The sequence below is a fragment of the Ruegeria sp. AK11 genome, from assembly GCF_056541095.1.
The window spans coordinates 52,992-108,558 of the sequence record NZ_JBQFXU010000009.1 but is presented as its reverse complement, the minus strand read 5'-3'; the positions used below and the strand labels follow the sequence as shown (position 1 = coordinate 108,558).

Annotated in this window: 55 protein-coding genes (2 of these 55 only partly in view); 34 read left to right on the top strand and 21 right to left on the bottom strand. The window is 61.1% G+C overall.

From position 1 onward, the window contains the following. The 7 genes from ACR0D9_RS16960 to ACR0D9_RS16930 all read left to right on the top strand — a co-directional run. Nucleotides 1–743: the 3' portion of a cytochrome c oxidase subunit 3 gene (locus ACR0D9_RS16960; RefSeq protein ID WP_480539570.1), read on the top strand. It extends 73 nt beyond the left edge of the window; 743 of the gene's 816 nt are visible here — the last part of the coding sequence; the start codon falls outside the window, past its left edge; it ends in the stop codon at nucleotides 741–743. Between the two features lie 156 nt (nucleotides 744–899). Next, complete coding sequence (locus tag ACR0D9_RS16955) at nucleotides 900–1,577, top strand: SURF1 family protein (protein ID WP_480539568.1); 678 nt, start codon at nucleotides 900–902, stop codon at nucleotides 1,575–1,577. Further along, the gene (thrC, locus tag ACR0D9_RS16950; RefSeq protein ID WP_480539566.1) at nucleotides 1,574–2,962 is read left to right on the top strand and encodes a threonine synthase; all 1,389 of its coding nucleotides are present in this window, start codon (nucleotides 1,574–1,576) and stop codon (nucleotides 2,960–2,962) included. Before ACR0D9_RS16955 ends, thrC begins: the two co-directional genes overlap by 4 nt. Next, nucleotides 2,959–4,221, top strand: a complete 1,263-nt coding sequence (locus tag ACR0D9_RS16945) for a M16 family metallopeptidase (RefSeq protein ID WP_480539564.1) — start codon at nucleotides 2,959–2,961, stop codon at nucleotides 4,219–4,221. The genes thrC and ACR0D9_RS16945 overlap by 4 nt, the downstream gene beginning before the upstream one ends. After that, complete coding sequence (locus ACR0D9_RS16940) at nucleotides 4,221–4,805, top strand: GNAT family N-acetyltransferase (protein ID WP_209505614.1); 585 nt, start codon at nucleotides 4,221–4,223, stop codon at nucleotides 4,803–4,805. The genes ACR0D9_RS16945 and ACR0D9_RS16940 overlap by 1 nt, the downstream gene beginning before the upstream one ends. 104 nt (nucleotides 4,806–4,909) lie before the next feature. Next, complete coding sequence (locus ACR0D9_RS16935) at nucleotides 4,910–5,728, top strand: MBL fold metallo-hydrolase (protein WP_209505616.1); 819 nt, start codon at nucleotides 4,910–4,912, stop codon at nucleotides 5,726–5,728. 38 nt (nucleotides 5,729–5,766) lie between these two features. Further along, a complete protein-coding gene (locus ACR0D9_RS16930) occupies nucleotides 5,767–7,182 on the top strand; it encodes an FAD-binding oxidoreductase (RefSeq protein WP_480488484.1) in 1,416 nt (471 codons plus the stop codon). A 42-nt stretch (nucleotides 7,183–7,224) separates the two neighbouring features. On the opposite strand, the gene ACR0D9_RS16925 is transcribed toward ACR0D9_RS16930, so the two are convergent. Further along, the gene (locus tag ACR0D9_RS16925) at nucleotides 7,225–7,764 is read right to left on the bottom strand and encodes an adenine phosphoribosyltransferase (RefSeq protein WP_209505620.1); all 540 of its coding nucleotides are present in this window, start codon (nucleotides 7,762–7,764) and stop codon (nucleotides 7,225–7,227) included. A 325-nt stretch (nucleotides 7,765–8,089) separates the two neighbouring features. Between ACR0D9_RS16925 and ACR0D9_RS16920 the strand changes: the two genes are divergently transcribed. Next, nucleotides 8,090–8,263, top strand: coding sequence for a hypothetical protein (locus tag ACR0D9_RS16920; protein WP_209505622.1), 174 nt, complete (start codon nucleotides 8,090–8,092; stop codon nucleotides 8,261–8,263). 8 nt (nucleotides 8,264–8,271) lie between these two features. Here the strand turns inward: ACR0D9_RS16920 and ACR0D9_RS16915 are convergent, their stop codons facing one another. After that, on the bottom strand, nucleotides 8,272–8,901 hold the full coding sequence (locus ACR0D9_RS16915; protein WP_480488482.1) for a LysE family translocator: 630 nt from the start codon (nucleotides 8,899–8,901) through the stop codon (nucleotides 8,272–8,274). Between the two features lie 136 nt (nucleotides 8,902–9,037). On the opposite strand from ACR0D9_RS16915, the gene ACR0D9_RS16910 reads away from it, so the two are divergent. Next, nucleotides 9,038–9,217 (top strand): hypothetical protein, encoded by a 180-nt coding sequence (locus ACR0D9_RS16910; RefSeq protein ID WP_480484386.1) that lies wholly within the window; start codon nucleotides 9,038–9,040, stop codon nucleotides 9,215–9,217. Here ACR0D9_RS16910 and ACR0D9_RS16905 read toward each other — a convergent pair. Next, nucleotides 9,214–10,086, bottom strand: a complete 873-nt coding sequence (locus ACR0D9_RS16905) for an S-methyl-5'-thioadenosine phosphorylase (protein WP_480484387.1) — start codon at nucleotides 10,084–10,086, stop codon at nucleotides 9,214–9,216. The two genes, ACR0D9_RS16910 and ACR0D9_RS16905, sit on opposite strands and share 4 nt — an antisense overlap. A 66-nt stretch (nucleotides 10,087–10,152) precedes the next feature. After that, the gene (locus ACR0D9_RS16900; protein WP_480484388.1) at nucleotides 10,153–10,713 is read right to left on the bottom strand and encodes an invasion associated locus B family protein; all 561 of its coding nucleotides are present in this window, start codon (nucleotides 10,711–10,713) and stop codon (nucleotides 10,153–10,155) included. Nucleotides 10,714–10,878: 165 nt separating this feature from the next. On the opposite strand from ACR0D9_RS16900, the gene ACR0D9_RS16895 reads away from it, so the two are divergent. Beyond that, entirely contained in the window at nucleotides 10,879–12,513 is a 1,635-nt protein-coding gene (locus tag ACR0D9_RS16895) for a SulP family inorganic anion transporter (RefSeq protein ID WP_480539562.1), read from the top strand. Nucleotides 12,514–12,648: 135 nt separating this feature from the next. On the opposite strand, the gene ACR0D9_RS16890 is transcribed toward ACR0D9_RS16895, so the two are convergent. Beyond that, nucleotides 12,649–13,254 carry a flavin reductase family protein gene (locus ACR0D9_RS16890; protein WP_480484413.1) on the bottom strand — a complete coding sequence of 202 codons (606 nt, stop codon included), beginning with the start codon at nucleotides 13,252–13,254 and terminating at the stop codon, nucleotides 12,649–12,651. Between the two features lie 72 nt (nucleotides 13,255–13,326). Here ACR0D9_RS16890 and ACR0D9_RS16885 point away from each other — a divergent pair, with 72 nt between their 5' ends. From ACR0D9_RS16885 to ACR0D9_RS16865, 5 genes are all read left to right on the top strand, one after another. Continuing rightward, nucleotides 13,327–13,821 carry a GNAT family N-acetyltransferase gene (locus ACR0D9_RS16885; protein WP_267363076.1) on the top strand — a complete coding sequence of 165 codons (495 nt, stop codon included), beginning with the start codon at nucleotides 13,327–13,329 and terminating at the stop codon, nucleotides 13,819–13,821. Nucleotides 13,822–13,873: 52 nt separating this feature from the next. Beyond that, the gene (locus ACR0D9_RS16880; RefSeq protein ID WP_480484390.1) at nucleotides 13,874–14,617 is read left to right on the top strand and encodes an EcsC family protein; all 744 of its coding nucleotides are present in this window, start codon (nucleotides 13,874–13,876) and stop codon (nucleotides 14,615–14,617) included. Between the two features lie 140 nt (nucleotides 14,618–14,757). Next, the gene (locus ACR0D9_RS16875) at nucleotides 14,758–15,219 is read left to right on the top strand and encodes an NUDIX hydrolase (protein WP_480484391.1); all 462 of its coding nucleotides are present in this window, start codon (nucleotides 14,758–14,760) and stop codon (nucleotides 15,217–15,219) included. 72 nt (nucleotides 15,220–15,291) lie between these two features. After that, nucleotides 15,292–15,747, top strand: a complete 456-nt coding sequence (locus ACR0D9_RS16870) for a DUF1178 family protein (protein ID WP_480488472.1) — start codon at nucleotides 15,292–15,294, stop codon at nucleotides 15,745–15,747. A 3-nt stretch (nucleotides 15,748–15,750) separates the two neighbouring features. Then, the gene (locus ACR0D9_RS16865; protein ID WP_480488470.1) at nucleotides 15,751–16,389 is read left to right on the top strand and encodes an SDR family oxidoreductase; all 639 of its coding nucleotides are present in this window, start codon (nucleotides 15,751–15,753) and stop codon (nucleotides 16,387–16,389) included. Here ACR0D9_RS16865 and ACR0D9_RS16860 read toward each other — a convergent pair. Continuing rightward, nucleotides 16,383–16,739 carry a hypothetical protein gene (locus tag ACR0D9_RS16860; RefSeq protein ID WP_480488468.1) on the bottom strand — a complete coding sequence of 119 codons (357 nt, stop codon included), beginning with the start codon at nucleotides 16,737–16,739 and terminating at the stop codon, nucleotides 16,383–16,385. The genes ACR0D9_RS16865 and ACR0D9_RS16860 overlap by 7 nt on opposite strands. 165 nt (nucleotides 16,740–16,904) lie before the next feature. Between ACR0D9_RS16860 and ACR0D9_RS16855 the strand changes: the two genes are divergently transcribed. The 6 genes from ACR0D9_RS16855 to ACR0D9_RS16830 all read left to right on the top strand — a co-directional run bounded on the left by ACR0D9_RS16855 (nucleotide 16,905) and on the right by ACR0D9_RS16830 (nucleotide 25,715). Further along, entirely contained in the window at nucleotides 16,905–18,143 is a 1,239-nt protein-coding gene (locus ACR0D9_RS16855) for an aspartate kinase (protein WP_480488466.1), read from the top strand. 46 nt (nucleotides 18,144–18,189) lie between these two features. Continuing rightward, nucleotides 18,190–20,433, top strand: a complete 2,244-nt coding sequence (ptsP, locus tag ACR0D9_RS16850) for a phosphoenolpyruvate--protein phosphotransferase (RefSeq protein ID WP_209505648.1) — start codon at nucleotides 18,190–18,192, stop codon at nucleotides 20,431–20,433. Between the two features lie 149 nt (nucleotides 20,434–20,582). Next, entirely contained in the window at nucleotides 20,583–22,028 is a 1,446-nt protein-coding gene (zwf, locus tag ACR0D9_RS16845; RefSeq protein WP_480539560.1) for a glucose-6-phosphate dehydrogenase, read from the top strand. A 2-nt stretch (nucleotides 22,029–22,030) separates the two neighbouring features. Then, nucleotides 22,031–23,836, top strand: a complete 1,806-nt coding sequence (edd, locus tag ACR0D9_RS16840; protein ID WP_480539558.1) for a phosphogluconate dehydratase — start codon at nucleotides 22,031–22,033, stop codon at nucleotides 23,834–23,836. A 4-nt stretch (nucleotides 23,837–23,840) separates the two neighbouring features. Next, entirely contained in the window at nucleotides 23,841–24,473 is a 633-nt protein-coding gene (locus tag ACR0D9_RS16835; RefSeq protein ID WP_480539556.1) for a bifunctional 4-hydroxy-2-oxoglutarate aldolase/2-dehydro-3-deoxy-phosphogluconate aldolase, read from the top strand. A gap of 51 nt (nucleotides 24,474–24,524) precedes the next feature. Next, nucleotides 24,525–25,715: a pyridoxal-phosphate-dependent aminotransferase family protein gene (locus ACR0D9_RS16830; protein ID WP_480539555.1), complete on the top strand. Its 1,191-nt coding sequence runs from the start codon at nucleotides 24,525–24,527 to the stop codon at nucleotides 25,713–25,715. 126 nt (nucleotides 25,716–25,841) lie between these two features. On the opposite strand, the gene ACR0D9_RS16825 is transcribed toward ACR0D9_RS16830, so the two are convergent. Beyond that, entirely contained in the window at nucleotides 25,842–26,957 is a 1,116-nt protein-coding gene (locus ACR0D9_RS16825; protein ID WP_480484397.1) for a pyridoxal phosphate-dependent aminotransferase, read from the bottom strand. A 90-nt stretch (nucleotides 26,958–27,047) separates the two neighbouring features. Here ACR0D9_RS16825 and ACR0D9_RS16820 point away from each other — a divergent pair, with 90 nt between their 5' ends. Together ACR0D9_RS16820 and ACR0D9_RS16815 are read left to right on the top strand one after the other, a co-directional pair. Further along, nucleotides 27,048–28,118 carry an SMP-30/gluconolactonase/LRE family protein gene (locus ACR0D9_RS16820; RefSeq protein ID WP_480539553.1) on the top strand — a complete coding sequence of 357 codons (1,071 nt, stop codon included), beginning with the start codon at nucleotides 27,048–27,050 and terminating at the stop codon, nucleotides 28,116–28,118. A 66-nt stretch (nucleotides 28,119–28,184) separates the two neighbouring features. Then, the gene (locus ACR0D9_RS16815; protein WP_209505660.1) at nucleotides 28,185–28,967 is read left to right on the top strand and encodes a crotonase/enoyl-CoA hydratase family protein; all 783 of its coding nucleotides are present in this window, start codon (nucleotides 28,185–28,187) and stop codon (nucleotides 28,965–28,967) included. On the opposite strand, the gene ACR0D9_RS16810 is transcribed toward ACR0D9_RS16815, so the two are convergent. From ACR0D9_RS16810 to ACR0D9_RS16795, 4 genes are all read right to left on the bottom strand, one after another. Next, a complete protein-coding gene (locus tag ACR0D9_RS16810; RefSeq protein ID WP_480488457.1) occupies nucleotides 28,968–29,300 on the bottom strand; it encodes a DnaJ family domain-containing protein in 333 nt (110 codons plus the stop codon). A 39-nt stretch (nucleotides 29,301–29,339) separates the two neighbouring features. Further along, the gene (locus ACR0D9_RS16805) at nucleotides 29,340–30,503 is read right to left on the bottom strand and encodes a benzoate/H(+) symporter BenE family transporter (RefSeq protein ID WP_480539551.1); all 1,164 of its coding nucleotides are present in this window, start codon (nucleotides 30,501–30,503) and stop codon (nucleotides 29,340–29,342) included. A 135-nt stretch (nucleotides 30,504–30,638) separates the two neighbouring features. Next, the gene (locus tag ACR0D9_RS16800) at nucleotides 30,639–33,740 is read right to left on the bottom strand and encodes a valine--tRNA ligase (protein WP_480539550.1); all 3,102 of its coding nucleotides are present in this window, start codon (nucleotides 33,738–33,740) and stop codon (nucleotides 30,639–30,641) included. A 94-nt stretch (nucleotides 33,741–33,834) separates the two neighbouring features. Beyond that, complete coding sequence (locus tag ACR0D9_RS16795; RefSeq protein ID WP_480539549.1) at nucleotides 33,835–34,734, bottom strand: phytanoyl-CoA dioxygenase family protein; 900 nt, start codon at nucleotides 34,732–34,734, stop codon at nucleotides 33,835–33,837. A gap of 164 nt (nucleotides 34,735–34,898) precedes the next feature. Between ACR0D9_RS16795 and ACR0D9_RS16790 the strand changes: the two genes are divergently transcribed. The 3 genes from ACR0D9_RS16790 (at nucleotide 34,899) to ACR0D9_RS16780 (ending at nucleotide 39,017) form a co-directional block, all read left to right on the top strand. Continuing rightward, nucleotides 34,899–37,190 carry a xanthine dehydrogenase family protein molybdopterin-binding subunit gene (locus ACR0D9_RS16790; RefSeq protein ID WP_480539547.1) on the top strand — a complete coding sequence of 764 codons (2,292 nt, stop codon included), beginning with the start codon at nucleotides 34,899–34,901 and terminating at the stop codon, nucleotides 37,188–37,190. After that, complete coding sequence (locus tag ACR0D9_RS16785; RefSeq protein ID WP_480539545.1) at nucleotides 37,168–38,244, top strand: DUF2235 domain-containing protein; 1,077 nt, start codon at nucleotides 37,168–37,170, stop codon at nucleotides 38,242–38,244. The genes ACR0D9_RS16790 and ACR0D9_RS16785 overlap by 23 nt, the downstream gene beginning before the upstream one ends. Nucleotides 38,245–38,417: 173 nt before the next feature. After that, nucleotides 38,418–39,017, top strand: a complete 600-nt coding sequence (locus ACR0D9_RS16780) for a hypothetical protein (RefSeq protein WP_480539543.1) — start codon at nucleotides 38,418–38,420, stop codon at nucleotides 39,015–39,017. Nucleotides 39,018–39,221: 204 nt separating this feature from the next. Here ACR0D9_RS16780 and ACR0D9_RS16775 read toward each other — a convergent pair whose 3' ends face one another. Then, on the bottom strand, nucleotides 39,222–39,791 hold the full coding sequence (locus ACR0D9_RS16775) for a GcrA family cell cycle regulator (RefSeq protein WP_267363457.1): 570 nt from the start codon (nucleotides 39,789–39,791) through the stop codon (nucleotides 39,222–39,224). A 126-nt stretch (nucleotides 39,792–39,917) separates the two neighbouring features. Between ACR0D9_RS16775 and ACR0D9_RS16770 the strand changes: the two genes are divergently transcribed. Further along, on the top strand, nucleotides 39,918–40,721 hold the full coding sequence (locus ACR0D9_RS16770; protein ID WP_480539541.1) for an ABC transporter permease: 804 nt from the start codon (nucleotides 39,918–39,920) through the stop codon (nucleotides 40,719–40,721). Here the strand turns inward: ACR0D9_RS16770 and ACR0D9_RS16765 are convergent. The 3 genes from ACR0D9_RS16765 to ACR0D9_RS16755 form a co-directional block, all read right to left on the bottom strand. Then, nucleotides 40,718–41,953, bottom strand: coding sequence for an MFS transporter (locus ACR0D9_RS16765; protein ID WP_480539583.1), 1,236 nt, complete (start codon nucleotides 41,951–41,953; stop codon nucleotides 40,718–40,720). The two genes, ACR0D9_RS16770 and ACR0D9_RS16765, sit on opposite strands and share 4 nt — an antisense overlap. A gap of 106 nt (nucleotides 41,954–42,059) precedes the next feature. Continuing rightward, complete coding sequence (locus ACR0D9_RS16760; RefSeq protein ID WP_480539539.1) at nucleotides 42,060–42,944, bottom strand: DMT family transporter; 885 nt, start codon at nucleotides 42,942–42,944, stop codon at nucleotides 42,060–42,062. A 52-nt stretch (nucleotides 42,945–42,996) separates the two neighbouring features. Next, the gene (locus tag ACR0D9_RS16755; protein WP_209505680.1) at nucleotides 42,997–43,362 is read right to left on the bottom strand and encodes a MerR family transcriptional regulator; all 366 of its coding nucleotides are present in this window, start codon (nucleotides 43,360–43,362) and stop codon (nucleotides 42,997–42,999) included. 74 nt (nucleotides 43,363–43,436) lie between these two features. On the opposite strand from ACR0D9_RS16755, the gene ACR0D9_RS16750 reads away from it, so the two are divergent. The 4 genes from ACR0D9_RS16750 (at nucleotide 43,437) to ACR0D9_RS16735 (ending at nucleotide 46,532) form a co-directional block, all read left to right on the top strand. Beyond that, nucleotides 43,437–43,694, top strand: a complete 258-nt coding sequence (locus ACR0D9_RS16750) for a zinc ribbon domain-containing protein (protein WP_480539537.1) — start codon at nucleotides 43,437–43,439, stop codon at nucleotides 43,692–43,694. 245 nt (nucleotides 43,695–43,939) lie between these two features. Then, complete coding sequence (locus ACR0D9_RS16745; RefSeq protein WP_480539536.1) at nucleotides 43,940–45,127, top strand: acetylornithine transaminase; 1,188 nt, start codon at nucleotides 43,940–43,942, stop codon at nucleotides 45,125–45,127. 75 nt (nucleotides 45,128–45,202) lie between these two features. Continuing rightward, a complete protein-coding gene (gene argF, locus ACR0D9_RS16740; RefSeq protein ID WP_480473650.1) occupies nucleotides 45,203–46,129 on the top strand; it encodes an ornithine carbamoyltransferase in 927 nt (308 codons plus the stop codon). Nucleotides 46,130–46,187: 58 nt separating this feature from the next. Beyond that, a complete protein-coding gene (locus ACR0D9_RS16735) occupies nucleotides 46,188–46,532 on the top strand; it encodes a 5-carboxymethyl-2-hydroxymuconate Delta-isomerase (protein ID WP_480488441.1) in 345 nt (114 codons plus the stop codon). A gap of 24 nt (nucleotides 46,533–46,556) precedes the next feature. Here the strand turns inward: ACR0D9_RS16735 and ACR0D9_RS16730 are convergent, their stop codons facing one another. The 3 genes from ACR0D9_RS16730 to ACR0D9_RS16720 are packed head-to-tail and all read right to left on the bottom strand — an operon-like array spanning nucleotide 46,557 to nucleotide 47,742. Then, nucleotides 46,557–46,871, bottom strand: a complete 315-nt coding sequence (locus tag ACR0D9_RS16730; RefSeq protein ID WP_480473648.1) for a monooxygenase — start codon at nucleotides 46,869–46,871, stop codon at nucleotides 46,557–46,559. Nucleotides 46,872–46,909: 38 nt separating this feature from the next. Further along, nucleotides 46,910–47,287: a hypothetical protein gene (locus ACR0D9_RS16725; protein ID WP_480473647.1), complete on the bottom strand. Its 378-nt coding sequence runs from the start codon at nucleotides 47,285–47,287 to the stop codon at nucleotides 46,910–46,912. Beyond that, the gene (locus ACR0D9_RS16720) at nucleotides 47,284–47,742 is read right to left on the bottom strand and encodes a MarR family winged helix-turn-helix transcriptional regulator (protein ID WP_480473645.1); all 459 of its coding nucleotides are present in this window, start codon (nucleotides 47,740–47,742) and stop codon (nucleotides 47,284–47,286) included. Before ACR0D9_RS16720 ends, ACR0D9_RS16725 begins: the two co-directional genes overlap by 4 nt. Nucleotides 47,743–47,918: 176 nt before the next feature. On the opposite strand from ACR0D9_RS16720, the gene ACR0D9_RS16715 reads away from it, so the two are divergent. Both ACR0D9_RS16715 and ACR0D9_RS16710 read left to right on the top strand, forming a co-directional pair. After that, complete coding sequence (locus ACR0D9_RS16715; protein WP_480539533.1) at nucleotides 47,919–48,911, top strand: pirin family protein; 993 nt, start codon at nucleotides 47,919–47,921, stop codon at nucleotides 48,909–48,911. Between the two features lie 45 nt (nucleotides 48,912–48,956). Beyond that, complete coding sequence (locus ACR0D9_RS16710; RefSeq protein ID WP_480539531.1) at nucleotides 48,957–49,931, top strand: 2-dehydropantoate 2-reductase; 975 nt, start codon at nucleotides 48,957–48,959, stop codon at nucleotides 49,929–49,931. 9 nt (nucleotides 49,932–49,940) lie between these two features. On the opposite strand, the gene ACR0D9_RS16705 is transcribed toward ACR0D9_RS16710, so the two are convergent. The 3 genes from ACR0D9_RS16705 to hrpB all read right to left on the bottom strand — a co-directional run bounded on the left by ACR0D9_RS16705 (nucleotide 49,941) and on the right by hrpB (nucleotide 54,613). Beyond that, on the bottom strand, nucleotides 49,941–51,419 hold the full coding sequence (locus ACR0D9_RS16705; RefSeq protein WP_480539529.1) for an inorganic phosphate transporter: 1,479 nt from the start codon (nucleotides 51,417–51,419) through the stop codon (nucleotides 49,941–49,943). 89 nt (nucleotides 51,420–51,508) lie between these two features. Continuing rightward, a complete protein-coding gene (locus ACR0D9_RS16700; RefSeq protein WP_480488431.1) occupies nucleotides 51,509–51,967 on the bottom strand; it encodes an NUDIX hydrolase in 459 nt (152 codons plus the stop codon). Nucleotides 51,968–52,159: 192 nt separating this feature from the next. After that, complete coding sequence (hrpB, locus tag ACR0D9_RS16695) at nucleotides 52,160–54,613, bottom strand: ATP-dependent helicase HrpB (RefSeq protein ID WP_480539527.1); 2,454 nt, start codon at nucleotides 54,611–54,613, stop codon at nucleotides 52,160–52,162. 173 nt (nucleotides 54,614–54,786) lie between these two features. Between hrpB and meaB the strand changes: the two genes are divergently transcribed. After that, nucleotides 54,787–55,567 carry the 5' portion of a methylmalonyl Co-A mutase-associated GTPase MeaB gene (gene meaB, locus ACR0D9_RS16690; protein ID WP_209598140.1) on the top strand. 191 nt of this gene lie beyond the right edge of the window, so the window shows 781 of its 972 coding nt (coding positions 1–781); it begins with the start codon at nucleotides 54,787–54,789; its stop codon lies off the right edge, out of view.

Genomic DNA, 55,567 nt, shown 5'->3' with positions numbered 1-55,567 from the left:
GCTTTGTCATGCTGTTCGGAGCCGTTCTCTGGATGCAAGGCATCACGCCCTTCATGTTCTGGGCCGGTCTGGCAGCTGTGCTTTACACGATGTTCGCCTGGTGGTCGGATGTGGTTGCGGAAAGCCGTCAGGGTGATCACACGCCTGTTGTCCGCATCGGTCTGCGTTACGGCTTCATCCTGTTTGTCATGTCCGAGGTGATGTTCTTCTTCGCCTGGTTCTGGTCGTTCTTCAAACATCGCATGTACCCGATGTACGACTATGCCGGCACCGAATACATTCAGCCGGATATTCATGCGGTTGACCCGTTCCACCTGCCGCTGATCAACACTCTGGTCCTGTTACTGTCAGGCTGTGCGATCACCTGGGCACACCATGCGCTGGTGCACAACAATGACCGCAAGGCGCTGGTACAGGGTCTGGCCATCGGTATCGCACTGGGTGTTGCGTTTACCTTCCTGCAGGGCTTTGAATATTATGAGCTGCTGGCTCACGAAGGATGGAAGTTCGGCGGCGATCAATTCTATTCGAACTTCTTCATGGCAACCGGTTTCCACGGTGCGCATGTGATCATCGGTACCATCTTCCTGACAGTCTGTCTGATCCGCGCCCTGAAAGGGGACTTTACGCCCGAGAAACATGTCGGTTTCGAAGCCGCAGCCTGGTACTGGCACTTCGTTGACGTTGTCTGGCTGTTCCTGTTCTTCGCCGTTTACATCTGGGGTCAAGCTCCGCTGATGTAACGCCGGTCAGGTGATCCAATTGCAAAAGCCGCCCTATGGGGCGGCTTTTTCTCTATGCGGGGCGTAAGATTGCGCCCCATACAATTGCGTGGTTGCAATTCAGCACGCGCGCCCCTTAACAAGACGCCGGTTCCTGCAAAGAAGTTTGGTCCTGACATGCGCCGTATCCTGTTCCTGCTGATCTTCGGCCTCGCTGGTTTGGGCGTGCTGTTGTGGTTGGGTTTTTGGCAGGTGGATCGCTTGGCAGAGAAAGAAGGCCAACTCGCCGATATCGAAAGTCGTATCTCTGCCGAAGCGGTTTCTCTACCCCAGCAAGTTTTCGAAGACGAAGACAAATATCTGCCCGTAGCAATCAAAGGAGAGATGGTGCCGGGGGAAATCCATGTTCTGGTTTCTGTCAAGCAGGTGGGGGCGGGGTACCGGATCATTCAGGCTTTCAACACCGAAGATCGCACTATTCTAGTTGATCGGGGTTTTGTCCCGACAACTGCGAAGCAGACCGAACGTCTGACCGGTCCGATGGAGATCACCGGCAATCTGCACTGGCCAGATGAAATCGACAGTTACACGCCCGCACCTGATCTCGACGCCAACATCTGGTTCGCCCGCGATGTGCCCGCGCTTGCGGGTGCACTGGGCGCGGAACCGGTTCTGCTGATCGCCCGTTCGCAAACCGATCCGAATGTGACGCCGCTGCCGGTGGACACGGCGGGCATACCAAACGATCACCTGCAATATGCAATAACCTGGTTTGGTCTGGCTCTGGTCTGGGCCGCGATGACCGGATACTTCCTGTGGCGCAGCCGTGCCAATTCTGAAAGTGACGCGACATGAAATATATCTCGACCCGCGGGCAGGCGCCCGAATTGACGTTTGAAGAGGCGATGTTGACCGGACTTGCCCGCGATGGTGGCCTGTATCTGCCCGCCGAAATCCCGGTGATGTCGCAGGACGAGATCGCGGCGCTGGCCGGATTGCCCTACGAAGAAATCGCATTCCGCGTGATGTGGCCCTATGTCAGCGGCTCATTCGCCGAGGATGAGTTCAAGGCGATCATCGCCCGCGCTTACGAAGGTTTCGGCCACGATGCCCGCGCGCCATTGAAGCAGCTGAACGAGAACCACTTCCTGCTGGAACTGTTCCACGGCCCCACACTGGCCTTCAAGGACTTTGCCATGCAGCTGATCGGCCAGTTGTTCCAGGTAGCGCTGAAACGCCGTGGTGACCGTGTGACCATCGTCGGCGCGACCAGCGGGGATACCGGTTCAGCCGCGATCGAGGCGTTCCGCGGGCTGGACGCGGTGGATGTGTTCATCCTGTTCCCGCATGGCCGCGTGTCCGAAGTACAGCGTCGACAGATGACCACGCCTGCGGACAGCAACGTGCATGCTTTGGCCGTTGATGGTGATTTCGACGATTGTCAGGCCGCGCTGAAAGACATGTTCAACGATTTCGACTTCCGCGACGGCGTGAAACTGGCGGGTGTGAACTCGATCAACTTTGCCCGCGTCTTGGCGCAGATTGTTTATTACTTCTCGGCTGCCGTCAGCCTTGGTGCGCCGCACCGCAAGGTCAGCTTCACGGTGCCAACCGGCAACTTTGGCGACATCTTCGCTGGCTATCTGGCCAAGCGTATGGGGCTGCCGATTGACCGCCTTGTGGTGGCGACCAACCAGAACGACATTCTGCATCGCTGCCTCTCGGGCGAGGGGTATTTCAAGGGCGAGACTATCCCCTCGATCAGTCCGTCGATGGACATTCAGGTCAGCTCGAATTTCGAACGCGCGCTCTATTATGCCTATGGCGAAGATGGCGGGGCCATCGCACAATTGATGGATGAGCTGAAACAGGGTGGCTTCAATATCAGCCAGGGCGCGATGGAAGCGCTGCGTGAGAATTTCGATTCGGGCCGGGTGTCCGAAGAGGAAACGCTGGCCACGATCAAATCCACGCTGGTGCACAGCGCCGAACTGGTCTGCCCGCACACCGCCGTGGGCATCAAGGTCGCAGAAGAGCACCGCGCGGCAGACGTTCCGATGATCACGCTGGCCACCGCGCACCCGGCGAAATTCCCGGCAGCGGTCGAGAAGGCAAGTGGTGAACATCCGCCTCTTCCCTCCCGCATGTCTGATCTGTATGAACGTCCGGAACGGGTGACCCGCATCGCCAATGACCTGGGTGCCCTCGAGGATCATATAAAAAGGCACATCGCTGAGTGACTGTCAGACAAGACCAACTGAAGAACGGGTTTCGTATCGTCAGTGAACATATGCCGGGGCTGCAATCTGCGGCCATCGGCATCTGGGTAACCGCCGGTGGGCGGCATGAGCGGATCGAGCAGAACGGTATCGCGCATTTTCTTGAACATATGGCGTTCAAGGGAACCGAGCGCCGTTCGGCCTTGCAAATCGCCGAGGCAATCGAGGATGTGGGCGGCTATATCAACGCCTATACCTCGCGCGAGGTGACGGCATATTACGCACGCGTCTTGAAGGACGACGTGGCACTGGCGATGGATGTGATCGGTGACATCGTTCTGAACCCGGTATTTGATCCGCGCGAGATCGAGGTCGAGCGGGGCGTGATCCTTCAGGAAATCGGTCAGGCCCATGACACACCCGATGATGTGATCTTTGACTGGCTGCAAGAGCAGAGCTATCACGACCAGCCCCTGGGCCGGACGATCCTGGGCCCGACGGAGCGGGTCAGTGCTTTTTCGCGTGATGACCTGTCGGGCTTTGTGACCGAACATTATGGCCCCGAACAGATGATCCTGTCCGCAGCAGGTGCTGTGGATCACGACATGCTGATGAAACTGGCCGAAGAAATGTTTGGCCATCTGCAATCCCGTAAAGGTCTGATCCCCGAGGTTGCACGCTTTACCGGCGGCGAAGCCCGGCAGGTAAAAGAGCTGGAACAGGCACATTTCGCCCTGGCGCTGGAAAGTCCCGGCTATCGCGACGACGCGATCTATACGGCGCAGATCTATTCGACCGCATTGGGCGGTGGCATGTCCTCGCGCCTGTTTCAGGAAGTGCGTGAAGCACGTGGGCTTTGCTACACGATCTTTGCGCAGACCGGTGCCTATGCCGATACCGGAACAACCACTATCTATGCCGGAACCTCGGCCAATCAGGTGGCCGAACTGGCGACGATCACCATCGATGAGATGAAGCGCGCCGCCGAGGACATGAGCCCCGAAGAGGTCGCCCGAGCCCGTGCCCAGATGAAAGCCGGGATGCTGATGGGGCTGGAAAGCCCGTCGAATCGGGCCGAGCGTCTGGCGCGGCTGGTGCAGATCTGGGGACGGGTGCCCTCGCTGGAAGACACGGTTGCCAAGATCGATGCGGTCAGCACCGAGGACGTGCGCGCCTTTGCCGAAACCATGGCCGTTCAGGCCCCGGCGGCGCTGGCGCTTTACGGACCGGTCGCAGACGCACCGACATTGGCGGACTTGCAGGAGAGGCGTGCAGCGTGATGCTGTTGGGCAGACGCAAGCTGAAACTCGAGACCGCGCGGCTTAGCTTGCGTCCGCCTGTACATTCCGATTTCAACGATTGGGCGGCGTTGCGGCGCGCCTCAAAAGGTTACCTGACCCCGTGGGAGCCGATCTGGGCCAAGGATCACCTGAGCCGCAAATCCTTTACCAATCGGGTCTACTGGGCTCAGCGCTCAGTCGCGAGTGGCACAGCAATTCCGCTTTTCCTTTTTCGCCGTGAAGACAATGTGTTGGTCGGGGCGATCACGCTGGACAATATCCGGCGCGGCCCTGCGCAGGCCGGAACCCTGGGTTACTGGACCGGTGAATCCTTTGCCCGTCAGGGATACATGCGCGAAGCGATTGGCGCGATGGTACATCACGCCTTTACCCGTCTGGATCTGAGCCGGATCGAAGCCGCGTGTCTGCCGGAAAACCGGGCGTCGCGCGGTTTGCTGGAAAGCTCGGGCTTCAAATATGAAGGCGTGGCGCAGTCTTATCTACAGATCAACGGGCGATGGCGGACGCATGTTCTCTATGCCAGCCTGCGGTCCGACCGGCGTGGCAAGACGGACGCGGGCTAGGGGGGCTCTGCCCCCGGTCGCGGCAAGCCGCGCCTCCCCCGGGATATTTTTGGCCAGATGAACAAGGGGCATGACTTGGTGACGATCTGCGCTACACTTCGGGTATGCGCTGGTTGGTTGCAGCATTGATGGTGATTTCGGGCGGGGCCGTGGCGCAGGAGCGGCGGCCGAGCCATTGTATCGCCATCGCCGAGGCGGCGCCGGGGATCGAATATCTGCACAAAGCTGCATGGCAGGACCCGGTGCCGGAGTTTTCGGTGCGCATCAGCTATATCGCGCATGCCGCTTTTATGATCCAGACCCGTGGCGGGTTGAATGTGGTGACAGACTTTACCGGGTTCATCGGCAGTGCCGATCTGATTCCCGATGTGGTGACAATGAACCATGCCCATGACACCCATTGGACGGCGCATCCCGACCCGGCGATCCCGCATGTCCTGCCGGGATGGGGAGAGTTCGGGCAGGGGATCGAACATCACCTGGATCTGGGCGAGATGCTGATACGCAATGTCCCAACCGATATCCGCTCGGCCTATGGCGGAGTTGAGGAACGCGGCAATTCTATCTTCGTGTTCGAGGTCGAAGGGCTGTGTATCGGCCATCTGGGACATTTGCATCATGTACCGTCAGACGAACAGTTTGCTGCGCTGGGTCGGTTGGATGTGGTCATGGCCGCCGTCGATGGCGGAACAACCATGCCCTTGCCCGACATGATCTCGGTTCTCAAGCGGCTGAAAAGCTCGGTGATCATTCCGATGCACTGGTTCTCGGAGTTTTCGCTGGATCGCTTCCTCGTGGATATCCGGGATGAGTTCCCGGTCGAACGTGACGGCGTGTCCGAGATCACCGTCTCTCTGCGTGACTTGCCGGACCGTCCAACCGTTGTCGTGCTGGAGCCGCGCTATCTGATTGATCTGGAATAAGGCTTGCCGTGGTGGGATCGGTTGGGCATTGAAAGCGTATGAGTCTGAACCCCGCTGATGACCGCATTGCCACGCTGATCCGCTCGAAACTGGGCGATCACGTGCTGCGCCCGGTGACCGACCGGTATCTGGAAGAGCCGCGTGGGCGACTTGTCGGACAGGCTGGCCTGCTGGCCTTGCCCCGCACAACCGAGGAGGTCTCGGTACTGGTGCAGGTGGCGTCCGAAATGCGTGTTCCGGTGGTGCCTTATGGCGGCGGAACCGGTCTGGTCGGGGGGCAGGTAATGCCGCATGGGCCAGCGCCCCTTGTGATTTCGCTGGAACGGATGACCGCCATCCGGTCCGTCTATCCCACCGAATACGTACTGATTGCCGAGGCCGGCGCCATTTTGCAGGATGTCCAAGCCGCGGCCGAGGCGCAAGACCGCCTGTTTCCCTTGACGCTGGCGGCGCAGGGATCCTGTCGGATCGGGGGCAACCTGTCCACCAATGCCGGGGGCGTCAACGTCTTGCGCTATGGCAATGCGCGCGACCTGTGCCTTGGGCTCGAGGCCGTTCTGCCCAATGGTCAAATCTGGCAGGGTCTCAGCCGGTTGCGAAAGGACAACACAGGCTATGACCTGCGCAATCTGCTGATCGGGGCCGAGGGCACGCTGGGGATCATCACCGCAGCCGCGCTCAAGCTGTTTCCCCGGCCTGCCGCGATCGGGACGGCGATGTTTCAGGTGGCGTCACCCGAGGCTGCCATTTCCCTGCTGGCCCAGGCGCGTGATCGCGTGGGCGAGGCTGTCAGCACTTTCGAACTGATCCACCGGCAGGGGCTGAAGTTCTTGTCCGAGGTTCTGCCGGATGTCCGGCAACCGTTTGAAACACCGCCAGAGTGGAGCGTTCTGATCGAATTGGGGCTGGCCACGGGGCAGTCTCCGTCCGACGCGCTGGAGGATATCTTTGTCCACGCGCAAGCGCTTGGGCTGGTGCAGGATGGCGTGATTGCACAAAGCGAGGCGCAGCGTGATGAGTTGTGGGCCGTGCGCGAGCGAATCCCCGAGGCCAACCGCCTGATCGGCTCGGTGTCGAGCCATGATATCTCGATCCCGATCTCAGAAATTCCGGAATTTGTGCGCCAAGGGGAAAAGTTGGTTTCCGGTCTCGGGCAGTTCCGGATCAATTGCTTTGGCCATCTCGGGGATGGCAATCTGCACTACAACGTCTTTCCCCCCAAGGGGCAGCGCCGCGCGGAATTTGAGGGTCAGAGCGCTGTGGTCAAGCGGGCCGTGCATGATTTGGTCCATGCCTTTGATGGTTCGGTCAGCGCGGAACACGGCGTGGGCCGCATGAAAACGGACGATCTGGACCGCTATGGCGATCCGGTAAAGCTGGATGCAATGCGGACCATCAAGGCGGCGCTGGACCCCTTGGGCATCATGAATCCCGGCGCGGTGCTGAAGGCGTGAACCCGGCTCTGACTCTTGTTAAGAAATCCGAAGGTTGCCGCGTTAAAGCCCTTCGAATTCGCACAGGACATGCACGTCCATGCCCATATCTTCCAATACTTTGCGCCCGCCGAGGTCAGGCAGGTCGATAATGAACGCGCATGAGACGATCTCACCGCCCAAACGCTCGATCAGTTTGATGCCCGCCGCCGCAGTGCCGCCTGTGGCCAGAAGGTCGTCAACGACAAGGATTTTTTCGCCTGGCTGGATGGCGTCATCGTGGATCTCGACGATCGCTTCACCATATTCCAGCTTGTAGTCCTGGCTGATCGTTGTGCCGGGCAGCTTGCCTTTCTTGCGGATCGGCACGAAGCCCAGGCTCAGCTGATGCGCAATCGCCCCCCCAAGGATAAAGCCCCGCGCCTCGAGGCCGACAACCTTGTCGATGCGTTCCCCGGCATAGGGGTGCAGCATCTGGTCAATGGCCATCCGAAATCCGCGCGGATCGGCAAACAGCGTCGTCACATCGCGAAACAGAATTCCTTCATGCGGAAAGTCGACAATCGTCCGGATGTAGTCTTTGACAGTCTTGTTCCTTGACATGAACCAACCCTTTTCCGCTTCAAATACCAAAACGTGTTTGGCCCAAGAGGGTTAGCCATGCAAGGAACAATTCATTCGCACGATCACCAGCGGCACGAAACCACAGCCTTGGGCAATCCGTAATACCGGTGAAGCGTGGCAGGTGGCCAAGACAGGTGCGGCTTGTGCATTTGCGTTGATCTCGCAAAAGAAAGGCCCCAGACGGTTTGAAGGTTCATTGCCATTTCCGTTCCGGTGCTGTTAAGTGCTCGATAACGACAATCACTATGCTATGTATACACAATGCATCTCCTGAATTAACAAGCATTTGCTAGGAGCAACGCGCGTGCCAAAGAAAGACGGCAAGGGATCGACGAAGAAAAACAGCCAGCTGGTTCTGCGTCTGGACAAGGATGAGCGCGACGCGTTTGTCGAGTTGTGCAGGGAGCTGGATACATCAGCTGCCCGCGAAATCCGCCGGTTTATCCGCGGGTTCATGAAGGAAAACGCCGAAAACTGAAGAAGGGGTCAGGCCGGGCGGCGCAGAACTGACGTGGCGAAACCCATCCCGATCAGAGTCAGCCCGCCAAACCGCGTCATCCCGGTGATCACGCTGGCGCGGCCAATCAGCCGCCGCAACCGGTCGGCCAGCAACGCATAAGCCAACGCGTTCAGCCAGGCTAGCCCGACAAAAGTGGCAATCAGGATGGCAAATTGCGGCCCCAGTGGTTCAGCCGGGCGCAGGAACTGCGGCACAAAGGCGATGAAAAAGGCGATGGATTTCGGGTTCAGTGCCGTGACTGCGGCCGCGTGTCCAAACACGCTGCCGGGGGTGACATCCCGCCCGGTCGCGACCGTTCCCAGACCGTTCGCCGGGGCGCTGCGCAGCAGTTTAACCCCAAGCCAGACCAGATAGGCCGCACCGACCCATTTGAGGACGGAAAACAAGGTGGCCGAGGCCAGAACAAGCGCGCCTAGCCCCAACAAAGATGCGGTCATCGCCACAAGATCCCCCACAGCGACCCCCGTGGCCGAGGCCACGGCAACGCTGCGCCCCTTGGACAGCGCATAGCTCAGCACCAACAGCACGGTCGGGCCCGGGATCAGCAGCAAGGCGGTGGATGCGGCAACAAAGGCCAGCCAGAGTTCCAGAGACATAAGGGTCAGCTCGCAATACGTTCCTTTGGTATCGCTATAGCCAAACTACCGGTGCTTGACAATTTTCATGGCGACCAGCTTTCGGGCCCGCCAAAGCAGTCCGATCAGGCCCAGACTTGCACGAAAACTGATACCAGTGCGATCCTTCACAACCGTCGCATTCTTGCGGCGAGTATCCGGCAGAAAGAACCCGCATCCCCTGTGCCCGGACAGTTACGGGCGCAGGGTCGATGTCATGCTTGGACGCTTGCATAACGTGATCCGGGAACCCGAACTGCTGGCGGCGATGATGCCTGATGCGTCGCGCGGAACCTAGAGAATCCGCCCCGCCACCGCGTCCAGTTTGGCCAGCAGCACCGGATCGCGCTTTTCGGGCGCGGTGAGGATGGCATATTCTAGCGCCCGGTCACAGCCATGCGGACAGGGCGCGCGGTCGGTCCCCAACAGGATGGGAAGGCCTTTGACCAGTGCACGGCCCTTGTCGGCATTGCCGGTCAGGGTCGCAATGATGGTGGTCACATCCACCTCGCCATGATCCGGGTGCCAGCTGTCAAAATCGGTGACCATCGCGATTGAGGCATAACAAAGCTCGGCTTCGCGGGCGAGCTTGGCTTCGGGCATGTTGGTCATCCCGATCACGTCGCAGCCCCATTGCTCGCGATACATCTTCGATTCCGCCAGAGACGAAAACTGCGGCCCTTCCATCGCCAGATAGGTGCCGCCGCGATGGATCGTGATACCGGCAGCCTTGCCTGCGGTCTCACAGGCGTCCGACAGGCGCGGGCAGGTCGGGTGCGCAACGCTGACATGGGCGACGCAGCCTGTTCCGAAAAAGCTCTTGTCGCGCGCAAATGTCCGGTCGATGAACTGATCGACGATGACAAAATCGCCCGGTGCCATGTGTTCGCGAAACGACCCGCAGGCCGAGACCGAGATCACATCCGTCACACCAAGCCGTTTCAGCGCGTCGATATTGGCGCGATAGGGCACATCGGTGGGCGAATGCACATGCCCGCGCCCATGGCGCGGCAGAAAGGCCATTGCGACACCGTCCAGCGACCCGGTCAGAATCTGATCCGAGGGCGCCCCCCAAGGGGTATCGACACTGACCCATTCCGCATTTTCCAGCCCATCGATGTCATAGATGCCTGATCCGCCGATAACGGCAATCCTGGTTTGGGTCACTGTCCTGCTCCGCCTGAAATACTGATATTGAATTTGTGCGGGTTCGGCCCGAAATTGACAAGAGGTCTATTCCTGTTTCGCCAGCAGGTTACGCTGTTGAGATTGCGTATTGAAATCCGCCCACGCGGCTCCAAACTCATCCAGCGGCCACGTCAGGTCCTGCGATTGACCATGCCTGTCACGAAACTCAAAACGATACGCATCCCCGTTCAGCATGGCATCCAGCAGGCTGTCGGCGCGATGATCCTCGAATGTGCAGCTTAACCCTGTCAGGCACCCGGGGCGCCGCGTGCGCCAGATCACATCCTGATCTTTCTCTATGCGGAATCCAGAAGGGCTGAAGAAGGTGCCGGGCTCAATCCCGAACTCGATTTTGAAACCATCTGGTTCAGGTGTGATGAACATGAATTGCGCCGCAAATTTCGGACGCAAGGAAAACACCTCGGCGCGCCTTATGTAGCAGCGCTTCACCAAAGTACCGGCTTCCTCACGCTCGTCACAAATCGAATTCCAGATGCCGAAAATTTCATGGTGCGTGACACGCCAGTTTCCAGCCGTGTCATTCCCTTGCAAGTCCTGTGCAAAGGCGGGCAGGGCCGATAGAAATATAAGGGCAATCCAACGCATGAACTCACATTTGGGTGCTTGATCCGGGTGCCGCAAATCACGTTGCCGAGAGGCGAGTTATGCGCTGTGCGCATGGCTGCATCCCACCTCCTGCGGTGGCTTAACAGCGGCGCGCCCGCTACAACGACCCCTTCGCGCGAACATAAAATCCTTTAGGACTGTCCAATGCCCCGAGCCTTGCTGGCAAGTTTTGCCAACCGTATCGCCATACCCGATCTGCGCTGGGTGCCGGATGAGGGGCTGACCTTCTCTCGCTTGCGGATCGAGCTGCTGTCCGGCCTGACCGTGGCCCTCGCACTGGTGCCAGAGGCCGTGGCCTTTGCCTTTGTGGCAGGCGTGCACCCGCTGGTGGGCCTTTATGCCGCTTTCCTTGTGGGGCTCATCACCGCGCTGATCGGCGGGCGACCCGGCATGATCTCGGGCGCGACGGGCGCGCTGGCGGTCGTCATGGTGGCTTTGGTGGCCGAACATGGGGTCGAATACCTGTTCGCGACGGTGGTTCTGATGGGGATACTCCAGGTTATCGCCGGGGCGATGCATTGGGGCCGCTTCATCCGACTGGTGCCGCACCCGGTGATGCTGGGTTTTGTGAATGGCCTGGCCATCGTGATCTTTCTGGCCCAGATGGGCCAGTTCAAGGTGCCGGGCACCATGGAAAACACCGGTCACGGCATGGGCGGTGGAGAATGGCTCTCCGGTGCGCAGCTATACACCATGCTGGGCCTTGTGGCACTGACCATGGCGGTGATCTGGGCGGTGCCGCGCATCACGCGCATCATTCCTGCGCCTCTGGCCGGTATTCTGGTTGTCGCTGCGCTGGTGATCGGTCTGGGTCTGGATGTTCCGCGCGTCGGTGATCTGGCCTCGATCGAAGGTGGTCTGCCTGCCTTCCACATCCCGATGGTTCCGCTGAGCTGGGGCACGCTTGAGATCATCCTGCCCTACGCCGTCATTCTGGCCGCAATTGGCCTGATTGAATCCCTTCTGACCCTGAACCTTGTGGGCGAGATTACCGGCAAGCGCGGCGGAGCCTCTCAGGAATGTATCGCGCAGGGTGCGTCGAATATCGTGACCGGCTTTTTCGGTGGCATGGGTGGCTGCGCGATGATCGGTCAGTCGATGATCAACGTGAAATCCGGTGGCCGGACCCGTATCGCCGGGATCGCCGCGGCGCTGTTTTTGCTGACCTTCATCCTGTTTGCCTCACCGCTGATCGAGCAGATCCCGCTGGCCGCGCTGGTTGGGGTGATGTTCATGGTGGTCATCGGCACCTTTGCGTGGAACTCGTTCAAGATCCTGCGCAAGGTTCCACTGACCGACGCCTTTGTCATCGTTCTGGTCACCGTCGTGACAGTGATGGAAGACCTCGCGGTTGCTGTTGTGGTCGGTGTCATCGTGTCGGCTCTGGCCTACGCTTGGAACAACGCCAAGCGCATCCACGCCGTCACCCGTGAGTCCGCGACCGAAAAAGGGGCGAAGGTCTATGAAATCCAGGGGCCGCTGTTCTTTGGGTCATCGGATGGCTTTATCGAACTCTTCGATGTGCCGAATGACCCGGAAACCGTCATCGTCGATTTCGCTGAAAGCCGTGTGGTGGACCAGTCGGCGTTGCAAGCCATCGAAAATATCGCGGCCAAATACGAGGCAGCAGGTAAACGCGTCATGTTGCGCCACCTGAGCCGGGATTGTCACAAGCTGTTGAACAAGGCAGGCCACCTGATGGTCGACAGTGACGATGACCCGGATTACGAACTTGCCGTCGATTACTCGGTCCGTACCGGCATTCTGGGCGGCCACTGATCCATTTGCGAGGCTCTGCCTCGCGCTCCGGGATATTTGAAGCCAGATGAATGAAGGATCCCTGCTTCATCTGGCCAAAAAATATCCCGGGGGAGCCGCCCGGAACGGGCGGTGGGGGCAGAGCCCCCGACACCCTCAATCATCCGGGCGACTGAGCGAGAACAGCTCGGACACGACCGAATAGTCCCGGTACCCAAGCCGCGCCAGAGGTTTGAACGAGGTTACGTCGAACTTGCCCTCTCGGATGTGGTCGTCGAGCAGATGCACGCCTGTTACTTCGCCGAACACGACGCGGTTGGCCGCGCCCGGCAGAGTGACGATCTGGGTCAACTTGCATTCCAGTGCTGCCGGGGCGCCTTGTACGCGGGCGCAGGGTATGGTTTCACATTCGACCGGGGTTAATCCGGCATGGGCAAACTCGTCCACCTCCTTGGGAAGGCTGGCCGAGCTGGCGTTCATCGCATCCTGATGCGCAAGGGCCACGACATTCACGCAGAATACACCTGTCGCCTCGATATTGGCGATACTGTCCTTGCCGCCGATCTGATCGTGTTTCGTGCCGGTTGTGGCAAACATTACTTGCGGCGGTGTGTAAGCAACCCCGTTGAAAAAGGAATAGGGTGCCAGATTGTTGATCCCATCCGCATCACGGGTCGATATCCAGCCGATCGGGCGTGGCGTGATAATGGCGTTGAACGGGTTGTGCGGCAGGCCGTGGCCGTCTTCGGGGCGGTAGAACATCATATCTCCAAGCGTTTGCCCAAGGCGTAGCGAAGTGCTAGGGCGATTTCCAGCAAGGAAACGAGGGCGGGTGTGCAGCAATTCGGGATCAGGCCAGAAGAGCCGGACGATTGGTGGGAGGTCGAAGCCCTCTATGACCTGTGCTTTGCGCCGGGCCGTGAGGCGTTGTCGTCCTACCGGTTGCGCGATGATGTGCCGCCGGTTTCTGACCTGTCACTGGTCGCGCGCGACGGTCAGGGCATTCTGGCCGGGGCGATCCGCTTCTGGCCGGTCCATGTCGGTGAACACGACGCATTGCTGCTAGGCCCGGTTGCCGTACACCCAACCCACCAGGGCGAGGGTCTGGGCGGTTATCTGATCCATGCCGGTGTCGAAGCCGGGCGTAAGCGCGGGTGGCAGCGGGTCATGCTGGTCGGTGACGAACCCTATTACAGGCGATTTGGTTTTGCGCGGCTGCAAGGTGTCGAGATGCCGCCGCCCACCAACCCGGACCGGGTTTTGGGGCTGGAACTGATGCCTGGTGTCTGGTCCGGAGTTCAGGGGGCTGTCACCCGCTGGACCCGCTGACCTATTGAATCGGCGTGGCTTAACGCCGATGTTGATAGGCAGGAGGACGCACATGCAGAACGTGGTTCTTGTCGAAAACGTGGATGCCGACGCTGAACTGGATCGTTTGGCGGGTTATTACCGATCTGCCGGAGGGGCTGGTGTCAAACTGCTGAACAAGCTGGGCGGATCAGCCGAGTCCCTGCTCGAGCAATTGCCCGATCCGGTTCGGAACGGCCTGACAGGGGCTACCGAGCAGGCGCTGTGGCTTGCGATGCACGCGGCTCAGGGGTCCCGGCGTGCGATCCCTGATCAGCAGCCCTGGGTCAATACCGCGCTTGCCACGGCCATGGGCGCGGCCGGCGGGCTGGGCGGTGTATCAACAGCCCTGATGGAGCTGCCTGCAACAACCGCCATGCTGTTGCGCGCCATTCAGGGGGCCGCCGCGCGCGAAGGTTTCGACCCGTCCGCCGAGAACGTAAAGTTCGACTGTGTGCGGGTTTTGTCCGCATCGGGCCCGCTGTCGCATGATGACGGTGCGGATCTTGGCTTTTTCTCGGTGCGCCTGACACTGACGGGTCCGGCCATGCAGCGTCTGATTGCTGCAGTGGCACCACGCTTTTCAATCGTGCTGGGGCAAAAACTGGCGGCACAGTCCGTCCCGGTGCTCGGCGCGTTGGCCGGTGGTGGAACGAACTATGTCTATTCGCGCTATTACCAGCAAATCGCGCGCGTGCATTTCGGCCTGCGAAGATTGGCGGTTGATGCCGATATCCCGCATGACGAGCTGGTGAAACAGCTGTCAGCCCGTATGTGATCAACAAATGCGCCATCACGCCGGACTTGGCGGACACCACTTCATATGGTAGTTTTTCAAGGGATGGGCGCTAAATAGGCGTGTCCTGCGGGCCTATAACGCCAACGGGTCCTTTGCCCGAGCAAAAGGTGCGTCGCGCAATGAATGCAAGACCGGTACTGCGTGAATTGGCTGAGACTGCGGAACACCCTGTTTTGCGGCAATCCTCTGCCCTGTGTTACCGGATACGGCGTGGCCATCCAGAGGTGTTGCTGATCACGACACGCCGGGCCCAGCGGTGGATTGTCCCCAAAGGGTGGCTCATCCCCGGCCTGACCCCATCGGAAACCGCAGTGCAGGAAGCCTGGGAAGAAGCGGGCGTGACGGGGCGATGCAGCAAAGCGGGGCTGGGGCAGTTTCTGCACCTCAAGCACCGCCCAAATCAGCCCCCGACCTTGATTCTGGTCGATGTTTTTGCGCTGCATGTACAGGTAATGTCGCAGGACTTCCCCGAAAAGCACGAGCGCAGGCGCAAGTGGTTTGCACCTGAAAACGCGGCCCAAAAGGTCAGATCACCCGAGCTTGCCGAATTGTTACGCGACTTTAAGACCCATACACATTAAGATAGTACCAGAGAGGCTTGATATTGTCAGTCTGGTCGGTATCTATTCGCCAATCGTAATTTTGGACTGAACATGATTCAATACGCGTTGAAATGCAGTGAAGGCCACACATTCGACAGCTGGTTTCAATCCGCAGAAGCCTTTGACAAGCTGGCCTCTGCCAAGATGGTGACCTGCGCGATCTGCGGATGTACGCAGGTTGCGAAGGCGATCATGACACCGCGTGTCCGACCGGCCCGGAATGCGCAGGGAAAGCCCGAAAACGCGCCTGCATCCAATGAACAGATCAACGTCGCCACCCCTTCGCCCGAGATCGAGAAAGTTCTGACCGAAATACGCCGCCATGTCGAAAAGAACTCGGACTACGTTGGCAAGGATTTTGCAAGCGAAGCGCGCAAGATGCATCTGGGAGAGGCGCCAGAGCGTTCGATCTATGGTGAAGCCAGACCGGATGAGGCAAAATCGCTGATCGAAGATGGCGTGCCGGTGGCACCACTGCCGTTTCTGCCCAGCAGAAAGACCAACTGACCCATGCATGTCGTGATCACCGGTGCCAATCGCGGTATCGGCCGCGCCCTTGCCACGCGCTACGACACCCGCGGTGACGCGGTTACCGGAACCGCACGCGATGGCAGTGCACAGGTCCGTCTGGACGTGTCGGACCCGGCCCAACAGGCAGCAATGGCCGAACAACTGAAAGACCAGCCCGTTGATCTTCTGATCTGCAATGCCGGGGTCTATCTGGACAAGGGGCACACGATCGACGACTACCCCGCCGAAATGTGGGCGCAAAGCTTTGCCACCAACGTGACCGGCGTTTTCCTGACCGTTCAGGCCTTGTTGCCCAATCTGCGCGCCGCAGGCGGCAAGGTCGCGATCATCTCGTCGCAGATGGCGTCCCATACGCGGGCACCGGGGGGCAGCTATATCTACCGCGCCTCCAAGGCGGCGGCGTTGAACCTGGGGCGGAATCTGGCGACGGATCTGAAAGCCGACGGGATCGCCGTGGGCATCTATCATCCGGGCTGGGTGCAAACCGACATGGGCGGCGCGGCCGCTGATATTGATGTCGATCAGGCCGTCTCGGGCCTGATGGAACGCTTTGAGGCCCTGTCAATCAGCTCTACCGGCTGTTTTGAAACCTATGACGGGCAGGCGCACGCTTACTGACCGGTCAGCGCCGCTTTGGGAATTTCATAGACCTCACCGGGTTCAATATAGACCACAAGCACGTCACCCAGCGTTTCATAAGTCATCTTCGAGGTCGAGCTGCTGGACTCCGGCGCACCATCCTTGAAATAGATGTTGCGCACCTTGCCACCCCCCAAAGCCACGGCCAGCGTCGTTGTGCCGTCATCATGGCGGCGCAGCTCTGCATTGCAGCTTTGCATCGGGTCACCGGCATTTGCGGCGCAGGGCACCTTGCCCAGTGCATTCTTTCCGTCCGTGCCGGCCACACTGGCAACCTGCGCCAATGCAGGCGATGACAACAAAGTAACGGCAAGGGCTAGGCGAAACATGGGGAACCTCTTGATTTGGTTGTTACTCGCAGGCTGACACCGCACCTGCGCAATGTAAAGCGGCCCTGTGCCACAGGCGGGTCCTGTTTGCGCTCTTGCTCTTGGGGTGCCCCTCGCTTATGAGGCTCGGGACCTCTAATCCAAGGCGCGGAGACATTTGCCCCCATGCCCGTACTCGTTATGAAATTCGGCGGCACTTCGGTCGCCAACCTGGACCGCATCCGCCGTGCTGCCAAGCGCATCGGTGTCGAAGTTGCCAAGGGCTATGACGTGATCGTCATCGTCTCGGCCATGTCGGGCAAAACCAACGAGCTGGTGGGCTGGGTGAACGAGACCTCGCCGCTGTTTGATGCACGCGAATACGATGCCGTTGTATCTTCGGGCGAAAACGTCACCGCTGGGCTGATGGCGCTGACATTGCAGGAAATGGATGTTCCTGCGCGCAGCTGGCAGGGCTGGCAAGTGCCGCTGCTGACAACCAGCGCGCACAGCCAGGCGCGGATCGAAGACATCCCGACCACGAACATCAACCAGAAATTCGGCGAAGGCATGAAAGTGGCCGTTGTGGCCGGGTTTCAGGGGCTCAGCCCCGAAGGCCGCATCACCACGCTGGGCCGGGGTGGCTCTGACACCACTGCCGTGGCTTTTGCCGCCGCGTTTGGTGCGGAACGCTGCGACATCTATACCGACGTGGACGGCGTCTATACCACCGATCCGCGCATCTGCGAAAAGGCGCGCAAGCTGGACAGGATCTCGTTCGAGGAAATGCTCGAACTGGCGTCGCTGGGCGCCAAGGTGCTGCAGACCCGCTCGGTCGAGCTGGCAATGCGCTACAAGGTAAAACTGCGCGTTCTTTCAAGTTTCGAAGAACAATCCGACGAGGCCGGTACGCTGGTCGTTGACGAGGAGGATATCATGGAATCCAATGTTGTGGCCGGTGTGGCCTATTCCCGTGACGAGGCCAAGATGACCGTCGTTTCGGTGGCGGACCGTCCCGGTATCGCCTCGACCATCTTCACCGCGCTCAGCGATGAGGGCGTCAATGTCGACATGATCGTGCAGAACATCTCGGACGAGGGGCGCACGGACATGACCTTCTCGTGCCCCACCGATCAGGTGGTCCGTGCCGAAAAAGCGCTGCTGGCGATCAAGGACAAGGGCGAGCTCAATTATGCCGAACTGGTCGCCGATACCGGTGTCTGCAAGGTCTCGGTGGTGGGAATCGGTATGCGCTCGCAATCGGGTGTCGCGGCCAAAATGTTCAAGATACTCTCGGATGAGGGGATCAACATCAAGGTCATCACAACCTCCGAGATCAAAATTTCCGTTCTTATCGACAGGAAATACATGGAACTTGCCGTTCAGGCACTGCATGATGCCTTTGAACTGGACAAGGCGGCCTGAGCTGATCGGCCAAGGGTTTCGCCTGACACACTGAATTGGTTGGGCCATGGCGGACGGCACGGAAACAGAATCCCGCAAGCTGCTGGGGCGGTTGCGCGAGGCGATGGCCAGCGAAGCCGCTGGACAGGAGCGCCTTGATCAGATCACTCATCTGATCGCTGACAGCATGCGCAGCGAAGTGTGCTCAATCTATCTGTTCCGCGATGATGAGACCCTGGAACTCTGTGCGACCCAGGGGCTTGCGCCTGAATCGGTACACCAGACCCGGATGCGCATGGGCGAGGGGCTGGTGGGCAGGGTCGCCAAGACCGGCAAGGTGGTCAACACCCCGGATGCGCCGTCTGAAAAAGGGTTCCGGTATATGCCGGAAACCGGGGAAGAGCGGTTTTCGTCCTTTCTCGGCGTGCCGGTGCAGCGCCTTGGGGAAAAGCTCGGTGTTCTGGTTGTCCAGTCCCGCAAAGCGCGTGAATTTTCCGCCGACGAGATCTATGCGCTGGAAGTGGTGGCCATGGTGCTGGCCGAAATGGCCGAACTGGGCGCCTTTGTTGGCGAAGGCGCGGCCCTGTCGCCACGACACCAGCAATCGGTTCTGCTGCGCGGCGGCCCGGCGCAGGAAGGTTCCGCCGAAGGCCATGTCTGGCTGCATGAACCCCGCGTGGTTGTCACCAATCCGATCGCCGAGGACCCGCACCGGGAACGCGAACGTCTGAATGAGGCGGTGGAAGAGCTGCGCGTCGGTGTCGACAAGATGCTCGAAATTTCCCGGGATGGTGATACCGAACAGCTCAAGGTGCTGGAAGCCTACCGGATGTTTGCCAATTCCAAAGGCTGGATGCGCCGGATGGAAGAGGACATTGCTCTGGGGCTCAGTGCTGAGGCCGCGGTCGAGAAAGAACAATCTCAGGCGCGCGCCCGGATGGGGCAGGTGTCCGATCCCTATCTGCGCGAACGGCTGGCGGATCTTGACGATCTCAGCAACCGTTTGTTGCGCATTCTGACCGGGCAGGGAAAAACCGACAGCGCCGATCTGCCGCCCGATCCGATTCTGGTCGCACGCAATATCGGCCCCGGCGACTTGCTGGAATACGGGCGGGCGCTGAAGGGGATCATCCTCGAAGAAGGTTCAGTCGGCAGTCACGCCACCATTGTGGCCCGTGCGCTGGCGATCCCTCTGGTGGTCCATGTGGGCCGGATCACGACCGAAGCGTTGAATGGCGACCACGTGCTGGTGGATGGCGATCAGGGCGTTGTTCACCTGCGCCCCGAAGATAGCGTGGTCGGCGCCTTCCGCGACAAGATCGCGATGCAGGCCAAAGCGCAGGAACGCTATGCCTCGATCCGCGAAACGCCCTGTATCACACGCGACGGGACGCGCATCAATCTGGTGATGAACGCAGGCCTTATGGCCGACCTGCCGTCGCTGGGAACATCAGGTGCCGAAGGTGTTGGCCTGTTCCGAACCGAGCTGCAATTCCTGATCCGCAATCAGATGCCCAAACGGTCCGAGCTGGTCACCCAGTATCAGCGGGTACTGGATGCGGCAGGCGACAAAAGGGTGGTGTTCCGCACACTGGATATCGGGTCGGACAAGGTGCTGCCCTATATGAAACACGTGGCCGAACCCAACCCGGCCCTGGGTTGGCGCGCCATTCGTGTCGGTCTGGACAAACGCGGCGTGATGCGGATGCAGTTGCAGGCCCTTCTGCGCGCTGCCAATGGTCGCCCGCTGACCATCATGTTCCCCTTTGTCGCGCAGGCCGAGGAGTATCGCGAAGCCCGCTGGGAGGTAAACAAAACCATCGAACGCGAAAAGCGACTGGGCCACGTTCTGCCCGAAACGCTTGAAGTCGGCGCGATGCTGGAAACCCCGTCGCTGGCCTTTGCCCCGCAAAAGTTCTTTGACGAGGTCGATTTCATCTCGATCGGCGGGAACGACCTCAAGCAGTTCTTTTTTGCGGCTGACCGCGAAAATGAACTGGTCCGCCGCCGCTATGACACGTTGAATGTCAGTTTCCTGAGCCTGATGGAACGCATTGTCGAACGCTGCGGGCTTTCGGACACCCCGCTCAGTTTCTGTGGCGAGGATGCGGGCCGTCCGGTCGAGGCGCTGTGCCTTGCGGCCATGGGTATTCGCACCCTGTCTATGCGCCCGGCGTCGATTGGTCCGGTCAAAAGCCTGTTGCTGCGGTGCGACCTGATGGAGGTGCGAAAAATCATCGCCGACGCGCGCCATCGTGGCGAACAATCCGTGCGCCCGGCCGTGATGGAGTGGCTGCGCAGTCAGGTATAGCCCGCAAAACCTCGCTTTTTGGGGAAACTATGCTTGATTTTTTCGCGCAGGCTTTCTATCACGCAGGCAATGTTAGCGGTAACAGTGTGCCGCAGAGCCGTTTCATGCCGTGCTGAACTGATATCGGCAAACTCGAGAAGGAGCCTGTGATGGTTTCACGCGTAATTCCGGTAGAGCCGTTCGATCTTGTGTTGTTCGGCGCGACCGGGGATCTGGCGCAACGTAAGATCTTGCCGGGCTTGTACCATCGGTTCGAGGTCGGCCAGATGCCCGATGGGGCGCGGATCATCGGCACGGCGCGCTCGGATATCGACAGCAACGGGTTTCGCGATCAGGTCCGCGCATCGATGCAGGAATTCGCACCAAAGTTCAAAAAGGACACATTGGACCGGTTCCTGTCTCATGTTGAATACGTGCCGGTGGATGCACTGGGCGATGCCGGATGGTCCGATCTGTCCAAGCTGCTGCGCCCCGACGTGGTGCGGGCCTTTTACCTGTCGGTGGGTCCCAGCCTGTTTTCCGGCATTGCGCAGCGCCTGCATGACGCCGGTCTGGCCACGCCGGACAGCCGCATCGTTGTTGAAAAGCCTTTCGGTCATGACCTTGCCTCGGCCAGGGCGCTAAACGAAGGCTTGCGGGCGTGTTTCAAGGAACACCAGATTTACCGGATCGACCATTATCTGGGCAAGGAAACCGTGCAGAACCTGATGGCGCTGCGCTTTGCGAATTCCCTGTTCGAGCCGCTTTGGAATTCGACCCATGTCGACCATGTGCAGATCACCGTGGCGGAAACCGTCGGGGTCGAAGGGCGCGGGGCCTATTACGATCAATCCGGCGCGATGCGGGACATGATCCAGAACCATCTGGTGCAGTTGCTGTGCCTGACCGCGATGGAACCTCCGTCAAAGTTCTCTCCCAACGCGGTGCGTGACGAGAAGGTCAAGGTGATCGAGGCGCTTGAACCGGTCGAACCCAGAGATATCGCCCGTGGTCAGTATCGAACGGGCAAGGGCGGTGACGGATACCTTGATCACGTTGGCAACCCCGCCAGCCGCACCGAAAGCTTCATTGCGCTCAAGGTTCATATCGGCAACTGGCGCTGGGCCGGGGTGCCGTTCTACCTGCGCACAGGCAAACGCCTGCGCGCCCGTGCTTCTGAAATTGCGGTGTTCTTCCGCGACCCGCCACACACGATCTTTCCCAATGTCGGCCCGTTGCATGGCAACGTACTGGTGATCCGCCTGCAACCTGACGAAGGCATCACCCTGCGCACAACGATAAAGGAACCGGGGCAGGGCGGGTTCCGCCTGTCCGATGTCGCTCTGGACATGAGCTTTGCCGACGCGCTGGGTGATGACTCGCAATCCCCGGACGCATATGAACGCCTGATCATGGATGTCATCCGGGGCGATCAGACCCTGTTCATGCGCGGCGACGAGGCCGAGGCGGCCTGGGCCTGGGTCGATCCCATCATTCACGGCTGGGAACAGCGCGGGGACAAACCCGCCAAGTACGATCAGGGCAGTTCAGGCCCCGAAGAAGCACTGATGCTGATGCATCGCGATGGGCGTCGCTGGCGTCAGATCGGAGGGTAATCATGGTTCACTCTGTCATTTCCGACGTCACCAAACGGATCATCGACCGCAGCGCCGGTCTGCGCGGCCCCCATATCGACCGGATGGAACAGGCCAGATGTAAGGGCCCCGCTCGTGCGCACCTGTCCTGTAGTGGTCAGGCCCATGCCTATGCGGGTGCGGGTGAAGACCAGCAATCCATGGCCACCGGCACGGCGGGCAATCTGGGCATTGTCACCGCCTATAACGACATGCTGTCCGCCCATCAGCCCTTTGAAAGGTACCCCGCCCTGATCCGCGATGCGATCCGCGCCGCCGGAGGTACTGCTCAGGTCGCAGGTGGCGTGCCAGCCATGTGCGACGGTGTCACCCAGGGCGAAGCAGGGATGGAATTGTCGCTGTTTTCGCGCGACGTGATCGCTCTGGCAACTGGCGTAGCACTCAGCCACAACACTTATGACGCGGCTGTCTTCCTCGGCGTCTGCGACAAGATTGTCCCTGGTCTGATCATCGGTGCGCAGGCGTTCGGGCATCTGCCTGCCGTGTTCCTGCCCGCAGGACCAATGACCAGCGGTCTGCCCAATGACGAAAAGGCCAAGGTCCGCCAGAAATTCGCTGCCGGAGAGGTCGGGCGCGACGAACTGATGGCCGCTGAAATGGCCGCCTATCACGGCCCCGGCACCTGCACTTTCTACGGCACCGCCAATACCAACCAGATGCTGATGGAGTTCATGGGCCTGCACCTGCCGGGCTCCAGCTTCGTCAATCCCAACACGCCCTTGCGCGACGCGCTGACACAAGAGGGCGCGCGCCGCGCCCTGTCGCTCAGCGCGCTGGGAAACAGCTATACCCCGGTTTATCAGGTGCTCGACGAACGGGCCTTTGTGAACGGTATCGTCGGCCTGATGGCGACCGGAGGCTCGACCAATCTGCTGATCCACCTGATCGCCATGGCGCGCGCCGGGGGCATCGTGCTGGATTGGCAGGATTTTTCCGATATCTCCTCCGTTGTTCCACTGGTCGCGCGGGTCTACCCCAACGGTCTGGCCGACGTGAACCACTTCCACGCCGCAGGCGGGCTTGGGTTCACAATCGGCACGTTGCTCGAAGAAGGTTTGCTGCACCCCGATACTCTGACCGTCGCCGGGCAGGGCCTGCACAATTACACGCGCGAACCCAAGCTGATCAATGGTGAGCTGACCTGGCAAGACGGTACAGGCCACAGCCTGAATGACAAGATCGTCCGCCCCGCCCGCGATCCGTTCCAGCCCACCGGCGGCCTGTCGCGCCTGACCGGCAATCTGGGCACAGCCGTCATGAAGGTCTCGGCCGTCGCGCCAGAACATCAGGTGGTCGAGGCTCCGGTCCGCGTTTTCCACGACCAGGACGCGGTCAAGGCAGCCTTCAAGGCTGGCGAGTTCACCGGTGACGTCATCGTCGTCGTGCGCTTCCAGGGCCCCAAGGCCAACGGGATGCCGGAACTGCACTCGCTGACGCCCATGCTGTCGATCCTGCAGGGCCGGGGGCAGAAAGTGGCGCTGGTCACCGATGGCCGCATGTCTGGCGCATCCGGCAAGGTGCCCGCCGCCATCCATGTCGTCCCCGAGGCGCTCGACCGCGGCCCCATTGCATACCTTCAGGATGGTGACATCCTGCGCGTTGACGCGGTCAGGGGTGATCTGGAAATCCTCACTGAGGGCGTTCTGGACCGCGCGCCCGTCACCGCCGACCTGTCCGCCAATCAACACGGTACAGGGCGCGATCTTTTTGGCGCGTTCCGCCAGAATGTCGGCTCGGCCGACACCGGTGCCAGCATTTTCGGAGTTTAACCTCATGTCCAAATCCCAACGCACCCGTGAAATCTGCGCACTGGCCCCGATCGTTCCGGTTCTGGTTGTCGATGACGTCGCGCAGGCCCGCCCGCTGGCCGAGGCATTGGTCGCCGGCGGTCTGCCAGCGCTTGAGGTCACTTTGCGCACGCCCGCCGCGCTCGACGCGATCCGCGCGATGGCCAAGGTGCCCGGCGGCGTGGTCGGCGCAGGTACGCTGGTCACACCGGAAGACGTCCGCGCCGCCAAAGAGGCGGGCGCGCAGTTCGGCGTCTCTCCGGGCGCAACCGACGCGCTCATCGCGGCGTGCGAGGCCGAGGGCCTGCCGCTGCTGCCCGGCGCGGCCACGGCCAGCGAAGCGATGGCATTGCTGGAAAAAGGCTATGACATGCTGAAATTCTTCCCGGCCGAGGCCTCGGGCGGCGCGCCCGCACTCAAAGCCATCGGCGCACCCCTGCCGCAGATCAGCTTTTGCCCGACAGGCGGGGTGTCGCCGTCCAACGCCTGTGACTACCTGTCCCTGTCCAATGTGATCTGCGCCGGTGGCAGCTGGGTCGCGCCCAAGCAGATGGTCGAAAGCGGTGACTGGGCCGGGATCGAAACACTTGCGCGCGAGGCATCCAAGCTGGCGGATTGACGTCGCGAAGCCCCTCGGTAATGTGGGCGTCAACTCAGACAGGTTGACCCCATGACACAGACATCTGCCCTCTCCCAGGGGCGAACTTATTTGGCGATCCCGGGCCCTTCGGTGATGCCGGACGCAGTCCTGCAGGCGATGCATCGCCCGTCGCCCAATATCTACGATGGCGCGCTCATCGACATGATGCCCGACCTGACCCGCGATCTGCGCCGGGTTGCTCGTACAGGCCATGACGTTGCCATCTATATCGCCAACGGTCACGGCACGTGGGAGGCCGCGTTGTCCAACGTGATCGCCCCCGGCGAAACCGTTCTGGCTCCTGCCTCGGGCCGGTTCACCCATGGCTGGGCCGAGATGGCCGAAGGCATCGGGGCAAAGGTGCAACTAATCGATTTCGGCACCTCATCCGCCTGGGATCTCGACCGAATTGCCGACGCATTGCGCGCGGATAAAAGCCGTCAGATCAAGGCCGTTCTCGCGGTTCATGTGGACACATCAAGCTCGATCCGCAACGATATCCCGGCACTGCGCAAACTGCTCGACGATCTGGACCACCCGGCGCTGTTGATGGCCGATTGCATTGCCTCGCTGGGATGCGACCGGTTCGAGATGGATGAATGGGGCGTCGATGTCACGGTCACCGCCTGCCAGAAAGGCCTGATGACCCCCGCAGGCACAGGCTTTGTCTTTTTCAACGACAAAGCACAGGCCAAGCGGGCCGCCATGCCGCGTGTGTCGCGATACTGGGACTGGCAGCCGCGCGCCAATCCCGACCTGTTCTACCAGTATTTCGACGGTACCGCGCCGACGCATCACCTCTATGGTCTGCGCGCCGCGCTCGACCTGATCCATGCGGAAGGGATCGAACAGGTCTGGGCCCGCCATGAGCGTCTGGCTACTGCCATCTGGGCGGCCTGCGAAACATGGGCCGAAGGCGGCGCGCTGCATCTGAACGTTGCCGACCGCGACCACCGCAGCCATGCCGTTACAGCCCTGCGCCTGACCGGAGGGCGCGGCACGGCCCTACGCGCGTTCACCGAACATCAACTGGGCCTGACATTGGGCATTGGCCTTGGGATGGAGGATTACGACAGCTGTTTCCGCCTCGGGCATATGGGCCATGTCAACGGGCAAATGGTGATGGCGATGCTGGGCGGTATGGAAACGGCCATGGCCGCGCTTGATATCCCCCGTGGCAAAGGCGCGCTCGAGGCCGCCGCCGCCGTCCTGGCCGCCTGATACACGTCAGACGAACAGCGCTGATCCGCCCCTTCATCTGGCCAAAAATATCCTCGGGGGGAATCGCGCATTGCGCGATGGGGGGCAGACAGCCCCCCTTTGCCCCGTTGGCAAGACAGACCAGCGCTAGCCCGTCTTTGCCCGCACCTCTGCTAGCGCCTTGGGCAAGGCGGCCGCAAAAGCATCCAGATCTGCTGTTTCACCACAGCTTACCCGGATGCACCTGTTCTGGGGCGCTGCAAACGGCATCCGAACAAACAGACCCCGCGCAACCAAAGCCTCCAGTACCGCTCTGGCGAATTCTCCATCCCGCCCGCAATCAATCGTCACGAAATTGGTGGCCGAGGGCAACGGCTCCAACCCGTTCTCGCGGGCAATTGTCCCTATCCGCTCACGCGCCTCGGCGATCTGTGTTTGAATGTGCTCCAGCCAGGCGCCATCCTGCAACGCGGCCAGCGCCCCGGCCTGCGCCGCGCGGTTCATGCCGAAATGGTTGCGCACCTTGTTAAAGGCTGCGATCAGGTCGGGCGCTCCCATGGCATAGCCAACCCGCGCGCCCGCCATGCCATAGACCTTGGAAAATGTCCGCATCCGGATCACGCGAGGGTCGTCTGCGCTGACGGGTGCCGCTGTCCCATCTGGCGCGCATTCCACATAAGCCTCATCCAGAATCAGCAGGCAACCGTCGGGCAGGGCATCCATCGCCGCCACGATATCCGCGCCGGAATGCCAGCTGCCCATCGGATTGTCCGGATTGGCCAGATAGACCAGTTTTGCACCCACCTCGGCCGCCTTCGCAAACAGGGCCGCCGGGTCTTCGTGATCCCCGGCATAAGGGACCTTGTGCAGAACGCCACCGAACCCGGCCACATGATAATTAAAGGTGGGATACGCCCCGTCCGAGGTTACAACCGCATCCCCGGGCCCTACAATCAGACGCACAAGATAACCCAGAAGCCCGTCAATCCCTTCGCCCACAACGATATTTTCGGAGGTTACCCCATGATACTCGGCCAAAGCATGGCGCAGATCGTGGTTCTCGGGATCGCCATACATCCAGATATCAGACGCGGCCTGCTCCATGGCCCGGATCGCGCGGGGCGAGGGGCCAAACACGCTCTCGTTGGCCCCAAGACGGGCAATGAACGCCGCGCCGCGCTGACGCTCTTGCGTTTCGGGGCCCACAAAGGGCACGGTGGCGGGCAGGGATTGGGCAAGCGGGGTGTATCGAGGTCCTGTCATGCCTGCAGATAACCCCAAGCCCGAGCTTCGGGCAAGCGCGCACCTCATCCCGCGTGTCGGAACGTATTGAAACACAAGTAAGGAGCGCAGATGCGCATACTGTCTGCCATTGTTCTTCTGGGCCTTGCCTATCTTCTGTTCTGGCCCGTTCCCGTTATCCCCGTCGCCGTTGAGATGCCTGAAGATGCCGGTTTCACAGGGGATTTCGCAGAAAACACCGCGCTGGACGCCGCGCAGCTGATCCGCCTGCCGGATGGGGAAACCGGCCCCGAAGACATCGCCATCCTGCCCGGCGGTGCGGTCTATACGACCAGCCGGTCCGGCACGCTCTATCGCATAGACGGGGCTGACCCTGTTGTGGTCGACCAGCTTGGCGGGCGTCCTCTGGGCCTCAGGGCCGGGCCGGATGGCGCGCTCTATATTGCCGACAGCTTTCGCGGGGTGATGCGCTGGACCGGGCCGGGCACGCTTGAATCCGTGGTGGCCGATATCGACGGTGCGCCCGTAGTCTATGCAAACCAACTGGACGTGGCACAGGACGGCACGATCTATTTTTCGAACTCCTCTGACCGGTTCGATCCCGAAACCATGGGCGGGACCAAGCCGACTTCGGTCCTGACCATCTGGGAACAATCCGATACAGGCTATGTCGCCCGTCACAACCCCGATGGCCGCACCGAAAAGATTGCCACTGGATTCGTCTATACCAATGGCATTGCCCTCTCACCTGACGCAGATTTCCTGCTGATCGCCGAGACCGGTCGCGCACGGGTGCACAAGTTGTGGCTCAGCGGGCCGAAAGCCGGTCAGCAAGAGGTCTTGCTGGACAACCTGCCCGGCTATCCCGACAATCTCGAAGCACAGGGTGATGGCACCTACTGGATGGCCTTCGCCAGCCCGCGTGTCCCGTCCGAGGAACTGATGCCGTACCCCTTCCTGCGCAAGGTGGTCTGGCGGCTGGGTCCGGCTGTACGCCCGGCGCCGATCCATCGGGGTATGCTGGTGCAGTTCGATGGTGAAGGCACGATCCTGCGCACCCTACAGGATCCGCAGGGCCGAATTGGCATCACAACAGGGGGCCGGATCGTGGGCGATCAGTTTTATGTCATGACGCTCGATTCTCCCTGGTTCGGGCGGATGCCTGTCAGCGATATGCCCTGACGTCGCAGTGGAAATCGGCGTCCCGTCCGGGCATGGTCGCCGCAACTGAATTTCGGGAGGTCCCCCATGTCACGCGTATCCGTCACCTATCAAGACCATGTTGCCCATGTCACCCTGACCCGGGGTGACAAGATGAACGCACTGGATGACGCGATGGTCAAGGCATTGCTCTCTGCCGGGCAAGAGGTCGCCGCCTCGGACGCCCGCGCCGTGGTTTTGTCGGGCGAGGGGAAAAGCTTCTGCGCCGGGCTCGACATGGCAAGCTTTGCCAAGATGGCCCATATGGACCCCACCGAATGGCTGATGACCCGCAGCCACGAAGATGCCAACGAAATGCAGGAGCTTGCCCTGATCTGGCGTCGCGTACCGGTGCCGGTGATCTGCGCCATTCAGGGTGTCGCCTATGGCGGTGGCCTGCAAATCGCTCTGGGCGCGGATATCCGTATCGCGCACCCCGAGGCGAAACTGGCGGTGATGGAGATGAAGTGGGGTATCATCCCCGATATGGGCGGCATGGTTCTGCTGCCCCGGCTTGTGCGTTCGGACGTGCTGCGCCTGCTGACCTACACGGCCCGGCCCATCGGCGCGCAGCAGGCGATGGATTGGGGACTGGTCACGCAGCTTTCAGATGACCCGCTGACCGAAGCTCTGGCCATTGCCGAGAATATCGCCGGTCAAAGCCCCTCGGCTATCCGTGCCGCCAAGCGGCTGATCGAAGTGGCCGAAACCCAGCCCCGTGCGGACGTTCTCAAGGCGGAATCCGCCGAGCAGGTGGAGTTGATCGGCAAGCCTCATCAGATGGAGGTCGTGATGGCGCAGATGCAGGGCCGCAAGCCCGAGTTCAAGTGATCAGCGCATGAAAGCCCGCCGTGCATCGCGGGCCATGTTGTAACGCATTTCCAGATCAGCGATCTCCGACATCGCGGCCCGGCGTTCCGCGGGGTCGGTCAGGGCCGGATACGCTTTGCGGGCCGCATCCAGTTTCTTTTTAATGTCGAACTCTTCGGGCAGAACCCCGGCTTGCGCCATGATCCGGTGCCCGGCGGCGATGGCCAGATCGCCCTGCGCCTCGCCGGACCGGTCGGGCAGGGGGTGACCTTCGCCGACAAGGCCCTGCAACTGCCCCTCGGCCTGTGCCTTTTTGATCTGGCGCTCCACCAGTTTTCCAAGTGAACCGAACATGGAGCAACTATACCCGGTAAGGGCGGGATGCAAAAGCGGCTACCGAATTCTGTTGCTCACCAGATAGGCCAGCCCGCCGACCAGCAGGCCCCAGACCGCCGCGCCCAGCCCAAAGACCGAGATGCCCGATGCGGTGATCGCAAAGGTCAGCATCGCGGGCTCACGCTCGGCCGGAACCTCAAGTGCTGCGAAAATCGAATTGGCCAGAACGCCGATCAGGGCGACACCGGTCAGTGTCCCCATCAACAGCGGATCGGCATGGGATGCAAAGCCGGTAATCGCCACGGCAAAGATACCGAATACACCATAGAACACACCACTCATGATGGCCGACCAGTACCGTTGCGCGGGATCGGGGTGGCTGTCTTCGTTGGAACACATCGCAGCCGTGATCGCCGCAAGGCAGGTGGCAGGTGCACCAAATGGTGCCGATAACAGGCTCGCCCCACCCACGGATGAAAACAGCCTGCCCGGAGCCGGGGTATAGCCAAAGCTGCGCATCACCGCGATGCCGGGAATGTTCTGGGTCGCCATCGTGACAATGAACAGCGGGATGGCGATCCCGATGGTCGAGGCCAGCGAGAAACTGGGCGTGGTCCAGACCGGTGCCGCCAGCCATCGCGCCGGGGTCACCGATGCGTCGCCTGCGTTCAGCACCACAACCAGCGCGGCGGCGACAACGGCCGCCGGAACAGCGAACAGCCGGTTGATCCGGCCCGCGATGAACCATGTCAGGATCACCGGCAGGGCTTGCGCGGGCAATTCGGCTGCGGCCTGAAAGGGCAGAATGCAAAGCGGCAGCAGAACGCCCCCCAGCATGGCCTGTGCCAGTGTCGTCGGAATGGCGGCCGCCAGCCGCCCCAGTGGCCGCCAGAGCCCGGCCAGCACCGTCAGCGCCCCTGCACACAGGAAGGCGCCCGTCGCCTCGGCAAACCCCAGCGCCGGTGTCGCGGACACCGCCAGCAGCGCCGCCCCCGGCGTCGACCAGGCGACGCTGATCGGTTGCCGATACCACAGGCTCAGCACAATGGCGGTCAGTCCCATTGCAATGGCCGCCATCATCAGACCCGAGGCCGCCTGCGCCGGAGACGCCCCCATCGCGGCCAGCCCCTGCAACACGATAGGAAATGAACTGAAGAATCCGACAATGGCGACTACAAGCCCGGTCGAGACTGTCTGGAGCGGTGGGGCAAACTGGGTCATGACTGCCTCGGGCGGTTGGGGTTGGTGATTGCTAACAAGCGGCGGCAGGGACGGGCAAGGTCTGAACGCGCAAAAGAAAACCCCGCCAGATCAGCGGCGGGGTTCGGGGTATGAGTATTTTTGAAAAGATGAAGATCAGGCGATCTCGGCCAGACGGGCCAGCGCCTCGTTCAGCTTGGCTTCTTCTTCCTCGCGTGCGGCGAGGTTGGCTTTGGCTTCCTCGACCACCTCATCCGGGGCCGAGGCCACGAATTTGGGGTTGTTCAGACGCCCGCGCAAGCCACCCAGTTCCTTGGCCAGCTTGCCCTTTGCTTTCTCCAGCCGCTCCTTTTCCGCGCCGATGTCGATGATATCCGCCAACGGCAGGCCGAAGGAGGCTCCGGGGGCGGCAATCGAGATGGTGCCCTTGGGCAGCGTGTCCGCGCTGGTCAGGCTGTCGATGCGGGCCAGACGTTTGATCAGCGCCTCGTTGCGGTCCCACGCGGCTTGGCCGTTGGCGTCGATCTCGGTCACCAGCATCGGCACGTAGAGACCCGCAGGCACCCGCATCTGTGCACGGGCCGAGCGGGTGTTTTCGATCACCGAGATCACCCAGTTCATTTCACGATCCGCATCGGCGTCGACCAGTTCCGTGCCGTAGGTCGGCCAGTCGGCGTGGACAACCATTTTCGCGCGATTGCCGGTCAGGCCCCACAGCTCTTCGGTGATGAAGGGCATGATCGGGTGCAGCAGGACCATGCACTGATCCAGAACCCAACGCATGGTGGCGCGGGTCTCAGACCGTGCTTCGGCGTCATCACCCTGCAGCAGCGGTTTCGACAGTTCCACGTACCAGTCGCAGACCTTGCCCCAGACAAAGGCATAAAGCCCGTTGGCGGCATCGTTGAAACGATAGCTTTCCAGCGCCGCGTCGACCTCTTCCCGCACACGGGCGGTTTCGCCGATGATCCAGCGGTTGACGGCGGCCTTGGGCTTCAGGTCTGCCACATCCAGTTGCGGCACAGCGTCGGTAAAGACCTCATTCATCTCGGCAAAGCGGACGGCATTCCAAAGCTTGGTACCAAAGTTGCGATAGCCGGTGATGCGTTCACGCGACAGTTTCAGCACACCGCCAATCGCCGCCATCGAGGCGTTGGTAAAGCGCAGCGCGTCGGCACCGAATTCGTCCACGATTTCAAGTGGATCGATGACGTTGCCGGTGGTCTTGGACATCTTCTTGCCCTTCTCGTCGCGGACGAGCGAGTGCAGGTAGACGGTGTGGAACGGAACCTCGTTCACCACGGCCAGCTGCATCATCATCATCCGGGCGACCCAGAAGAACAGGATATCCGCGCCGGTGATCAATACGCTGGTCGGGAAATAGCGGCGCATCTCCTCGGTCTGCTCGGGCCAGCCCAGCGTGCCGATGGGCCAGAGGCCGGAGGAGAACCACGTGTCGAGCACGTCGGGGTCGCGGAACAAAGGTGCTTTTCCATCAAACAAAAGCTGCTTCGCTTCTTCCTGGTCTTTGGCGAAAACAACTTCTTGCTTCCAATGCCCGTAATGTTCCTCGGCTTGCTTTCTAACTTCGGCCACGGTTGCTCCGCAGAATACCGCAAAACCGCCCTTGTGATGTCTTTCCATTGAAAGTCTGGCGGCTGGTTCATCTTCCACGAAAGTGGAACATCTGTGAGTAGGCCCATACCAAACCGGAATCTGATGCCCCCACCATAGCTGGCGCGAGATGCACCAGGGCTCGATGTTTTCCAGCCAGTGGTAATAGGTCTTCTCGCCGGACTCGGGGATGATCTTGACCGTGCCGTCCCTGACCGCGTCCAGCGCCGGGCCGACGACCTTTTCGGCATCCACAAACCACTGGTCGGTGAACATCGGCTCGATGACGACTTTCGAGCGGTCGCCAAAGGGCTGCATGATCGGCTTGCTCTCGACCAGTGGGACAAGTGCCGGGCTGAAGTCCTGCCCACCGTCATCGTCCTCTGTAGGCCGGGCTTCAGCCCGGCTTGATCCCAGACGCGGATCGTCCGCTGGACACATGACAGCCAGACCTTCGCTGGTGATCTCTTCAACCACCTTGGCGCGCGCCTCGAACCGGTCTAGTCCGCGCAGGTGATCCGGGATCAGGTTGATCGCGTCGATCTCATTCTCGGTGAACGCTTTGCCGCGCGCGTATTCCTGCGCCTTGCCCGCCTCTTCGGCGTAAGGCGCGCCATCAGCCCGCATCGCGCCCTTGGTGTCCATCAGGCGGTACATCGGAATGCCGCAGCGCCTGGCGACCATATTGTCGTTGAAGTCATGCGCGCCGGTGATCTTCACCGCGCCCGAGCCGAAGTCGGGATCGGGATACTCATCGGTGATGATCGGAATCTGGCGGCGATGCTCTTTCGGTCCAACCGGGATTTCGCACAGTTTGCCGACGATCGGCGCGTAGCGCTCATCCGACGGATGCACGGCCACAGCACCGTCGCCCAGCATGGTTTCGGGCCGCGTGGTTGCAATGGAAATATAATCCCGCTCCTCGCGGAAGATCACATTCCCATCTTCATCTTTTTCCAAATACTCATATGTCTCGCCGCCCGCCAAGGGGTACTTGAAGTGCCACATGTGGCCCGGCGTTTCAATATTCTCGACCTCAAGGTCCGAAATCGCCGTCTCGAAATGCGGGTCCCAGTTGACCAGTCGCTTGCCGCGATAGATCAGGCCCTTTTCGTACATGTCGACGAAGACCTTGATAACGGCATCATGGAAATTCGGGCTGTTCTCGTGCCCGGTGCGCGGGTCACCTGGCGCGCCCGCCATGGTAAAGGCGTTGCGCGACCAGTCGCAGCTGGCGCCCAGGCGCTTGAGTTGTTCAATGATCGTGCCGCCGTATTCGCCCTTCCACTCCCAGACTTTCGCAAGGAATTTCTCGCGTCCCAATTCGCGCCGACCTTCGTTGCCCTGCGCCGCCAGCATCTTTTCCACCTGCATCTGGGTGGCAATGCCCGCGTGGTCCTGCCCCGGCTGCCACAGCGTGTCAAAGCCCCGCATCCGGTGCCAGCGGATCAGGATATCCTGCAACGTGTTGTTGAACGCATGACCCACATGCAGCGCACCCGTCACGTTGGGCGGCGGGATCATGATGGTAAAGCTTTCCTCGCGCGAACGGTTCGCGCCTGCCTTGAAGGCTCCGGCCTGTTCCCAGGCCTCATAGATACGGGCCTCGGCCTCGGCCGCGTTGAATGTCTTTTCCATCGCCATGGGATGCGTCCTGCGTCAACAAATTCGGGTCAGCGCCTGCAATAGCGAATGGAGACGGGAAGGGGAAGGCCCTGTGCGGCGACGATTGCCGAAGTCACCCCGTGCCGGTCGCCTCGTTTCCGTACAGGTGCGTGCTTTGTGCCGCGCCTTGTGTCATCGCCTTGGCCTGATCCTCCCGGATGCGGGCATGAAGCACCAAGGCTGGCGGCGAAAACAACTCGGTCGGTGGTTTGATGAGGATGAAATTGCCCACCCGGTCTTCGCCCCGCGCCAAGACCGCGTAATCGCGATCCGCCACTTTTTGCTGCGCGTTCGGGTTCAGATACCGGATCGCCAGCCCGATCCGCCGATCATCCGACATATTGGGCCCCGAGCCATGGATTGTGAGGCCATGGTGCAACGACATCTGACCCGGCTGCAATTCGATATGTGTCTTGTCCTCGTCTGCCACATCGACAGCCACCTCCTGCCCGCGCGACAGCAGGTTGTTGTCTGAAAACGTGTCGTTATGGGGCAGGATCGGGTTTTTGTGGCTACCCCTGACAAAGTCCATGCAGCCGCTTGTTACCGTGGCAGGCGACAATGCGATCCACGCGGTCACCTGATCCGGTGTTTCGCCCATCCCCCAATAGGTCAGGTCCTGATGCATTCCCACCACCTGGGTCGTGCGTGGCTCTTTGATGAACAGTTCCGCAGACCACAGCAGCAAATCCGGCCCCAGTATTCCTTCGACGACATCCAGAACCCTGGGGTCCAGTGCGATACGGGCGACCAGCGGCATCACCACATGGGCGTTCAGGCGTTTGTACATGTTCAGCGGCAGCGGAAGGTCGGCCACGCGCCAGGTCTTCTCGATCTGCTCCAGCTCGGCCCGAAACTGTGCGGTCTCATCCGGTGAAAAGACTGTAATTGGAAAGGCAAACCCGTCTTGCCAATACGCGTCGACCGATGGGGCGTCCAGGCGGCCCTGTGACAGGGAAATGGGTTCGGGCATGGGGAACCTCCGGCAGGCTGTATCTTCAAACAGCCTACGAATCCCTCTGTGGCTCCTGCAATCCTGTTTACGACATCGGTGTCGCCACACGCTTTCAAGCAAGGCGCTGGACATAAGCAAGCACAGGGCTAGTGTCGCCATCAAGGCAGCGACAGGAGCATCCCATGGAAAAATTCGGCAAAAGCCAGCCCGTCAAACGGACCGAAGATCAGCGGTTCCTGACCGGGCAGGGGCGCTATATGGACGATGCCGTGCCCGGCAATGCGCTGTTTGCCGCTTTCTTCCGCAGCCCAGTGGCCCATGGCGATATCACTGCGCTGGATCTTGAGGCCGCGCGGAGCGCCGACGGGGTGCGGCTGGTCATGACATTGGACGATCTTGCCGCCTCGGGCATCGACACGGTGATGAATGCAGCAACCTTGACCAACCGCGACGGGACCGGCTCTGCCGCGCCGGATCGGCATATGCTGGCCAAGGACCGTGTGCGCTTTGTGGGCGAACCCGTGGCCGTTGTCATCGCGGATACGCTGGTACAGGCGCAGGACGCGGTCGAACTGATCTGGATGGATATCCGGGAACGCCCCGCCAAGCTGGACGTGAAAGCGGGGGGTGAGGCCCTGCACCCGCAAGCGCCCGACAATCGCGCGTTTGATTGGGGTCTGGGGGATGAGGCCGCGACCAAGGCCGCCTTTCAGGCCGCCGCCCACACCGTGTCGCTGAACGTGCAAGACAACCGCGTCATCATCAGCTCGCTCGAGCCACGGGGCTGTCAGGCCGATTGGTCTGGCGGGCGTCTGCACTTTTCCTATGGCGGGCAGGGTGTCTGGGCGATGAAGGCACAACTGGCGCAAAAGCTGAAACTCGATGCGGATGCAATCCGTGTCACCACCCCGGATGTGGGGGGCGGGTTCGGCATGAAGGTGATGCCATATCCCGAATATTTCTGCGTGGCCGTGGCCGCGATGAAACTAGGCCAGCCCGTGCACTGGATGTCCGACCGGTCCGAGGCAATGCTCTCCGATCACCACGGCCGCGATCTGACCTCGCTGGCCGAGCTGGCCTTTGATGCAGATCACCGGATCACCGCCTACCGCGTCCACAGCAAAGTCAACCTTGGTGCCTATAACAGCCATTTCGCGCAGGCGATCCAGACAAGCCTGTTCAGCAAGGTGCTGATGGGGGTCTATGACGTTCAGACCACCTATCTCCGGGTCGAGGGGTTCTATACCACGACAACACAGGTCGACGCCTATCGCGGTGCCGGACGCCCCGAGGCGATCTATGTGCTGGAACGCGTGATGGACCGCGCGGCACGCGAACTGGGCGTTGACCCGTGGGAGTTGCGGCGCAAAAACTTCATCAGGCCCGGCGATTTCCCCTACACCTCTGCCACGGGTGAAACCTATGATGTCGGCGATTTCGACATGGTCCTGCGCCGTGCGGCCAGCCAGACCAGCGGGTTCGAGGCCCGCAAGGCCGCCGATGCCGAACGCGGTCTGATCCGGGGGCAGGGTCTTTGTTACTATATCGAAAGTATTTTGGGCGACCCTTCCGAGAACTCGAAGGTCGAGTTTTGCGAGGATAGCACTGTGAACCTTTATGTCGGTACACAATCGAACGGGCAGGGGCACGAGACGGTTTATGCCCAGTTCCTGTCCGATCAGACCGGCGTTCCGATGGACAGGATCACCGTCATTCAGGGGGATACCGACCTGCTTGGCCATGGCGGCGGAACGGGCGGCTCGCGCTCGGTGACGGTGCAAAGTACCGCGACCCTCGCCACCATTGACAAAATGATCGCCGCATTCACGCCTTATCTGGCCGATAAGATGGGGGTCGAGGACAGTGATGTGCGATTTGACCATGAAACATTCCGCGCGCCGGGCTCGAACCTGACGCCGACCCTGACCGAAGCCGCGGCCATGGCCCGCGCCGACGGGCGATTGGACTTGCTGACGCATGAGTCCCGCGCGCAACTGGATGCCCGCAGCTATCCTAACGGCGCACATGTTGCCGAGGTTGTGATCGATTCCTTCACCGGCGAAACCCGTGTGGACCGCTACACCGTGGTTGATGATTTCGGAAATCTTATCAACCCGATGCTGGCCGAAGGGCAGGTGCATGGCGGGGTGGTTCAGGGCATTGGTCAGGCGCTGTCGGAACATGTGGTGCATGATGATCACGGACAGCTGCTCACGGCATCGTTTATGGATTACGCCTTGCCCCGCGCGGTGGACATACCCATGATAAAGTTTACCTCGGCGCCGGTGCCGTCAACTTCCAACCCGATGGGGATGAAAGGATGCGGCGAGGCCGGCACGGTGGGCGCTCTGGCCGCTGTGGCGAACGCGGTTCAGGATGCGCTCTGGGATCACGGGGTGCGGCAGGCGGATATGCCTTTCACACCTCATAAAGTTTGGGAATTGCTGACGCATGAAACTGTCGCGGCTGAGTAGGAAGGTTCTGGGATGGCTCGGGCGGCCCTTACGGTCCGAGCACTCCGCCGAAACGCGGCACCGCGAGCCGATCAGCCACGTGATTATCCTAGATGGCACCATGTCCACCCTCGAACCGGGGTTCGAAACCCATGCCGGACAGACCTATCGCCTGTGCTGCGAAATGGGCAGCAAGGTGTCGGTGTTCTACGAGGCAGGCGTGCAGTGGGAAAGCTGGAAATCCACCATGGACGTGATGATGGGCCGGGGCATCAACCGCCAGATTCGCCGCGCCTATGGCTATCTGGCGTCGCGCTACAAGCCCGGTGACCGGATTTATTTCATCGGCTATTCCCGTGGAGCCTACGGCGTGCGCAGCCTGGCCGGGGTGATCGACATGATCGGCCTGCTCAAGGCCGAACACGCGACCGAGCGGAACATCCTGCAAGCCTACCGCCACTATGAATGCAATGTCAGCGGCACCGCAGCCCGCGATTTCCGCCGCAAGTTCTGCCATGACAACGTCAAGATCGAGATGGTCGGTGTCTGGGACACGGTCAAGGCGCTGGGCCTGCGCCTGCCGCTTCTGTGGCGCTGGGCCGAGGATCGCCATGCCTTTCACAACCACCAGCTGGGCCCGGCCACTCTGCATGGCTATCACGCGCTGGCCCTCGACGAAACGCGCGAGGTGTTCGAGCCGGTTCTGTGGCGATGCAAGCCCGAGTTCAACGGCCATGTGGAACAGGTCTGGTTCCGTGGCACCCACGGCGATATCGGCGGCCAGCTGAACGGCTATGAAGAGGCCCGCCCGCTCAGCAATATCTCGTTGATCTGGATGCTGGACAAGGCCGAGATGCACGGGCTGCCGATGCCCGAAGGCTGGCGCACCCGTTTCCCCACGGATGCCCATGCGCAATCGGTTGGAACCTGGCGCGGTTGGGGCAAGATATTTTTGCTGCGCAAACACCGCAAGGTCGGGCGGGACCAGTCAGAACGCCTGCATGTCTCGGTCGCGCCGGATGAATTGCCGGGCTGGGTGGCGATGCCGAACCTGCCGACACATCCCGCGCAGTGAAAGGCTACCATGTGCCACTGACACCAAGATCACCGGCACTTCAATGTCAGGTTCGAGCCCAAACTTGCAATACAGGTAGACAAAATGACCTCTTATTTGAGTTGCACTTTAGCCTGAAGCGCGAACTGATGTATTCTTGAGCTGAGAGTCCACAAAGCTTGGAGGGATTAATTATGCTCGGCCAATTGGGAATTTCAGGGCTTGGAGATTTGGCGGCTTGGCTCGGCTTAGTTAGCGGTATTATTGGAACAATACTGGCTGTCCGTTCGAACCGGAGAAACAATCTACTTCAACAGAAAATCGTTAACATCGAAGAGAACCGAGATAAGCTTTTGAAAATCGAAAACATGACAGCGGTGCTATCTGCGAGGGCCGTCAGGGCCCACAATGCCGGCTCTCAGTCACCAATTAACTATATCGAAATCAAGAACTCTTCCTCTTCCGCTGCTGAAGAAATCGTTCTGAGACTGGAGTTCTTTCCAGAGGAGAAGAATGAGGATCGCTACGTTCTGCCCTCTGCTCAGAAGGAATCTGCTGGGAAGCTAGAATTCAGGATTCCAGCGCTAGGAGGTAATAGTGAGTATTATGTCTGTCTGCCTTGGGTAGCCGAGAAGAACTCAAAGGATATTCACAAAACGACCGATAATTTTTTTACAGATGTAGATTTGAAGTGGAAAAATGTCTCCGGAGAAGAGTCCGCTTACCATCATCGCCTGAGCTCGGTGGTTCCACCTATTGGCGCAATTTCCGCCGTCGCTGAGTGGCGACGTTAGCACCGCCGAATGGCAGCTTCGTCCCGCAAAGTTGACGCTCCGAACTAAAACACCCTCGCAGCATTCAGCGAGGGTGTTTTCTTTGTAAGAGCTCGTTACGTCTTGCGTCGTTCTTGACTAGCAACGCCTCCGGTAAGAGGCGTGGCGAAACGCCTGCGCCCTTTTCACGTTCTATAGACATGATTTAGGTTCTGGTGTTCGCAATTACCGCCGCCGGTCGCGGCGCGAGCTCATGGGTTGGAAGGCCACGCCCACATGCGCCTCGCAATAGGGTTTGCCCGCCTCAACCGGCAGGCCGCAGAACCAGAAATCCTCGGTCGCGGGGTCGCCCACGGGCCACTTGCAGGTCTTCTCGGTCAGTTCCATCAGCGTCAGCTTCTTGGCCTTCTTCTCGATCTCGTTGACCTTGGCCAGCGCCTCGGGGCTGATCTCGTTGGCCGAGGGCTGCGGCGGCAGCGGCTGACCGGCCGGGATGATCTGGCGGCGGGCCGGAACGGCGGGTTTCGCCTCGGCAGCAGCAGCCGGGCGCGCCGGTTCTGTCTTTGGCATGGGTCTGGGCTTGGCTTCGGCCTTGGGCGCGGGTGCCGGTTTCTCTTTCGGTTCGGACTTGGCCGGGGCTGCGCCTGCTGTCCGGTTGGACAGGCCCAGGCGGTGGACCTTGCCAATCACCGCGTTACGGGTCACGCCGCCCAGTTCCTTGGCGATCTGGCTGGCCGACTGGCCTTCGCCCCACATCTTCTTCAGCAGTTCTACGCGCTCGTCTGTCCAGGACATCGTCAGCCTTTCAAAAGCGGAAAGCGGCCCCGGATTCGGGCCGCCTTGGGAATTCGTCTCAGCCCCCTATTCTAAACACTGCAGCCCGAGTTACAAGCTGTCTTCGAATCAGGTTGAGGGCAAAGCATGCAGAATCCCGCAGAACAGACCGAACGCAGCTTTGGGGCGGTCAACTGGATGGGGCTTTACACGCTGGCGCAGCGCGAAATCCGGCGCTTTCTTTCGGTCTGGACCCAGACCGTTCTGGCGCCTCTGGTCACGGCTGGCCTGTTCCTGCTGATCTTCACCATCGCCATTGGGCCCAGCCGCCCTGACGTCATGGGCGTGCCGTTTGTGGTCTTTCTGGCACCGGGGATCCTGATGATGACGGTAATCCAGAATGCCTTTGCCAATACCTCCTCTTCGATGGTGATTGCCAAGGTACAGGGCAATATCGTCGACACGCTGATGCCGCCGCTGTCCCCGCTCGAGATCCTGCTGGGGTATCTCGCCGGTGGCATCGCCCGTGGCCTGATGATCGCGCTGGTGATTTCAGTTGCGTTGCTGGTCCTGCTGTCCATCGCCCCCCAGCACCCGTTGATTGCACTGATCTTTGTTGTTCTGGGGGGCGCCTTCATGGGCGCGCTGGGCCTGTTTGCCGGGATCTTTGCAAACAAGTTCGATCAGATGGCCGCGATCACCAACTTCATCGTCACACCTCTGGCTTTCCTGTCGGGCACCTTCTATTCGGTCGAGGCGCTGCCTCCTGTCCTGAACCGTCTGACCCATCTGAACCCGGTCTTCTACCTGATCGATGGGCTGCGTTACGGCATGATCGGCGTGTCCGACAGCTCACCGTGGTTGGGCATGGCAGTTTGTGGTTTTGCCACGCTGGCCATCGGGCTGATCACCTGGCAAATGCTGCGCATCGGTTATCGGCTTAAGGCTTAACCGAGCTCTGCCAGCCTGTCGGGCGGCAGGGCAGGTTTGGGTTCGCCCAGCCGCGGATGCAAGCGGGCCGACACAGCCCAAGCGCCAAACAGGGCAATCCCGCCTGCCGCGAACACACCGGCCACCGGTGCCACCAGCAGGACCAGAGCTGCAACACCGGGCGTCAGAATGCCCGAGACATCGCGGTAACTGGAATAAATCGCCGACATCTCGGTTCGCTCAGACGGTTTAACAGCCATGAGGAAAGGTAATCCGGCGCAGATATCCAGAACGATCAGCCAGACAGACCCCAGAACCAGCGCAGCGACCGAGGCAACCGGCCATCCCGCGACCAATCCGGCAGCGAAAAAGCAGCCCCCCGCGGCAACAAACCCGATGCGAACAGCCGACCTGAGCGACCGCGTCTGGACCCAGCGCAGGATCAACGGGGCGGCCAGCAGCATGGCGTTAGTGCATGACAGAAGGATGCCGCCCAGTTGTTCTCCCAGCCCGTTTTGGATGGCGAAAATAGGCAGGTAGACCACATATATCCACCAGCCGCAGGACCGGATCATTGCAAACAGATATCCGGCAACCAATCTGGGTTGAACAAAGAACCGGGGAAGAAAGGCCAACGGGTTCTTGGCCGGACCACGAGCCTTGGTGATCAGCTTGCCATTGCCCAGACGCATGCGCCAGAACTGCGCCAGCATGACCAGCGCCGCTCCGGCACTGATGACAAACGGGGCAGGGCGCCAAAGCTCCATCAGCAGAACACCGGCCATTGGGCCGCCCGTCCATCCCAAAGCGCTGTAGAACATGCGGCTGGTCTCGCACCGGCCAAGTTCGATCTTGCTGATGTAATCCAGCACATAGGTGTTGAAGCAGATGAAAGTGACAACCGCGGCCATGGTATTCAGGGCCAACGCGCCGACCACGGCCTCGGGGCTGCCCACGATCGCCAGCGATGCACCGCAGATGAACATGACGCAACCGGTGGAATAGGCCCATCTGCGCGGTACAAAACGGATCAGGAACGGCACCATCAACCCGACCAGCAGGGACAGGATGCCAATCAGGAAATACAGGAATGACACGGACGAGGCATCGCCCAGCGCCCGGTACATCGCCAGCGGAAAGACCGAAATCAGAATACCGCGCACCACGGCTTCGATTCCGGCCAGAATCCCGAAATCACGCACCGATGGGGCAGGCGCGTGGCGTACCCATTCAGGTATTCGGCGTTCATGCATAACAAACTCGCAAATCAACTCAGCCCAGAATGCGCCTGCTGCTTTGCCGTTCATGGGGGTTTGCGACACAAAGGTCGCCCCTGAACCGCAGGGGCGGTTTTTTCTGTCAGGTCCGGCGGTTTACGGCCTCGCGCCAGACCAGGATCAGCCCTCCGGTCAGAATCGTGACCGCGCCAATCAGGCTGATCCGGTCGGGGATCACATCAAACACCGCAAAATCGTACAGCGCGGCGAAAATCAGCGTGGCATAGCTGATCGGGGCCACGAATGACGCGTCCGCCCGTGCCATGCCGTTGATGAAACAAACCTGCGCGCAGGCCATCAGCAGGCCGATCCCCACCAGCGCAACCCATTGCTGTGGCGTCGGCATGTGAAAAACAAAGCTGACCGCGACCGTGGCGATCACCAGCCCCATCGTGTTGTTGATCAGCAGAATCTGGATCGGGGCCTCGCGCCCCGACAGTTTCTTGATAAAGATCAGTTCCATCCCGATAAACGCCGCCGCCGCCAGCGCCAGAAGGGCGGCGGGCTGAAAACTTGCAGCTGTCGGGCGCAGCAGGATCACCGCACCCACAAGGGCCACGGCCGCCGCCAGCCAGCGCCACGGGCCGACCCGCTCCCCCAATAGCGGAATGGCCAGGACCATGCCAAAGACCGGGTTCAGAAAGGAGATCGCCGTCGCATCCGCCATCGGAATGTACGCAACAGACGCGAACATCAACGTCACCCCGGCCCAGCCAAAGCTGGTTCGCCCGATATGCAGCCCCCAATGAGGCCGTCCCAGCCGGGGACGAAGCACTGCGACCGCGGACAGGATGGCAAGCAGGGCAAACAGAAACCGCCCGTGACTGATCTGCATCGCGTGCAAGGGTGGCCCGAGTGTATCCGTCCCCAAGGCCTTGGCCAACAGCGTCGTCGCCGCGATAAAGGCGGTCGCGACAAAGATCAGCCCTGCGGCCAGAGCAGGATTTTGCGCCTTCGGGGTGAACATGGGCGAAAGCGGTGCGCCAAAACGGGGGCCATGGCAAGACGCAATTCTGCGCTCAGCGCAAAACCGGTGGGGCCGCCAGCGCCGCCTTGGCTTGTTTGAGGCTGTCCAAAAACCGCTCTGCCCGCACAATCCGCGCTTCGACCTCGTCAATCCGGTCCTGCAGAAACGCCTCGCCGTCAAAGCTGTCGGGATCGGCGGCTTCCAACTGCCCCAGCAACATGACCAGTTCTGCAATGCTGATGCCTGCCGCCTGTGCATCGGCTACCTGTTCCAGCGTGATCAGCGCGTCTTCGGGATAGTCGCGATAGCTGTTGGTGTTGTCCGGCCCCGGGCCTGACCGGATCAGCCCTTGGCGTTCATAAAACCTCAGCGTGTCGCGGCTCAGCCCGCTGCGCCGCGCAAGTTCCCCGATCCGCATGTTTCAAAACCGTTGACTCAACTCCATGGTTTTGATCCTATGTCAGACAGTCATTCTCTGCAAGGACATGCATCATGGGTCCCAAATGCCAAAGTTGCGGCATGCCGCTGTCAAAAGATCCCCAGGGCGGCGGGTCCGAAGCTGACGGCGGGCGCAGCACGCGTTACTGCTCGCTGTGTTACGAAAACGGTGCGTTCCGCCACCCCGACGCATCGTTGGAAGAGTTCCAGTCTCATTGCGTCGATGCCCTCGTCGCAAAAGGCATGCCCCGCATCCTTGCCTGGGCTTTCACCCGCGGCATGGGCAAGCTCGACCGCTGGCGCCCGGCGTAATGCTCCGGCGGTAATTTTGACCCTGCGGCAATAATAGGGTTTTCAGGCTGTCTTTTCACGTCTATAGAGCGGCCATGATCAAACGCGCACATATCCAGCTGCTCCGACGCCGACGCCTCTTTGCGTAATCGGCCTGTTTGATCCCATGTGCCTGCCAAATTGGCACAAATCTCACCAAATCTGTTGACGAACCGGGCCTTCGTGTATCACTCACGAGGCTCAAACGACCCGAAAAGGATGATCCCATGATCCCGTCCGTTCTGCCGACCTATAACCGCGCGCCCCTGTCATTTGTAAAGGGCGAAGGCGCCTGGCTGACCGAGGCGGATGGCCGACGTTTTCTGGACCTTGGCGCAGGGATCGCGGTGAACGCACTGGGCCACGCCCATCCGGCACTGGTGGCCGCCCTTACGGAACAGGCCCACGCGCTGTGGCATGTCTCGAACCTCTACAACATCCCGCAACAGCAGGCACTGGCAGACAAGCTGGTCGAACACACCTTTGCGGATACGGTATTCTTTACGAATTCCGGTACCGAAGCCTGTGAACTGGCCGTGAAAATGGCCCGCAAGTATTTCTATGACAAAGACCAGCCCGAACGGGTTGAGATCATCACCTTCGACGGCTCCTTCCATGGCCGGTCGTCGGCGGGCATCGCAGCGGCCGGGTCTGAGAAGATGACCAAAGGCTTTGGCCCGCTTCTGCCGGGCTTTGTCCACGTCGCCTTCGGTGATCTCGACGGTGTCACCGACGCCATCACCGAAGATACCGCAGCCATCCTGATCGAACCGATTCAGGGCGAGGGAGGCATCCGCCCCGTGCCTGACGCCGAACTCAGGGCCCTGCGCGCCATTTGTGACGAACACGGTCTGCTGCTGATCCTGGACGAGGTGCAATGCGGCGTCGGTCGTACCGGCAGGCTCTTCGCCCATGAATGGGCCGGGATCACCCCGGATATCATGATGGTCGCCAAAGGCATTGGCGGCGGTTTCCCTCTCGGTGCCGTGCTGGCAACCGAAGATGCGGCATCCGGTATGACCGCAGGCACGCATGGCTCCACCTATGGCGGCAACCCGCTGGGCTGCGCCGTGGGCTGTGCGGTGATCGACCAGGTCGCCACACCCGCCTTTCTCGAAGGTGTCAACCGCAAGGCTGGCCTGTTGCGCCAGAAACTCGAAGGCCTGGTCGCCGATCACCCCGAGGTCTTCGAAGAGGTGCGCGGATCGGGCCTGATGCTCGGCCTGAAATGCAAGGCGCCAAATATAGATGTGGTCAATGCGGGCTATGACAATCTGGTCATCACCGTCCCCGCCGCCGACAACGTCATCCGCCTGCTGCCCCCCCTGACCCTGACCGAGGATGACATCGCCCAGGCCATGATCCGCCTCGAAAAGGCCGCCAATCAGATCGAAACCCAGCTCGCAACTGCCTGAGCTTCATCTTTTCCCAAATACTCCGGGGGTGTGGGGGCTGGCCCCCACCGCCCGACCAGCCAAAAGCGAAGCGATATGAACCATTTTCTCGATATCCACAAAACTGATGCCACCGCGCTGCGGTCCATGATCGATCAGGCGGGCGCGATGAAACAAGCGCGTCTGGGCCGTCCCAAGGCCGCCCCTGACGACGAACAGCCGCTGAAAGACCGTATGGTCGCGCTGATCTTCGAAAAGCCCTCGACCCGGACGCGCGTGTCCTTTGACGTGGGTGTGCGCCAGATGGGTGGCCAGACCATGGTGCTGTCGGGCAAGGACATGCAGCTCGGTCACGGCGAAACCATTGCCGATACCGCCCGTGTGCTGTCGCGCTATGTCGACATGATCATGATCCGCACCTTCGATGAAACCATCCTGACCGAGATGGCCGAATATTCCGACGTGCCCGTCATCAACGGCCTGACCGACCGCACCCATCCCTGCCAGATCATGGCCGATGTTTTGACGTTCGAGGAGCACCGCGGCCCCATTGCGGGCAAGAAAGTGGTCTGGACCGGCGACGGCAACAATGTCTGCGCCTCCTTCCTGCACGCCGCCGGTCAGTTCGGCTTCGATCTGACCTTCTCCGGCCCGGCCCAGCTTGATCCGGAAGAAGAGTTCATGGGGTTTGCCCGCCAGAAGGGGTCCCGAGTCGTCATCGAACGGGACCCGCACAAAGCGGTCGAGGGCGCTGATCTGGTGGTGGCCGACACCTGGGTTTCGATGCATGACAGCCAATCCGCCAAGGAACGCCGCCACAACATGCTGCGCCCCTATCAGGTCAACGCGGAACTCATGTCACATGCCAAACCCGACGCGCTGTTCATGCACTGCCTGCCCGCGCATCGTGAGGAAGAAGCAACCTCCGAGGTCATGGACGGCCCGAACTCGGTCATCTTCGATGAGGCCGAAAACCGCCTGCACGCACAAAAGGCCGTAATGCGCTGGTGTCTGGGCGTTTAGGATCACCTTGCAGTTTCGAGAGGGCCATCAGGCTCTCTCATGACCCCCGGAGCATTCAATGCCTCACGTTACCCTGGAATTCTCCAAATCTCTGGACGACACCCATGATTTCCAGATGATTTGCGAGCAGTTGCATACCGTTCTCGCAAAACATGATGAAATCGACGCCTCAGCGCTCAAGATCCGCGCCGCGCCGATTGCCTATTCCTACATCGGAACGCAACCGCAGACCTTCGTGCATGCCACGCTGCTGTTGATGCGCGGACGGGATGAGGCCACACGGGCCGAGCTTAACGCCATCATTCTGGACGTTCTGGCCCAGACCATGCCCGAGGTCGGCAGCATCACCGTGCAGGATGTCGAGATGACCCGCGCCACCTATGCAAAGCGTTTGGCTGGTTGATGGCGCGGGTACTCTCCGGGTCCGTCAGCCGTGTATTGGCGCGTTGTTGATCGCGCTGAGGTCTTCCATGATGTCAAAGACATGATCCGAGGTCACTGCGACCCCGATGGCCTCAAGGCGTTTCAGGTGCATCGCCTTGTAGGTCTCCAGACTGGCGCGATCGCGAAACAGATAGGTCGATCCGAAATGGTTCGTGCCTTCTTCGACAGTCCAGATCTTCCAGACGACACCGGGTTCCTGGGCGATGCTTTCAGCCAGTTCCTTTGTTCCGGCCAGAAATTCTGCGGTTACGGGTCCGTCATAGGCCAGATGCAGATCCCAGATTTTCATCGTACTCATGGTCAAATGCTCCACGTTCAGGGGGGTAGGGGGTGTGATCAGCGGTTCCTGCCAAGCTGCACAAAGCTCAGAATGGCAAGCAGCGCAAAGAAGATGGGGTCGGACCAGCCAAAGCCGGTGAACACCCCGGTCAGACAGGCATAAAGCGTGATGACAACGCCCAATATGTTGGTCCCCATCAGACCTTTCAGGATGTTCTGTGCTGTCTCGGTACCGGTTTCAGTGTTTCGAAACAGGAAGCTGATTAGGCCGATGCCACCCAGAAAGATCGCATTATGCTGCGACAGAAACACGGCATACCGATCGTTCAGTTGCAGTCCATAATTGGGCCAAAGGATGGTTGGCGCAAATAAAAGCGCCAATGCGAAAAACATGTAGATCACACCATGCGCGGTCAGGAAGGTTTTGTTGGTCATGTCTCGCCTTTCTGTGGTTGGGGCAGCTTTTTGCGAAGCTGGTTGAGCGTTCTGATTGTCTCGCGTCTGGTTTCGGTGCTCAGGCGTCCGAATATCTGCTCCAGCGCCTGATTGTGGACGGGCATGAACGCGGCCACTTTCTGTTTTCCGGCTTCTGTCAGGCGTAAAACGCGGGCGCGCTTGTCGGTTTCATCAACGGTCTTCTCCACCAGACCGGCCTGAATCAGGTTTTTGACGACAACATCCAGATTGCCGGATGTGGACAGCGTCAGGCGCAACAGGTCATTGATCGACAGCGCACCTTTGGTGTTCAGGGTCTCCAGCGCATCCCACTGAGGTGCCGTCAGACCCCCGGCGCGAAACACCGGTCCCATGGCACGCATGAACAACTGCTGGCTGCGCAACAGGGCCAATACCAGGGCCTGATTTTCTCGGTTTTGAGTCTCGTGTGTCATGGCAGTCATTTATCCCTAGTTAGGGGTTATATCAATATGCACCACCACGCGCGAATGCCGCAAATATGCACGTCCCCCGTGCAGGGCTGCACTGACGCCGGGCCCGGGCCTGCATATATTTTGACTTAGCGAATGCAGACCTGCTTTGGATGATCAAAAAGGCCGAGGATACGAATGTGAGCTGGAACCCGTCCCACACCCCCGACGCAGCTGAAAACGGCGCGCTGGAAACACTCATCATTCCCCGCGCCCGCGATCTGGGCGGGTTCGAGGTGCGCCGCGCGCTGCCCTCGGTCAAACGCCAACTGGTTGGCCCATTCATCTTCTTCGATCAGGTCGGCCCGGCAGAATTCGTCACCGAAGGTGGCATTGACGTGCGACCGCACCCGCATATCGGGCTGGGAACCGTCACTTACCTCTATCAGGGCGAATTCGAACATCGCGACAGCCTCGGCACTCACCAGATGATTTATCCCGGCGAGGTCAACTGGATGGTTGCAGGCCGTGGCGTGACCCATTCCGAGCGCACCAGCGAAGAAACGCGCGGCAAAGGCCACAAGCTGTTCGGCATTCAGACCTGGCTTGCCCTGCCCGAAGCGCAGGAGGATATGGCCCCCGAGTTCGAACACCACAAGCAAGGCGCGCTGCCCCATATCCAAGACAAGGGCGTCAGCGCACGGCTGATCCTCGGCAACGCTTATGGCGAAACCAGCCCCGTGACGATGCTGTCCGAGACCTTCTATCTGGATGTTCAGCTTGCCCCCGGCGCGTCCTTCCCGCTGCCCGACGACCACGAGGATCGCGGTGTCTATGTCACGCAAGGATCGATCGAGATTGCAGGCGACATGTTCGACGAAGGCCGCATGATGGTGTTCCGCCCCGGTGACAGGCTATCGGCCCGGGCAGGCCCGCAGGGTGCGCGGCTGATGCTGCTGGGCGGCGCGACCCTGAATAAGGATCGCTATATCTGGTGGAACTTCGTCTCATCCTCGAAAGAAAAGATCGAGACGGCGATTCATGAGTGGAAAAGCGCCGATTGGGTCAATGGCGCCTTCCACCTTCCGGCAGGGGATGACCGCGAATTTATCGCCATTTCAGAACAGTTTGAGCGTACAAAGCCCCGGCTGGCCCGCCCGCGCGCGGCGTCAGGGGCGGGTGGGCTTGTGTAACCGTCCGTTTGCGGTGATCCTTTCTGGTATACCAGAGGGGGTATCATGAAACTTGTCATCGCAGGCGCGGGCAGCATCGGCTGCTACTGCGGCGGTTTACTGGCCCGCTCAGGGCATGCGGTGACCTTGCTGGGTCGTGCCCGTGTACTGGACCCCATCCGCGAACATGGGCTGACGGTCACGGATTACGATGACCTCAATGCCCATGTTGCGGCGGAAACCCTGACACTCAGCACCGATCCTGCTTGCCTGGATCAGGCCGAACTGGTCATCGTCACCGTCAAATCCGGGGCGACGGCGGATATGGCCGGACATATCGCGGACGCCGCCTGTTGGGACGCACCCGTCCTGTCCTGGCAAAACGGGATCGAGAATGCGGCAACCCTGCGCAAGGAGCTGCCCGGTCGCGATGTGCGCGCGGGCATGGTCCCCTTCAACGTGGTCCCGAACGGCCCCGCCACCTATCACCGGGCCACATCGGGCGAAATCGTCATCCAGAACGGCCCCGGCGATCTGGCCACCGCCCTCAGCAGCCCGGACCTGCCCGTTATCGCAACTGACCGGATCGAGGCGGTGCAATGGGGCAAGCTGGTGATCAACCTCAACAACGCGCTGAACGCGCTGTCGGGCCTGCCGCTTGTGGATCAGCTGCTCAGCCGTGACTGGCGCAACCTTATGGCCGATCAGATGGCCGAGGCGCTGTCCGTTCTCAAGGCGGCGGGGCATCCGGTGGCCTCGACAACGCCGCTTCCGGCGTGGATGACGCCGCATATCCTGCGGCTGCCGACACCTTTGTTCAGCCGGATCGCGGCGCGGATGCTCACCATCGACCCCACCGCTCGGACCTCGATGGCCTATGACCTGATGGCCGAGCGGCAAACGGAAATCGACAGCCTTCAGGGCCATATCATTCGGCTGGGGCACGAAACCGGGGTGCCCACCCCCCTTTGCACGAAAGTGTCTGACCTGATCAAACACGCGCCCGATCATCCGCTGTCCCCGGAACAGATCAGGCTCTGATCGCAGTCGTCAGACGAGTCTGGTCAATGTCCAGAAAATCACGGCCGACATGGCGGCTGCGGCAGGCACGGTCACGACCCAGGCCGCAATGATCGTCATGAAATGCGACCGCCGCACCAGCTTGCGCCGCCGGTATTCTTCCGGGGCCAGCTTCTGCGCTGTCGCGTTTCGCCCATTGTTCTGTTTCCGCCTGCGATCCGACTGCCACTCACGATAGAACCCGACGCCAAAGATTGCGCCAACGGCGATGTGCGTGGAACTGACCGGCAGGCCCAGCCAGCTGGCGACAATGACCGTGATCGCCGCTGACAGCGCCACGCAAAACGCCCGCATCGGGTTCAGCTTGGTGATCTGGCTGCCGACCATCCGGATCAGCTTGGGCCCAAACAGGAACAGACCGAACGATATCCCGAACGCGCCGATGATCATCACCCATAACGGGATCGAAACCTTTTGGGCGAAATCCCCGAACTCTGCCGCGTGGACAATCGCCGCCAGGGGGCCGACCGCGTTGGCCACATCATTTGCGCCATGGGCAAAACTCAGAAACGCGGCCGATATCACCAATGGCAGGCCAAACAGGGTTTTCAGCGACCGGGTCCGGTTCTCCAGCCCCTCGGACTTGCGACGCACCCAGGGAACCGTCAGCGCCCAGACCAGCACACCGCTGCCCAGACCGATCAGCAGCGCCACCTCCAGTTCGATCTTCACGATCCGCTTCAGACCCTTGACCGACAGGTAGGTGGCGAACGCTGCCGCCATCACCGCCACAAGGATCGGCACCCAACGCCGCGCGGCGGCGATCTTGTCGTCCTGATACTGGATCTTGGTCTTGATCAGCGCCAGGAATGCCGCCGCAATCACGCCGCCTAGAACCGGAGATATCACCCAGCTGGCCGCAATCGCGCCCATCGTGCCCCAGCTCACCGCACTCAGCCCGGCAGCGGCAATCCCCGCGCCCATGACCCCGCCAACAACCGAATGCGTTGTCGACACCGGCGCGCCGATCCAGGTCGCCAGATTGACCCACATGGCGGACGAGATCAGCGCCGCCATCATGGCCCAGATGAACACGTTACTGTTCTGCACCGAGGCCGGGTCGATGATCCCCTTCGAGATGGTCGAGACCACATCGCCTCCCGCAAGCAAAGCGCCCGCGCTTTCGGCAACGGCGGCGATCACGATGGCACCGCCCATGGTCAGCGCGTTCGCACCCACCGCGGGACCCATGTTGTTGGCCACGTCATTGGCACCGATGTTGATCGCCATATAGGCTCCGAACGCGGCGGCAGCCACGACGATATAGGTGCCGTCGGCCCGACCGAACAGCACCGCCGCCATCAATCCGGAAAGCACCATGAACGCCAGTGCAATTCCCGGCGCCAGCAGCGGGCGGGCGACATGAAGATTGGCGATTTCTACGCGCGAGATGCGTTGCAGGTCGCTGTCAAGCGACTGCCAGCGCGGTTTTGAATTTGTGTCAGACATGGGCTTGGTCAAAGTTTCGCAGATCGCCCGCAGCTAACGGTTTCCCGGTTCAGGGGCAAGCGCGCAGCCATCAAATTGTTGCGAAACGGCTACATCTGTCGCAGCAGCGCCTGCAACTCGGGCTCCTGCACTCGTTTGGCGGCTTCTGCCGGTGAAAACCACTGACGTTTGCGCTTGTCCACTTCGGGAAAATCATCCGCCAGCTCGTGCACGGAAACCCGGTAGACACGGGTCAGGACCGACTGTGCCGACCCGCCCTTGAAGATCTTGTCATAGGTGAATTGGCCGACGGGCTCCTTGTCGACCGCTTCTGCGCGCACGCCAGCCTCTTCCCATGCCTCCAGCAGGGCCGTCTCCAACCCGTCCAGACCATTGACAGGCCAGCCTTTCGGGATGATCCAGCGCCCGGTTTCGCGGCTGGTGATCAGCAGAACCTCGTCCTGATCCTCATGCCTGCGTGTACACAGGGCCGCAAACTGCACCCGTTGAGGGCGCAGGAACAAGGGGCGTCCGACCTCTTCCCAGATATTTCGCAGCCAAGCACTCATGTGATGTTCTTCAAATCCTGTTTCTGTCTTCGAAACCTGTGTGACGTAACAACAATAATGCCAGACTTCAATGAAATGTCCGCTTATTTCTGATTATGATCGGTTCTTCGGTCAATTTACTGTGATTTGTGAGATTTCGCGTAACAGCCCCGAAAGCCCGAGCCGCTTGCCGGAAGCGACGCAGTAATGGGTCTAATCCCGCCTGCGTTTGGCCCTCAGCGTCGGGTCGGCCTGTGTCGGGTCTTCGGGCCAGAGGTGTTTGGGGTATTGCGCCCGCATATCCTTGCGCACATCCGCATAAGACCCGGCCCAGAACCCCGGCAGATCGCGGGTAATCTGGATCGGGCGCTGCGCCGGGGACAGCAGGGTGATCTTCAGGGGCTGTCCGCCGACCACCGGATGCCGGGTCACGCCGAACAGCTCCTGCAACCGAACCGAGATTTCGGGGACCGCCGCGCCATAGTCGATCGGCACCTTGCGCCCCAGCGGTGTTTCAAACGATCCCGGCGCGCGGCGGTCCAGCTCCTGGGTCTGGGCCCAGTCCAACCGCGCGCGCAAGGCGGGCAGCGGGTCAAACCGTTTCCAGTCCTCTGCGCTTTTGACACCGGACAGCATCGGCAACAGCCAGTCGTCCAGCTCGGCCATCAGACCCTCGACCGAAAAGTCGGGCAGGTCCACCCCGTCGGCACGCACCAGTTCTACCCGCGCGGCCAGCCGTGCGGCGGCCCCGTCCAGCCGCAACCCCAGATCGCGCACCCCGTCCAGCATCGCGCGCGCCAAGGCGTCGTCCGGGACATCCTTCCAGATGCGGTCGTCCAGCGTGATCGCCCCGAACCGCTCCTGCTGCCGGGACACGACCCGCCGTTCGCGTTTCGACCAGGCGCAAACCTCGACCCAATCGATCTGATCGGCGAACAGTTCGCGGATCTCGCGTTCCGAAATCTGGGTGGCCATCCGCACCTTTGCCTCGCGCGGGTTGCCATCTGTGTCAGTGACAACCAGAAAAGGCGCGGCGGCCAGCGAATCGCCGCTGTCCAGCACGACACCCTTACCCCCCGACAACACATAACGCGGCGCATCGCCCTTGCGCCGCTGTCCGATACGGTCGGGATAGGCGAGGGCGGCCATGGCAGCAGCGCTCAGATCATCCGTCTTGCTTCCGGCCTGTTTCCTCAACCGCTTGGCCTCGGCATTGATCCGATCCACGGCCCCCATATTCACCTGCCAGACCCGGTTGTGCTGAAAGGTGCGCACATCCCGCAACGCCTCTTGCCGCAAGGCGATATCCACCGGCGCGCCGCGCAGGGGGTCACGCTCGGCCATCAAGGCGGCCAAAGGCGCGGCACTCGGTCCGGCCCGCACCAGCATATGCCCCAGCCGGGGATGCAGCGGCAGCGCCGCTAGCGCCCGCCCGTGTTCGGTGATCCGGCCCTTGCCGTCCAGTGCGCCCAGCATCGCCAGAAGCGCGCGCGCCTCGGCCATCGCGCCTTCGGGTGGCGGGGTCAGAAAGGCCAGATCGGCGGCATCCGCGCCCCACAGGGCCAGCTCCAGCGCCAGCCCGGTCAAATCGGCGGCTTCGATCTCGGCAGGCGGGTACGCGGCCAGCGCGCCATCCTCCCCCTTTGACCAAAGCCGGTAACACAGCCCTTCGGCCACACGGCCTGCACGACCCGCGCGTTGCGTGGCCTCGGCCCGTGTCACCCGCTCGGTCACCAGTCGGGACATGCCCGAGCCCGGATCAAACCGCGCCCGCCGCGCTTGCCCCATATCCACCACCACCCGGATATCGGGGATCGTCAGCGAGGTTTCGGCAATCGACGTCGCCAGCACCACCTTGCGCCCGGTCTCAACCGGGGCAATCGCCGCGCGCTGGGCCGCAAAGGGCATGGCCCCGAACAGCGGGCGCACCGTGCAATTGGCGGGCAGGCGTCCGGTCAAGGCTGCCTCAGCCCGCCGGATTTCACCCTCACCGGGCAGAAACACCAAGATCCCGCCACCGGTGGAGCGGGTCTCGCGCTCGGCCTCAACGACCAGATCGACCAATGCATCCAGCCGCCGCGCCTGTGGCCCCAACGGCCGATCCAGCCAGCGCATCTCGACGGGATAACTCCGCCCTTCCGACGTAACCAGCGGCGCGGCCATCAGGTGCCCCACCGGGTCCGCGTCCAATGTGGCCGACATGGCCAGCAGAATCAGATCGTCCCGCAACGCGCCCGTGACCTCAAGGCACAGCGCCAAGCCCAGATCCGCGTTGAGTGAGCGTTCGTGGAATTCATCAAAGATCACCGCCCCGATGCCCGGCAGGTCAGGGTCCGATTGCAGCATCCGGGTCAGAATGCCCTCGGTCACCACCTCGATCCTTGTGTCTTTTGACACTTTCGCGTCGCCCCGCACGCGATAGCCAACACTCTTGCCTGCGCGCTCTCCCAGTGTCTCTGCCATCCGCTCTGCCGCGGCCCGCGCCGCCAGCCGCCGGGGCTCCAGCATCACGATCCTGCCGCCGCACAAACCCGCCTCAAGCATCGCCAGCGGAACCCGCGTGGTCTTGCCCGCACCGGGTGGCGCTTGCAGCACGGCCCGCCCCTGCGCGCGCAGGGTGTCCAGCAGGCCGGGTATGGCATCGTCTATGGGCAGGCGTAGGATCATCCGGCCCTTATCCGCGATCCCGCAGGTGGCGTCCAGTTTCCGCGCTCAAATCGGCAAATCGCCCCGCACGAAATGACGCAGGCTGCGCGATCTTCGCAATTCCTGCCGCCTCCGGTCTGGACAAACACCCCTCAAGCACGGCAACTGTTCCTGCCTCTAGGATCGGGACAAGAATGCAGACAGACAGCCTGAGCGACAGAATTCTGAAGGGCGAGCGCCGGGCGCTGGCGCGTGCGATCACCCTTGTTGAAAGCAACCGCGCCGATCACCGGGCACAGGCCAGCGACCTTCTGGCACAGCTTGCCGGTTCGGGGCGTCAGGCGCTGCGCATCGGTCTGTCTGGCACACCCGGCGTGGGCAAGTCCACCTTCATCGAAAGCTTTGGCATGATGCTGACAGGGCAGGGGCTGCGCGTCGCGGTTCTGGCGGTCGATCCCAGCTCGGCCCGCTCGGGCGGCTCGATCCTGGGCGACAAGACCCGGATGGAACGCCTGAGCCGCGAGCAGAACGCCTTCATCCGGCCCTCTCCCAGCCAGAGCCACCTTGGCGGCGTCGCCCGCCGCACTCGCGAGGCTATCGCCCTGTGCGAGGCCGCAGGCTATGACGTGGTGCTGATCGAAACCGTGGGCGTGGGACAGTCGGAAACTGTGGTGTCCGAACTGTCAGACCTGTTCCTGCTGCTGCTGGCCCCGGCGGGTGGGGACGAGTTGCAGGGCGTCAAGCGCGGCATCATGGAAATGGCGGACATCATTCTGGTCAACAAGGCCGATGGCGACCTGAAAGCCACCGCCACCCGCACCTGCGCGGATTATGCCGGCGCACTGCGGCTGCTGCGCAAACGCCCGCAGGATCCCGAAGGCTTCCCCAAGGCGATGACCGTTTCCGCTGTCGAAGAACACGGGCTGGAACAGGCCTGGGACGAAATGCAAACCCTGACCCAATGGCGCCGCGACA

Bases quoted from the DNA above. Each gene is read 5' to 3' on its own strand.
- ACR0D9_RS16955 (WP_480539568.1), top strand. From the start codon at position 900: ATGCGCCGTATCCTGTTCCTGCTGATCTTCGGCCTCGCTGGTTTGGGC.
- thrC (WP_480539566.1), top strand. From the start codon at position 1,574: ATGAAATATATCTCGACCCGCGGGCAGGCGCCCGAATTGACGTTTGAA.
- ACR0D9_RS16940 (WP_209505614.1), top strand. From the start codon at position 4,221: ATGCTGTTGGGCAGACGCAAGCTGAAACTCGAGACCGCGCGGCTTAGC.
- ACR0D9_RS16935 (WP_209505616.1), top strand. From the start codon at position 4,910: ATGCGCTGGTTGGTTGCAGCATTGATGGTGATTTCGGGCGGGGCCGTG.
- ACR0D9_RS16930 (WP_480488484.1), top strand. From the start codon at position 5,767: ATGAGTCTGAACCCCGCTGATGACCGCATTGCCACGCTGATCCGCTCG.
- ACR0D9_RS16925 (WP_209505620.1), bottom strand. From the start codon at position 7,764: ATGTCAAGGAACAAGACTGTCAAAGACTACATCCGGACGATTGTCGAC.
- ACR0D9_RS16915 (WP_480488482.1), bottom strand. From the start codon at position 8,901: ATGTCTCTGGAACTCTGGCTGGCCTTTGTTGCCGCATCCACCGCCTTG.
- ACR0D9_RS16900 (WP_480484388.1), bottom strand. From the start codon at position 10,713: ATGCGTTGGATTGCCCTTATATTTCTATCGGCCCTGCCCGCCTTTGCA.
- ACR0D9_RS16895 (WP_480539562.1), top strand. From the start codon at position 10,879: ATGCCCCGAGCCTTGCTGGCAAGTTTTGCCAACCGTATCGCCATACCC.
- ACR0D9_RS16890 (WP_480484413.1), bottom strand. From the start codon at position 13,254: ATGTTCTACCGCCCCGAAGACGGCCACGGCCTGCCGCACAACCCGTTC.
- ACR0D9_RS16880 (WP_480484390.1), top strand. From the start codon at position 13,874: ATGCAGAACGTGGTTCTTGTCGAAAACGTGGATGCCGACGCTGAACTG.
- ACR0D9_RS16875 (WP_480484391.1), top strand. From the start codon at position 14,758: ATGAATGCAAGACCGGTACTGCGTGAATTGGCTGAGACTGCGGAACAC.
- ACR0D9_RS16870 (WP_480488472.1), top strand. From the start codon at position 15,292: ATGATTCAATACGCGTTGAAATGCAGTGAAGGCCACACATTCGACAGC.
- ACR0D9_RS16865 (WP_480488470.1), top strand. From the start codon at position 15,751: ATGCATGTCGTGATCACCGGTGCCAATCGCGGTATCGGCCGCGCCCTT.
- ACR0D9_RS16860 (WP_480488468.1), bottom strand. From the start codon at position 16,739: ATGTTTCGCCTAGCCCTTGCCGTTACTTTGTTGTCATCGCCTGCATTG.
- ACR0D9_RS16855 (WP_480488466.1), top strand. From the start codon at position 16,905: ATGCCCGTACTCGTTATGAAATTCGGCGGCACTTCGGTCGCCAACCTG.
- ptsP (WP_209505648.1), top strand. From the start codon at position 18,190: ATGGCGGACGGCACGGAAACAGAATCCCGCAAGCTGCTGGGGCGGTTG.
- zwf (WP_480539560.1), top strand. From the start codon at position 20,583: ATGGTTTCACGCGTAATTCCGGTAGAGCCGTTCGATCTTGTGTTGTTC.
- edd (WP_480539558.1), top strand. From the start codon at position 22,031: ATGGTTCACTCTGTCATTTCCGACGTCACCAAACGGATCATCGACCGC.
- ACR0D9_RS16835 (WP_480539556.1), top strand. From the start codon at position 23,841: ATGTCCAAATCCCAACGCACCCGTGAAATCTGCGCACTGGCCCCGATC.
- ACR0D9_RS16830 (WP_480539555.1), top strand. From the start codon at position 24,525: ATGACACAGACATCTGCCCTCTCCCAGGGGCGAACTTATTTGGCGATC.
- ACR0D9_RS16825 (WP_480484397.1), bottom strand. From the start codon at position 26,957: ATGACAGGACCTCGATACACCCCGCTTGCCCAATCCCTGCCCGCCACC.
- ACR0D9_RS16820 (WP_480539553.1), top strand. From the start codon at position 27,048: ATGCGCATACTGTCTGCCATTGTTCTTCTGGGCCTTGCCTATCTTCTG.
- ACR0D9_RS16815 (WP_209505660.1), top strand. From the start codon at position 28,185: ATGTCACGCGTATCCGTCACCTATCAAGACCATGTTGCCCATGTCACC.
- ACR0D9_RS16810 (WP_480488457.1), bottom strand. From the start codon at position 29,300: ATGTTCGGTTCACTTGGAAAACTGGTGGAGCGCCAGATCAAAAAGGCA.
- ACR0D9_RS16805 (WP_480539551.1), bottom strand. From the start codon at position 30,503: ATGACCCAGTTTGCCCCACCGCTCCAGACAGTCTCGACCGGGCTTGTA.
- ACR0D9_RS16800 (WP_480539550.1), bottom strand. From the start codon at position 33,740: ATGGCGATGGAAAAGACATTCAACGCGGCCGAGGCCGAGGCCCGTATC.
- ACR0D9_RS16795 (WP_480539549.1), bottom strand. From the start codon at position 34,734: ATGCCCGAACCCATTTCCCTGTCACAGGGCCGCCTGGACGCCCCATCG.
- ACR0D9_RS16790 (WP_480539547.1), top strand. From the start codon at position 34,899: ATGGAAAAATTCGGCAAAAGCCAGCCCGTCAAACGGACCGAAGATCAG.
- ACR0D9_RS16785 (WP_480539545.1), top strand. From the start codon at position 37,168: ATGAAACTGTCGCGGCTGAGTAGGAAGGTTCTGGGATGGCTCGGGCGG.
- ACR0D9_RS16780 (WP_480539543.1), top strand. From the start codon at position 38,418: ATGCTCGGCCAATTGGGAATTTCAGGGCTTGGAGATTTGGCGGCTTGG.
- ACR0D9_RS16775 (WP_267363457.1), bottom strand. From the start codon at position 39,791: ATGTCCTGGACAGACGAGCGCGTAGAACTGCTGAAGAAGATGTGGGGC.
- ACR0D9_RS16770 (WP_480539541.1), top strand. From the start codon at position 39,918: ATGCAGAATCCCGCAGAACAGACCGAACGCAGCTTTGGGGCGGTCAAC.
- ACR0D9_RS16765 (WP_480539583.1), bottom strand. From the start codon at position 41,953: ATGCATGAACGCCGAATACCTGAATGGGTACGCCACGCGCCTGCCCCA.
- ACR0D9_RS16760 (WP_480539539.1), bottom strand. From the start codon at position 42,944: ATGTTCACCCCGAAGGCGCAAAATCCTGCTCTGGCCGCAGGGCTGATC.
- ACR0D9_RS16755 (WP_209505680.1), bottom strand. From the start codon at position 43,362: ATGCGGATCGGGGAACTTGCGCGGCGCAGCGGGCTGAGCCGCGACACG.
- ACR0D9_RS16750 (WP_480539537.1), top strand. From the start codon at position 43,437: ATGGGTCCCAAATGCCAAAGTTGCGGCATGCCGCTGTCAAAAGATCCC.
- ACR0D9_RS16745 (WP_480539536.1), top strand. From the start codon at position 43,940: ATGATCCCGTCCGTTCTGCCGACCTATAACCGCGCGCCCCTGTCATTT.
- argF (WP_480473650.1), top strand. From the start codon at position 45,203: ATGAACCATTTTCTCGATATCCACAAAACTGATGCCACCGCGCTGCGG.
- ACR0D9_RS16735 (WP_480488441.1), top strand. From the start codon at position 46,188: ATGCCTCACGTTACCCTGGAATTCTCCAAATCTCTGGACGACACCCAT.
- ACR0D9_RS16730 (WP_480473648.1), bottom strand. From the start codon at position 46,871: ATGAGTACGATGAAAATCTGGGATCTGCATCTGGCCTATGACGGACCC.
- ACR0D9_RS16725 (WP_480473647.1), bottom strand. From the start codon at position 47,287: ATGACCAACAAAACCTTCCTGACCGCGCATGGTGTGATCTACATGTTT.
- ACR0D9_RS16720 (WP_480473645.1), bottom strand. From the start codon at position 47,742: ATGACACACGAGACTCAAAACCGAGAAAATCAGGCCCTGGTATTGGCC.
- ACR0D9_RS16710 (WP_480539531.1), top strand. From the start codon at position 48,957: ATGAAACTTGTCATCGCAGGCGCGGGCAGCATCGGCTGCTACTGCGGC.
- ACR0D9_RS16705 (WP_480539529.1), bottom strand. From the start codon at position 51,419: ATGTCTGACACAAATTCAAAACCGCGCTGGCAGTCGCTTGACAGCGAC.
- ACR0D9_RS16700 (WP_480488431.1), bottom strand. From the start codon at position 51,967: ATGAGTGCTTGGCTGCGAAATATCTGGGAAGAGGTCGGACGCCCCTTG.
- hrpB (WP_480539527.1), bottom strand. From the start codon at position 54,613: ATGATCCTACGCCTGCCCATAGACGATGCCATACCCGGCCTGCTGGAC.